General features: G+C 63.3%; 55 protein-coding genes, 1 tRNA gene and 1 riboswitch (1 of these 57 running past the window's edge). Of the genes, 21 read left to right on the plus strand and 35 right to left on the minus strand.

Going from position 1 to position 55,625, the window contains the following annotated elements:
* Nucleotides 1-91: 91 nt before the first annotated feature.
* Nucleotides 92-167: transfer RNA gene (locus AC07VU_RS12675), tRNA-Val, on the minus strand.
* A 160-nt stretch (nt 168-327) separates the two neighbouring features.
* Between AC07VU_RS12675 and rdgC the strand changes: the two genes are divergently transcribed.
* The 3 genes from rdgC to sugE all read left to right on the plus strand — a co-directional run bounded on the left by rdgC (nt 328) and on the right by sugE (nt 2,776).
* Nucleotides 328-1,248, plus strand: coding sequence for a recombination-associated protein RdgC (rdgC, locus tag AC07VU_RS12680; RefSeq protein ID WP_009045083.1), 921 nt, complete (start codon nt 328-330; stop codon nt 1,246-1,248).
* A 126-nt stretch (nt 1,249-1,374) separates the two neighbouring features.
* A complete protein-coding gene (locus AC07VU_RS12685) occupies nt 1,375-2,340 on the plus strand; it encodes a bile acid:sodium symporter family protein (protein ID WP_274304329.1) in 966 nt (321 codons plus the stop codon).
* A gap of 118 nt (nt 2,341-2,458) precedes the next feature.
* On the plus strand, nt 2,459-2,776 hold the full coding sequence (sugE, locus tag AC07VU_RS12690; protein WP_007927818.1) for a quaternary ammonium compound efflux SMR transporter SugE: 318 nt from the start codon (nt 2,459-2,461) through the stop codon (nt 2,774-2,776).
* Between the two features lie 114 nt (nt 2,777-2,890).
* On the opposite strand, the gene AC07VU_RS12695 is transcribed toward sugE, so the two are convergent.
* The 3 genes from AC07VU_RS12695 to AC07VU_RS12705 all read right to left on the minus strand — a co-directional run bounded on the left by AC07VU_RS12695 (nt 2,891) and on the right by AC07VU_RS12705 (nt 7,355).
* Nucleotides 2,891-4,765, minus strand: a complete 1,875-nt coding sequence (locus AC07VU_RS12695) for an MFS transporter (protein WP_495029981.1) — start codon at nt 4,763-4,765, stop codon at nt 2,891-2,893.
* 84 nt (nt 4,766-4,849) lie between these two features.
* Nucleotides 4,850-5,998, minus strand: coding sequence for a TDT family transporter (locus AC07VU_RS12700; RefSeq protein WP_495029982.1), 1,149 nt, complete (start codon nt 5,996-5,998; stop codon nt 4,850-4,852).
* 151 nt (nt 5,999-6,149) lie between these two features.
* The gene (locus AC07VU_RS12705) at nt 6,150-7,355 is read right to left on the minus strand and encodes an MFS transporter (protein ID WP_495029983.1); all 1,206 of its coding nucleotides are present in this window, start codon (nt 7,353-7,355) and stop codon (nt 6,150-6,152) included.
* Between the two features lie 91 nt (nt 7,356-7,446).
* On the opposite strand from AC07VU_RS12705, the gene AC07VU_RS12710 reads away from it, so the two are divergent.
* Both AC07VU_RS12710 and AC07VU_RS12715 read left to right on the plus strand, forming a co-directional pair.
* Nucleotides 7,447-7,992 carry a TetR/AcrR family transcriptional regulator gene (locus AC07VU_RS12710; RefSeq protein ID WP_277589407.1) on the plus strand — a complete coding sequence of 182 codons (546 nt, stop codon included), beginning with the start codon at nt 7,447-7,449 and terminating at the stop codon, nt 7,990-7,992.
* A 196-nt stretch (nt 7,993-8,188) separates the two neighbouring features.
* Nucleotides 8,189-11,659, plus strand: a complete 3,471-nt coding sequence (locus AC07VU_RS12715) for a hybrid sensor histidine kinase/response regulator (protein WP_495029984.1) — start codon at nt 8,189-8,191, stop codon at nt 11,657-11,659.
* A gap of 15 nt (nt 11,660-11,674) precedes the next feature.
* Here AC07VU_RS12715 and AC07VU_RS12720 read toward each other — a convergent pair whose 3' ends face one another.
* Together AC07VU_RS12720 and AC07VU_RS12725 are read right to left on the minus strand one after the other, a co-directional pair.
* The gene (locus AC07VU_RS12720) at nt 11,675-13,042 is read right to left on the minus strand and encodes a DNA recombination protein RmuC (protein WP_162136176.1); all 1,368 of its coding nucleotides are present in this window, start codon (nt 13,040-13,042) and stop codon (nt 11,675-11,677) included.
* Nucleotides 13,043-13,217: 175 nt separating this feature from the next.
* Complete coding sequence (locus AC07VU_RS12725) at nt 13,218-13,541, minus strand: SEL1-like repeat protein (RefSeq protein ID WP_037035088.1); 324 nt, start codon at nt 13,539-13,541, stop codon at nt 13,218-13,220.
* A gap of 937 nt (nt 13,542-14,478) precedes the next feature.
* Between AC07VU_RS12725 and AC07VU_RS12730 the strand changes: the two genes are divergently transcribed.
* The 3 genes from AC07VU_RS12730 (at nt 14,479) to AC07VU_RS12740 (ending at nt 16,888) form a co-directional block, all read left to right on the plus strand.
* Nucleotides 14,479-14,703, plus strand: coding sequence for a hypothetical protein (locus AC07VU_RS12730; RefSeq protein ID WP_007927809.1), 225 nt, complete (start codon nt 14,479-14,481; stop codon nt 14,701-14,703).
* A gap of 273 nt (nt 14,704-14,976) precedes the next feature.
* Complete coding sequence (locus AC07VU_RS12735) at nt 14,977-15,459, plus strand: hypothetical protein (RefSeq protein ID WP_007927808.1); 483 nt, start codon at nt 14,977-14,979, stop codon at nt 15,457-15,459.
* A 145-nt stretch (nt 15,460-15,604) separates the two neighbouring features.
* Entirely contained in the window at nt 15,605-16,888 is a 1,284-nt protein-coding gene (locus tag AC07VU_RS12740; protein ID WP_102679063.1) for an OmpP1/FadL family transporter, read from the plus strand.
* Nucleotides 16,889-16,961: 73 nt separating this feature from the next.
* On the opposite strand, the gene AC07VU_RS12745 is transcribed toward AC07VU_RS12740, so the two are convergent.
* The 14 genes from AC07VU_RS12745 to cobO all read right to left on the minus strand — a co-directional run bounded on the left by AC07VU_RS12745 (nt 16,962) and on the right by cobO (nt 28,303).
* Nucleotides 16,962-17,513 carry a glutathione peroxidase gene (locus AC07VU_RS12745; RefSeq protein WP_495029985.1) on the minus strand — a complete coding sequence of 184 codons (552 nt, stop codon included), beginning with the start codon at nt 17,511-17,513 and terminating at the stop codon, nt 16,962-16,964.
* A 30-nt stretch (nt 17,514-17,543) separates the two neighbouring features.
* The gene (locus tag AC07VU_RS12750; RefSeq protein ID WP_495030082.1) at nt 17,544-17,705 is read right to left on the minus strand and encodes a hypothetical protein; all 162 of its coding nucleotides are present in this window, start codon (nt 17,703-17,705) and stop codon (nt 17,544-17,546) included.
* Nucleotides 17,702-18,904: an MFS transporter gene (locus AC07VU_RS12755; RefSeq protein ID WP_150052560.1), complete on the minus strand. Its 1,203-nt coding sequence runs from the start codon at nt 18,902-18,904 to the stop codon at nt 17,702-17,704. Before AC07VU_RS12755 ends, AC07VU_RS12750 begins: the two co-directional genes overlap by 4 nt.
* A 51-nt stretch (nt 18,905-18,955) precedes the next feature.
* Complete coding sequence (locus AC07VU_RS12760) at nt 18,956-19,360, minus strand: MarR family winged helix-turn-helix transcriptional regulator (RefSeq protein ID WP_007927803.1); 405 nt, start codon at nt 19,358-19,360, stop codon at nt 18,956-18,958.
* A gap of 83 nt (nt 19,361-19,443) precedes the next feature.
* The gene (locus AC07VU_RS12765; RefSeq protein WP_274304335.1) at nt 19,444-20,175 is read right to left on the minus strand and encodes an adenosylcobinamide-GDP ribazoletransferase; all 732 of its coding nucleotides are present in this window, start codon (nt 20,173-20,175) and stop codon (nt 19,444-19,446) included.
* Nucleotides 20,176-20,177: 2 nt separating this feature from the next.
* A complete protein-coding gene (gene cobC, locus AC07VU_RS12770; RefSeq protein ID WP_053262249.1) occupies nt 20,178-20,753 on the minus strand; it encodes an alpha-ribazole phosphatase family protein in 576 nt (191 codons plus the stop codon).
* Entirely contained in the window at nt 20,750-21,805 is a 1,056-nt protein-coding gene (cobT, locus tag AC07VU_RS12775) for a nicotinate-nucleotide--dimethylbenzimidazole phosphoribosyltransferase (protein ID WP_495029986.1), read from the minus strand. The genes cobC and cobT overlap by 4 nt, the downstream gene beginning before the upstream one ends.
* Nucleotides 21,802-22,323: a bifunctional adenosylcobinamide kinase/adenosylcobinamide-phosphate guanylyltransferase gene (gene cobU / locus AC07VU_RS12780; protein ID WP_277589409.1), complete on the minus strand. Its 522-nt coding sequence runs from the start codon at nt 22,321-22,323 to the stop codon at nt 21,802-21,804. The genes cobT and cobU overlap by 4 nt, the downstream gene beginning before the upstream one ends.
* Before the next feature lie 61 nt (nt 22,324-22,384).
* Nucleotides 22,385-23,836: a cobyric acid synthase gene (locus tag AC07VU_RS12785; protein ID WP_457274611.1), complete on the minus strand. Its 1,452-nt coding sequence runs from the start codon at nt 23,834-23,836 to the stop codon at nt 22,385-22,387.
* Entirely contained in the window at nt 23,833-24,825 is a 993-nt protein-coding gene (gene cobD, locus AC07VU_RS12790; RefSeq protein ID WP_274304338.1) for a threonine-phosphate decarboxylase CobD, read from the minus strand. The genes AC07VU_RS12785 and cobD overlap by 4 nt, the downstream gene beginning before the upstream one ends.
* Complete coding sequence (gene cbiB / locus AC07VU_RS12795) at nt 24,818-25,726, minus strand: adenosylcobinamide-phosphate synthase CbiB (RefSeq protein WP_495029987.1); 909 nt, start codon at nt 25,724-25,726, stop codon at nt 24,818-24,820. The genes cobD and cbiB overlap by 8 nt, the downstream gene beginning before the upstream one ends.
* Nucleotides 25,723-26,373, minus strand: coding sequence for a 5,6-dimethylbenzimidazole synthase (gene bluB, locus AC07VU_RS12800; RefSeq protein ID WP_009045103.1), 651 nt, complete (start codon nt 26,371-26,373; stop codon nt 25,723-25,725). The genes cbiB and bluB overlap by 4 nt, the downstream gene beginning before the upstream one ends.
* The gene (locus tag AC07VU_RS12805; protein WP_492570853.1) at nt 26,370-27,695 is read right to left on the minus strand and encodes a cobyrinic acid a,c-diamide synthase CobB; all 1,326 of its coding nucleotides are present in this window, start codon (nt 27,693-27,695) and stop codon (nt 26,370-26,372) included. Before AC07VU_RS12805 ends, bluB begins: the two co-directional genes overlap by 4 nt.
* Nucleotides 27,692-28,303 (minus strand): cob(I)yrinic acid a,c-diamide adenosyltransferase, encoded by a 612-nt coding sequence (gene cobO / locus AC07VU_RS12810; RefSeq protein WP_053262256.1) that lies wholly within the window; start codon nt 28,301-28,303, stop codon nt 27,692-27,694. Before cobO ends, AC07VU_RS12805 begins: the two co-directional genes overlap by 4 nt.
* Nucleotides 28,304-28,383: 80 nt before the next feature.
* A riboswitch (cobalamin riboswitch) is annotated at nt 28,384-28,619 on the minus strand.
* 163 nt (nt 28,620-28,782) lie between these two features.
* Here cobO and AC07VU_RS12815 point away from each other — a divergent pair.
* Nucleotides 28,783-29,364 (plus strand): hypothetical protein, encoded by a 582-nt coding sequence (locus AC07VU_RS12815; protein WP_087092433.1) that lies wholly within the window; start codon nt 28,783-28,785, stop codon nt 29,362-29,364.
* A gap of 72 nt (nt 29,365-29,436) precedes the next feature.
* Nucleotides 29,437-30,756, plus strand: coding sequence for a PQQ-dependent sugar dehydrogenase (locus AC07VU_RS12820; protein ID WP_495029988.1), 1,320 nt, complete (start codon nt 29,437-29,439; stop codon nt 30,754-30,756).
* A 2-nt stretch (nt 30,757-30,758) separates the two neighbouring features.
* Here the strand turns inward: AC07VU_RS12820 and AC07VU_RS12825 are convergent, their stop codons facing one another.
* The 6 genes from AC07VU_RS12825 to AC07VU_RS12850 all read right to left on the minus strand — a co-directional run bounded on the left by AC07VU_RS12825 (nt 30,759) and on the right by AC07VU_RS12850 (nt 36,056).
* Entirely contained in the window at nt 30,759-31,421 is a 663-nt protein-coding gene (locus AC07VU_RS12825; RefSeq protein WP_277589416.1) for a class I SAM-dependent methyltransferase, read from the minus strand.
* A 24-nt stretch (nt 31,422-31,445) separates the two neighbouring features.
* Complete coding sequence (locus AC07VU_RS12830) at nt 31,446-31,979, minus strand: C40 family peptidase (protein ID WP_007927778.1); 534 nt, start codon at nt 31,977-31,979, stop codon at nt 31,446-31,448.
* A gap of 165 nt (nt 31,980-32,144) precedes the next feature.
* Nucleotides 32,145-32,768 carry a C40 family peptidase gene (locus AC07VU_RS12835; RefSeq protein ID WP_025805656.1) on the minus strand — a complete coding sequence of 208 codons (624 nt, stop codon included), beginning with the start codon at nt 32,766-32,768 and terminating at the stop codon, nt 32,145-32,147.
* Nucleotides 32,769-32,981: 213 nt separating this feature from the next.
* Nucleotides 32,982-33,686 (minus strand): DnaA regulatory inactivator Hda, encoded by a 705-nt coding sequence (gene hda / locus AC07VU_RS12840; protein ID WP_007898944.1) that lies wholly within the window; start codon nt 33,684-33,686, stop codon nt 32,982-32,984.
* A 228-nt stretch (nt 33,687-33,914) separates the two neighbouring features.
* Nucleotides 33,915-34,988: an AI-2E family transporter gene (locus tag AC07VU_RS12845; protein WP_007927776.1), complete on the minus strand. Its 1,074-nt coding sequence runs from the start codon at nt 34,986-34,988 to the stop codon at nt 33,915-33,917.
* 36 nt (nt 34,989-35,024) lie between these two features.
* Nucleotides 35,025-36,056, minus strand: a complete 1,032-nt coding sequence (locus tag AC07VU_RS12850; RefSeq protein WP_495029989.1) for a DUF2066 domain-containing protein — start codon at nt 36,054-36,056, stop codon at nt 35,025-35,027.
* A 386-nt stretch (nt 36,057-36,442) separates the two neighbouring features.
* On the opposite strand from AC07VU_RS12850, the gene purM reads away from it, so the two are divergent.
* The 4 genes from purM (at nt 36,443) to AC07VU_RS12870 (ending at nt 39,403) form a co-directional block, all read left to right on the plus strand.
* Nucleotides 36,443-37,501, plus strand: coding sequence for a phosphoribosylformylglycinamidine cyclo-ligase (gene purM / locus AC07VU_RS12855; protein WP_007927774.1), 1,059 nt, complete (start codon nt 36,443-36,445; stop codon nt 37,499-37,501).
* A gap of 11 nt (nt 37,502-37,512) precedes the next feature.
* The gene (purN, locus tag AC07VU_RS12860; RefSeq protein ID WP_277589417.1) at nt 37,513-38,163 is read left to right on the plus strand and encodes a phosphoribosylglycinamide formyltransferase; all 651 of its coding nucleotides are present in this window, start codon (nt 37,513-37,515) and stop codon (nt 38,161-38,163) included.
* Between the two features lie 8 nt (nt 38,164-38,171).
* Entirely contained in the window at nt 38,172-38,885 is a 714-nt protein-coding gene (locus AC07VU_RS12865; RefSeq protein ID WP_007927772.1) for a DUF3108 domain-containing protein, read from the plus strand.
* A 329-nt stretch (nt 38,886-39,214) separates the two neighbouring features.
* Entirely contained in the window at nt 39,215-39,403 is a 189-nt protein-coding gene (locus AC07VU_RS12870; RefSeq protein ID WP_016702508.1) for a hypothetical protein, read from the plus strand.
* A 94-nt stretch (nt 39,404-39,497) separates the two neighbouring features.
* Here AC07VU_RS12870 and AC07VU_RS12875 read toward each other — a convergent pair whose 3' ends face one another.
* The 7 genes from AC07VU_RS12875 to AC07VU_RS12905 all read right to left on the minus strand — a co-directional run bounded on the left by AC07VU_RS12875 (nt 39,498) and on the right by AC07VU_RS12905 (nt 47,845).
* Nucleotides 39,498-40,037, minus strand: a complete 540-nt coding sequence (locus AC07VU_RS12875) for a DUF2058 domain-containing protein (RefSeq protein ID WP_007927770.1) — start codon at nt 40,035-40,037, stop codon at nt 39,498-39,500.
* Nucleotides 40,038-40,064: 27 nt separating this feature from the next.
* The gene (gene mazG, locus AC07VU_RS12880) at nt 40,065-40,898 is read right to left on the minus strand and encodes a nucleoside triphosphate pyrophosphohydrolase (RefSeq protein WP_009045117.1); all 834 of its coding nucleotides are present in this window, start codon (nt 40,896-40,898) and stop codon (nt 40,065-40,067) included.
* A 126-nt stretch (nt 40,899-41,024) separates the two neighbouring features.
* Entirely contained in the window at nt 41,025-43,268 is a 2,244-nt protein-coding gene (gene relA / locus AC07VU_RS12885) for a GTP diphosphokinase (protein ID WP_007927768.1), read from the minus strand.
* A gap of 120 nt (nt 43,269-43,388) precedes the next feature.
* Entirely contained in the window at nt 43,389-44,741 is a 1,353-nt protein-coding gene (rlmD, locus tag AC07VU_RS12890; RefSeq protein WP_274304346.1) for a 23S rRNA (uracil(1939)-C(5))-methyltransferase RlmD, read from the minus strand.
* Nucleotides 44,741-45,643: a cysteine synthase CysM gene (cysM, locus tag AC07VU_RS12895; protein ID WP_053262263.1), complete on the minus strand. Its 903-nt coding sequence runs from the start codon at nt 45,641-45,643 to the stop codon at nt 44,741-44,743. Before cysM ends, rlmD begins: the two co-directional genes overlap by 1 nt.
* Before the next feature lie 80 nt (nt 45,644-45,723).
* Nucleotides 45,724-47,136 (minus strand): sensor histidine kinase, encoded by a 1,413-nt coding sequence (locus AC07VU_RS12900; protein ID WP_495029990.1) that lies wholly within the window; start codon nt 47,134-47,136, stop codon nt 45,724-45,726.
* Nucleotides 47,123-47,845 carry a response regulator transcription factor gene (locus AC07VU_RS12905; protein ID WP_277589419.1) on the minus strand — a complete coding sequence of 241 codons (723 nt, stop codon included), beginning with the start codon at nt 47,843-47,845 and terminating at the stop codon, nt 47,123-47,125. The genes AC07VU_RS12900 and AC07VU_RS12905 overlap by 14 nt, the downstream gene beginning before the upstream one ends.
* Nucleotides 47,846-48,065: 220 nt before the next feature.
* Here AC07VU_RS12905 and AC07VU_RS12910 point away from each other — a divergent pair, with 220 nt between their 5' ends.
* The 4 genes from AC07VU_RS12910 to AC07VU_RS12925 all read left to right on the plus strand — a co-directional run bounded on the left by AC07VU_RS12910 (nt 48,066) and on the right by AC07VU_RS12925 (nt 52,804).
* The gene (locus AC07VU_RS12910) at nt 48,066-50,819 is read left to right on the plus strand and encodes a response regulator (protein ID WP_495029991.1); all 2,754 of its coding nucleotides are present in this window, start codon (nt 48,066-48,068) and stop codon (nt 50,817-50,819) included.
* A gap of 66 nt (nt 50,820-50,885) precedes the next feature.
* Nucleotides 50,886-51,875: a 2-hydroxyacid dehydrogenase gene (locus AC07VU_RS12915; protein WP_274304348.1), complete on the plus strand. Its 990-nt coding sequence runs from the start codon at nt 50,886-50,888 to the stop codon at nt 51,873-51,875.
* 90 nt (nt 51,876-51,965) lie between these two features.
* The gene (locus AC07VU_RS12920; protein ID WP_009050281.1) at nt 51,966-52,403 is read left to right on the plus strand and encodes a hypothetical protein; all 438 of its coding nucleotides are present in this window, start codon (nt 51,966-51,968) and stop codon (nt 52,401-52,403) included.
* Complete coding sequence (locus AC07VU_RS12925; protein WP_007927741.1) at nt 52,400-52,804, plus strand: META domain-containing protein; 405 nt, start codon at nt 52,400-52,402, stop codon at nt 52,802-52,804. The genes AC07VU_RS12920 and AC07VU_RS12925 overlap by 4 nt, the downstream gene beginning before the upstream one ends.
* A gap of 114 nt (nt 52,805-52,918) precedes the next feature.
* On the opposite strand, the gene AC07VU_RS12930 is transcribed toward AC07VU_RS12925, so the two are convergent.
* Complete coding sequence (locus AC07VU_RS12930) at nt 52,919-53,383, minus strand: TlpA disulfide reductase family protein (RefSeq protein WP_495029992.1); 465 nt, start codon at nt 53,381-53,383, stop codon at nt 52,919-52,921.
* 128 nt (nt 53,384-53,511) lie between these two features.
* Between AC07VU_RS12930 and arsC the strand changes: the two genes are divergently transcribed.
* The 3 genes from arsC to AC07VU_RS12945 are packed head-to-tail and all read left to right on the plus strand — an operon-like array spanning nt 53,512 to nt 54,885.
* Entirely contained in the window at nt 53,512-53,865 is a 354-nt protein-coding gene (gene arsC, locus AC07VU_RS12935; protein WP_007931799.1) for an arsenate reductase (glutaredoxin), read from the plus strand.
* Nucleotides 53,862-54,467: an NAD(P)H:quinone oxidoreductase gene (gene wrbA / locus AC07VU_RS12940; RefSeq protein ID WP_007931797.1), complete on the plus strand. Its 606-nt coding sequence runs from the start codon at nt 53,862-53,864 to the stop codon at nt 54,465-54,467. The genes arsC and wrbA overlap by 4 nt, the downstream gene beginning before the upstream one ends.
* The gene (locus AC07VU_RS12945; protein WP_053262269.1) at nt 54,460-54,885 is read left to right on the plus strand and encodes a DUF2069 domain-containing protein; all 426 of its coding nucleotides are present in this window, start codon (nt 54,460-54,462) and stop codon (nt 54,883-54,885) included. Before wrbA ends, AC07VU_RS12945 begins: the two co-directional genes overlap by 8 nt.
* A 111-nt stretch (nt 54,886-54,996) precedes the next feature.
* On the opposite strand, the gene AC07VU_RS12950 is transcribed toward AC07VU_RS12945, so the two are convergent.
* Nucleotides 54,997-55,625: the 3' portion of a DNA-3-methyladenine glycosylase I gene (locus tag AC07VU_RS12950; RefSeq protein WP_009045127.1), read on the minus strand. It continues 43 nt past the right edge of the window; only the last 629 of its 672 coding nucleotides appear in the window; its start codon lies off the right edge, out of view; it ends in the stop codon at nt 54,997-54,999.

The following is a 55,625-nucleotide window of genomic DNA, read 5'->3' on the forward strand; positions in this document are numbered from 1 at the left end:
CAGCGGACGGGACTCGAACCCGCGACCCCCGGCGTGACAGGCCGGTATTCTAACCGACTGAACTACCGCTGCGCGTAACACTGAAAGCGAATGGTGGGTGATGACGGGATCGAACCGCCGACCCTCTGCTTGTAAGGCAGATGCTCTCCCGGCTGAGCTAATCACCCTTCACGTTCGGTGTGGCGCGCATTCTACGGAGCGCCCCCTACTCTGGCAAGCACTTTTTAAAATAATTTTTTCAGGCCTTCCAAAGGCTTAGCGGAGGGTTGGCCTATGGAGCTGCGCGGAGAATAATGCCCCCCTTTGTATAAAGGAGAGACTCACCCCATGTGGTTCAAGAACCTGCTTATCTATCGCCTGACCCAAGATCTGCCCTTTGATGCTGAGGCGCTGGAAACCGCACTGGCCACCAAACTGGCGCGTCCATGTGCAAGCCAGGAGTTGACCACTTACGGTTTCGTCGCGCCATTCGGCAAAGGCGAAGATGCGCCGCTGGTCCACGTCAGCCAGGACTTCCTGCTGGTCGCCGCGCGCAAGGAAGAACGTATTCTGCCTGGCAGCGTGGTGCGCGACGCGGTCAAGGAAAAGGTAGAAGAGATCGAAGCCGAGCAAATGCGCAAGGTCTATAAAAAGGAACGCGATCAGATCAAGGATGAAATCATCCAGGCATTCCTGCCGCGCGCCTTTATCCGCCGCTCCTCGACTTTCGCCGCCATAGCGCCGAAACAGGGCCTGATCCTGGTCAACTCGGCCAGCCCGAAACGCGCCGAAGACCTGCTTTCCACCCTGCGCGAAGTGCTCGGCACCCTGCCGGTGCGTCCGCTGACCGTGAAGACCGCGCCGACCGCGATCATGACCGACTGGGTGAAAACCCAACAAGCCGCCGACGACTTCTTCGTGCTCGACGAGTGCGAGCTGCGCGACACCCATGAAGACGGCGGTATCGTCCGTTGCAAGCGCCAGGACCTGACCAGCGAAGAAATCCAGCTGCACCTGAGTACCGGCAAGGTGGTCACCCAATTGTCCCTGGCCTGGCAGGACAAACTGTCCTTCATGCTCGACGACAAGATGACGGTCAAGCGCCTGAAGTTCGAGGACCTGCTGCAGGATCAGGCGGAGCAGGACGGCGGCGACGAAGCCCTCGGCCAGCTGGATGCCAGCTTTACCCTGATGATGCTGACCTTCGGCGATTTCCTCCCGGCGCTGTTCGAAGCCCTGGGTGGCGAAGAGATTCCACAAGGCATCTGACCTTGTAGCAGCCTGCTTGCTGGCGACGGGCCGCATCCCGGCCTTATCGCCAACCCGCTCGCTCCTGCAGGAGCCTCACAGACGCCACCGCTTTCGGTGGCGTTTTCATATAAGAAGGAACAGGCCATGCGTGCACTGGCAGCATTAAGTCGTTTTGTCGGCAATACCTTTGCCTACTGGGTTCTGATTTTCGCGGTGGTGGCGTTCTTGCAGCCAGACTGGTTCATCGGCCTCAAGGGCGCCATCGTGCCGCTGCTGGGCCTGGTGATGTTCGGCATGGGCCTGACCCTGAAGCTCGAAGACTTCGCCGAAGTCGCCCGCCATCCATGGCGCGTGGCCCTGGGCGTAGTCGCGCACTTCGTGATCATGCCGGGCGTGGCCTGGTTGCTGTGCCAGGTCTTCCACCTGCCGCCGGAAATCGCCGTCGGCGTGATCCTGGTCGGCTGCTGCCCGAGCGGTACGTCGTCCAACGTCATGACCTGGCTGGCCCGCGGCGATCTGGCGCTGTCGGTGGCTATCGCCGCCGTCACCACCCTGCTGGCGCCGCTGCTGACCCCGGCCTTGATCTGGCTGCTGGCCTCGGCCTGGCTGCCGGTCTCGTTCATGGAGTTGTTCTGGTCGATCCTGCAAGTGGTGCTGCTGCCGATCGTGCTCGGGGTGATTGCCCAGCGTGTGCTTGGCGACCGGGTACGGCATGCGGTGGAAGTGTTGCCGCTGGTATCGGTGATCAGCATCGTGATCATCGTCACCGCGGTGGTGGCCGCCAGCCAGGCGAAAATCGCCGAGTCCGGCCTGCTGATCATGGCCGTGGTGATGCTGCATAACAGCTTCGGTTACCTGCTGGGTTACTTCACCGGCCGCCTGTTCAAGCTGCCGTTGGCGCAACGCAAATCCCTGGCCCTGGAAGTCGGCATGCAGAACTCCGGCCTCGGCGCCGCCCTGGCCAGCGCGCACTTCTCGCCGCTGGCGGCGGTGCCGAGCGCATTGTTCAGCGTCTGGCACAACATTTCCGGGGCGCTGCTTTCCACTTGGTTCCGCCGCATGAGCGAAAAGGACGACCGCGCACTGGCTGCCCAGCAGGCGAGCGACTGAGGAGAAACCTTGATCCCCGGATTAATGATGGGCACTATACTGCGCAACGCGGGGACGACCCCGCGGCTCGATCGAGTCATTAATCTGGGGACGACCCCGTCAATCGATGGAGGTCATCATGTCCTGGATCATTCTGTTTTTCGCCGGCCTGTTCGAAGTGGGCTGGGCCGTCGGCCTCAAGTACACCGACGGTTTCAGTCGCCCTCTCCCCACCGCCCTGACCATCGCCGCCATGGCGGTCAGCCTCGGCCTGCTGGGGCTGGCCATGAAGGAACTGCCGCTGGGCACTGCCTATGCCATCTGGACCGGAGTCGGCGCGGTCGGCACGGTGATCGCCGGGATCATTCTGTTCGGTGAGTCCATGGCGCTGTTCCGCCTGGCCAGCGTGGCACTGATCATTACCGGGCTGATCGGCTTGAAGGTCAGCGCGGCCTGATGAGCCCCCTGTAGCCGCTGCCGCAGGCTGCGATAAGGCCAAAGGCCTTCAGCGATCTTAAAATCCTGCGCCCACGTTGTGGGCGAGCGCAGCCTGCGGCAGCGGCTACAGATATCAGCGCACGCTACCGCGCAGCTCACCGACCAGGGTTTGCAAACGGGCCGGTTCGGCACTGTCGGCGGTCACGGCCGAACCCGCCACCAGGGTCACTCGCGACCACAGGCGGCGGAACAGTCCCTTGCTTGGATCGCGGCTGAAAAAGCTGCCCCACAGCCCCCGCAACGCCAGCGGAATCACCGGCACCGGCGTCTCTTCGAGAATCCGCGTCAGCCCGCCCTTGAACTCATTGATCTCGCCATCGGCGGTCAGCTTGCCTTCCGGGAAGATGCACACCAGCTCGCCATCCTTGAGGTAGCGGGCAATCTGGGTGAACGCCCTTTCGTAGATCTGGATGTCCTCGTTGCGCCCGGCAATCGGAATGGTCCCAGCGGTACGGAAGATGAAGTTGAGCACCGGCAGGTTGTAGATCTTGTAATACATCACGAAACGAATCGGCCGCCGCACCGCGCCGCCGATCAGCAAGGCATCGACGAAGGACACGTGATTGCATACCAGCAACGCCGTGCCTTCGTCCGGGATCGCCTCCAGGTTGCGGTGCTCGACCCGATACATGGAATGGCTGAGCAGCCAGATCATGAAACGCATGCTGAACTCGGGGACGATCTTGAAGATGTAGGCGTTGACCGCGATGTTCAGCAGCGACACCACCAGGAACAGCTGCGGGATCGACAGTTTGGCCAGGCTCAGCAAGACGATCGAGACAATCGCCGACACCACCATGAACAGCGCGTTGAGAATGTTGTTCGCGGCAATCACCCGCGCCCGCTCGTTCTCCGGGGTCCGCGACTGAATCAGTGCATACAGCGGCACGATGTAGAAACCACCGAAGATGCCCAGGCCGAGAATATCGATCAGCACCCACCAGGCGTGGCCATGACCGAGTACCTCGAGCCAGCTGTAACCCACCTCGCTTGGCGCAATCCCGCCGGAATGCCACCACAGCAGCAGGCCGAACACCGTCAGGCCGAACGAGCCAAAAGGCACCAGGCCGATCTCGACCTTACGCCCCGAGAGTTTCTCGCACAGCATGGAACCGGCGGCGATGCCCACCGAGAACACCGTGAGGATCAGCGTGACCACTGTCTCGTCGCCGTGCATCCACTCCTTGGCGTAGGCCGGAATCTGCGTCAGGTAGATCGCCCCGACAAACCAGAACCACGAGTTGCCGACGATCGAGCGCGACACGGCCGGCGTCTGCCCCAGGCCCAAGCGCAGGGTGGCCCAGGACTGGCTGAAGATGTTCCAGTTCAGACGCATGTCCGGGGTGGCCGCCGCGGCCCGGGGGATGCCCCGGCTGGCGAGGTAACCGAGCACAGCGACGGCAATGATCGCCGTCGAGACAATCGGTGCGTAATGGGCGGAGGACATCATGATCCCGGCGCCTATGGTGCCAGCGAGAATCGCCAGGAAAGTGCCCATTTCCACCAGGCCGTTGCCCCCCACCAGCTCTTCCTCTCGTAGCGCCTGGGGCAGGATCGAATATTTCACCGGGCCGAACAGCGCCGAGTGGGTGCCCATGGCGAACAGCGCCAGCAGCATCAGCGACAGGTGATCGAAGACAAAACCCACCGCCCCCACGGCCATGATCACGATCTCGCCGAGCTTGATCAGGCGGATCAACGCGTCCTTGGCGAACTTCTCGCCGAATTGCCCGGCCAGCGCCGAGAACAGGAAGAACGGCAGGATAAACAGCAAGGCACAGAGGTTGACCCAGATCGAGCGGTCACCCTCGATGGCCAGCTTGTAGAGAATGGCGAGGATCAGCGACTGCTTGAAGATGTTGTCGTTGAACGCGCCGAGGGACTGGGTAACGAAGAACGGCAGGAAACGCCGCGTACGAAGCAAGGTGAACTGTGAGGGGTGACTCATCTTCCATGTCCCTGAGTGGCTTGGATGCTGTTATTGGATTATCGATCTTCGATCCAGGCCACAACCTTACCTAAAGTTCGCGGATTATTTCGCTAATCCTGCGATGCAAGGCGAAACGAACAGCTCGCCACGATAAGCGCCCTGCAGCGTGCGCTTGCCCACCAACAGCCACATCAGTGCCAGCGCCAGGACCAACAGGCTGCCGAACACCGCGAAAAACGTCAGGTTCAGGGTAGCGGCCAGTTTCAGGGTGGTCAGGGCATAGACCCCCAGCGGGAAGGTGAACCCCCACCAGCCGAGGTTGAACGGAATGCCGTCGCGCAGGTAACGCAGGGTGATCAGCAGCGCCGTCAGCATCCACCACAGGCCGAAACCCCACAGGGTGATACCGGCCACCAGGCCCAGGCCCTCGGCGATTTCGCCCATTGCGGCCATGCCGTTGGCGGCGAAGATCGCTGGAGCGTCCGCGCCCAGCAGCAACATGCCCAGGGCCCCTGTGCCGATCGGCCCCAGGGCCAGCCAGCTCGAGGCAGCCATGCTTTCGTGAGGCAGCTTATGCAAGGCCATGCGCAGCAGGAGAATGGTCAGGATGCTGAAAGCCACCGGCAGCGAGAAGGCCCAGAGCACATAGCTGGTCACCAGCATCACCAGTTGCGAATGCGCGTCCACCAGATGCGGCGCCAGCAGCCCGCCACTGGCGGCGGCGACTTCGGCCGCGACCACCGGCAATAGCCAGACCGCGGTCATCTGGTCGATACGGTGCTCCTGGCGGGTGAACATCATGTAGGGAATCAACACCCCGCAAGCCAGCGACAGCGCCACATCCAGCCACCACAGCAGCTCGGCCAGTTGCACCACGCCGTCACCCCAGCGCGGTACGCCGAACAGCAGGAAACCGTTGATGATGGTGGCCAGGCCCATGGGGATGGTGCCGAAGAACATCGAGACCGTGGAGTGCCCGAAAATCCGCCGGGCTTCGTCGAAGAACATTACCCAGCGTGCCGCATAAGCGACGCTGAACACTACGAACAGCCCGATGGTGAACAGCCACAGCCCCTCGGCCAACAGGTGCAGGCCCGGGATCCGCAGCGGCAACTGGGCCAGCGCCAGAGCCAGCACGCCGGTGCCCATGGTGGCGGCGAACCAGTTGGGGGTGAAATGGCGGATGGCTTCGCGAGGATGTTGCAGCTGGCTCAAGGGCCGTCCGGTTCTGAGGGTGTTGGGGCATGTCATGGTGTGATCTCCTGTCCTCCGATGAGGTGGAGCCCATGGTAGAACCAGATCGAATATCTATATAACGGGTAATTTCTCTATCTGTTATCTGTTTTGCAAATATAAGAGCTAGACACTGCCTGCGTTTCAACCACCGGCATCCGCGTCGCGCTCAACTTTCCTGGGCGACACAGGCCTTGGCGGTTCGCTGACGCAGCAACCCCAGCAAAGCGCCAAGGGACAACAGGATCAACACCGCGCCATAACCATCGGTGGTCGCGATCAGGCCGAAACTGTGCGTCAGGTTTCCCGCCAACAGGGACGGCAGGCAGAACGCCAGATAACTCAGGACATAAAACGCCGACATCAACCCTGCCCGCTCATGGGGCAAGGCCAGCGGCATCACACTGCGCAGAGCGCCGAGGAACCCGGAGCCAAAACCTCCGCCCGTGACCAGGGTGCCGAGGAAGAACAGCGGCAGGCTGGCGGTGTGCACGGCGATGAGGATCAGGCTGATGCCGACGGCCAACAGGCTCGCGCCCAACCGCAAAACCTTGTCGGCCGGACGATGGCGCAGGGAAACAATCATCAGGGCACCGCTCAGCGTCAGCACCGCCACCAGGCCGCCGCCGATCAGGTTCGAGGTCGAGCCCGTCGCAGCGCGCACCAGCGATGGCGCCAATGACAGAAAGAACCCACCCACGGCCCACACCGCCACATCCACCGGTAACGCCAACCACAGCGCCCGTCGCGCCTGGGGCGGTACATGCAGCGAGGGCCGCAGGGAAGTCCAGACACCAGCCTGGGCAGTGACCGTCTCCGGCAAACGCCAGACGTACAGCGCCTGGGCGACAAACAGCACCAGCAGCAACCAGTAGGCCAGTTGCAGCGGCAACGGCGCATATTCCACCAGCAAGCCGCTGCCCATCGCCCCGCACGCCATGCCCAGCAAGGGCGCCACGCTGTTGACCAACGGCCCCTGCTGGCGGTCGGTATCCAACAGCGCCGCCCCCAGCACACTAGTGGCCATGCCGGTGGCGAAGCCCTGCATCACCCGGGCAGCAATCAGCCAGGCCACGCTGTCGGCCTGGATGAACAGCAGCATCGCCAGTATGTCCAGCAGCAGCGCCACGAAGATCACCGGCTTGCGTCCCAGATAATCCGAAAGCGAGCCGACGGTCAGCAGCGCCGCCAGCAGGCTCAAGGCGTAGACGCCGAAGATCAGGGTCAAGGTCGCCGACGAGAATTGCAGCACCTCCTGATACAGGTGATACATCGGCGTCGGCACACTGGAAGCGGCGAGAAAACTGAGTAAGGTGATCGCCAGAAACAACAGTCTGGAACGGTTTGACCGTGAAGAGTCGACACTACTGGACATGGGCACGCTCCATTAAAGCTAATTTTTTGCTTTTGCGGAGTGTGCTATCGCCTCGCTCTTAAAGCAAATTCTTTGTGTTAAGGTTCGATCCATGGCTATTAAAGAAGGTTTACGCCCGGGCGGGCGCAGTGCCCGGGTGCAGGAATCCATCCACTCGGCAGCCAGGGAACTCCTCGAAGAACAGGAGCGCTCGACCCTGACCGTGCCGCAAATCGCTACCCGCGCCGGCGTTACGCCCTCGACCATCTACCGGCGCTGGGGCGACCTGTCGGCACTGCTGGCGGATGTCGCCCTGGAACGCATGCGCCCGGACAGCGAACCGGCCGCCACCGGCAGCCTGCGCGGCGACCTGCGGGCCTGGGCCGAACAGTACCTCGACGAAATGAGCTCCGAACCCGGGCGCAACATGATGCGCGACGTGCAATGCAGCAGCACGCCCGGCTATTGCGTGAGCATTCTCAGCGGGCAATTGCAGATCATCCTCGACCGTCACCGGCACAGCGAAGCGGCCCTGCCCAGCATCGACCGGCTGTTGAACATGCTGGTAGCGCCAACGGTGTTCCGCATCCTGTTCGCCGCGCAACCGCTTGAAGTGCAGGAACTGCATGAACTGATCGACATCGCGCTGCGGCCTTGAGGCCGCTCTCGCGCCGACCGGTTCCGAGCCACCTTCCATAGCGCGCCTTCCGCGATAAAACCTGACAGGCAGCCCTCTTCCCCCTGCGACACCTGGCCGCGCCAATACCTTGGTCGACACTGACGAACCCCGAACATCGTGCGAGACTGTCTGACCGGGCTGAAGCGCCCGGCGCGCCTTTATGTTCGGAGTTTCCATGTCGCTGTCCAGCGGGCTGATCGCCATCGTCGCCCTGGCCTATATGGCCATCATGTTCGCCATCGCCTTTTACGGTGACCGTCGCAGCGCGCCCTTGCCGCCGCGAGTGCGTGCCTGGGTGTACAGCCTGTCGCTGGCGGTGTATTGCACCAGCTGGACCTTCTTCGGCGCCGTCGGCCAGGCTGCCGAGCAACTCTGGTCGTTCTTGCCGATCTACCTGGGGCCGATCCTGCTGCTGGTACTCGCGCCCTGGGTCCTGCAAAAGATGGTGATGATCAGCAAGCAGGAAAACATCACCTCCATCGCCGACTTCATCGCCGCGCGCTACGGCAAGTCCCAGACCCTGGCGGTGGTGGTGGCGCTGATCTGCCTGGTCGGCGTGCTTCCTTATATTGCCCTGCAGCTCAAGGGCATCGTGCTTGGCGTGGACCTGCTGATCGGCGCGGGTGCCGACACCATGGGCACCCGCGCCCAGGACACGGCGCTGATCGTGTCGCTGATCCTGGCGCTGTTCACCATCGTCTTCGGTACCCGCAACCTCGACGCCACCGAGCACCACCGCGGCATGGTGCTGGCGATTGCCTTCGAATCCCTGGTCAAGCTGCTGGCCTTTCTCGCGGTCGGCGCCTTTGTCACCTATGGCCTGTACGACGGTTTCGACGACCTGTTCAGCCAGGCCATGCTCGCCCCGCGCCTGGAGCAGTACTGGGAAGAAACCATCAACTGGCCGTCGATGGTGGTGCAGACCGGCGTCGCCATGATGGCGATCATCTGCCTGCCGCGGCAGTTCCACGTCACCGTGGTGGAGAACATCGAGCCCCAGGACCTGCGCCTGGCCAAGTGGGTGTTTCCCGCCTACCTGGCCCTGGCCGCGCTGTTCGTGGTGCCGATCGCCCTGGCCGGGCAGATGCTGCTGCCCAGCTCGGTGCTGCCGGATTCGTTCGTCATCAGCCTGCCCCTGGCCCAGGCCCATCCAGCCCTGGCCGTGCTGGCCTTCATCGGTGGCGCGTCGGCCGCCACCGGCATGGTGATCGTCGCCAGCGTGGCCCTGTCGACCATGGTCTCCAACGACATGCTGCTGCCCTGGCTGCTGCGCCGGCAGAGTGCCGAACGGCCTTTCGAAGTGTTCCGCCACTGGATGCTCTCGGTGCGCCGGGTCAGCATCGTGGTCATCCTGCTGCTGGCCTATGTCAGCTACCGCCTGCTGGGCTCCACCGCGAGCCTGGCGACCATCGGCCAGATCGCCTTCGCCGCGGTGACCCAACTGGCCCCAGCCATGCTCGGCGCGCTGTACTGGAAGCAGGCCAACCGCCGCGGCGTGTTCGCCGGATTGGCGGCCGGTACTTTCCTGTGGTTCTACACCCTGGTCCTGCCGATCGCCGCCCACAGCCTGGGCTGGTCGCTGAACAGCTTCCCGGGCCTGGCCTGGCTGCACGGCAATCCGCTGAACCTGCCGATCACACCCTTGACCCAAGGTGTGGTGCTGTCGCTGGCCGGCAACTTCACCCTGTTCGCCTGGGTCTCGGTGCTGTCGCGTACCCGGGTTTCGGAACACTGGCAGGCCGGGCGCTTCATCGGCCAGGAAATCAGCGGCCGCCCCAGCGCCCGATCGATGCTCTCGGTACAGATCGACGACCTGCTCAAGCTCGCCGCGCGATTTGTCGGGGAAGAACGGGCCCGCCAGAGCTTCATCCGCTTTGCCTACCGCCAGGGCAAAGGCTTCAACCCCAACCAGAACGCCGACGGCGAATGGATCGCCCACACCGAACGCCTGCTGGCCGGCGTGCTCGGCGCATCGTCCACCCGCGCGGTGGTCAAGGCCGCCATCGAAGGGCGGGAGATGCAGCTCGAAGACGTGGTGCGCATCGCCGACGAAGCCTCTGAAGTGCTGCAATTCAACCGGGCCTTGCTGCAAGGGGCGATCGAGAACATCAGCCAGGGCATCAGCGTGGTCGACCAGTCCCTCAGGCTGGTGGCCTGGAACCGTCGCTACCTGGAGCTGTTCAACTACCCGGACGGGCTGATCAGCGTCGGCCGGCCGATCGCCGACATCATCCGCCACAACGCCGAACGAGGCCTGTGCGGGCCGGGCGAGGCCGAAGTGCATGTCGCCCGCCGCCTGCACTGGATGCGCCAGGGCCGCGCCCACACCTCCGAACGGCTGTTCCCCAATGGCCGGGTGATCGAGTTGATCGGCAACCCGATGCCCGGCGGCGGCTTTGTCATGAGTTTCACCGACATCACCCCGTTCCGCGAAGCCGAACAGGCCCTCACCGAAGCCAACGAAGGCCTGGAGCAGCGGGTCGCCGAGCGAACCCACGAACTGTCGCAACTGAACGCCGCGCTGACCGAGGCCAAGGGCACCGCCGAGGCCGCCAACCAATCCAAGACCCGTTTCCTGGCAGCGGTCAGTCACGATCTGATGCAACCGCTGAATGCCGCCCGGCTGTTCTCCGCCGCCCTCTCCCACCAGGACGACGGTTTGTCCGCCGAAGCCCAGCAATTGGTCCAGCACCTGGACAGCTCCCTGCGCTCTGCCGAAGACCTGATCAGCGACCTGCTGGATATCTCCCGCCTGGAAAACGGCAAGATCAATCCGGAGCGCAAGCCGTTCGTGCTCAACGAACTGTTCGATACCCTGGGGGCCGAATTCAAGGTGCTGGCCCAGGAGCAAGGCCTGAAATTCCGCCTGCGCGGCAGCCGTCTCAGGGTCGACAGCGACATCAAGCTACTGCGCCGGGTTCTGCAGAATTTCCTGACCAATGCCTTCCGTTACGCCAAGGGGCCTGTGCTGCTGGGCGTGCGCCGCCGCGGCAACCAGCTGTGCCTGGAAGTCTGGGACCGTGGACCGGGGATTCCGCTGGATAAGCAGCAAGTGATCTTCGAAGAATTCAAACGCCTCGACAGCCACCAGACCCGCGCCGAAAAAGGCCTGGGCCTCGGGTTGGCGATCGCCGACGGGCTGTGTCGCGTGCTCGGTCACGGCCTGCAAGTGCGCTCCTGGCCGGGCAAGGGCAGCGTCTTCAGTGTCAGCGTGCCTTTGGCCAAGGCGGCCGTCAGCACACCGAGGCAAGTGGCCGAACTTAACGGCCATCTGCTGTCCGGCGCCCAGGTACTGTGTGTCGACAACGAAGACAGCATCCTGATCGGCATGAACAGCCTGCTCAGCCGCTGGGGCTGCCAGGTCTGGACCGCGCGTAACCGCGAAGAATGCGCGGCGCTGCTCAATGATGGCGTGCGCCCGCAACTGGCATTGGTGGACTATCACCTGGACGATGGCGAAACCGGCACCGAGGTCATGGCCTGGCTGCGTACCCAGTTGGGTGACCCGGTGCCAGGCGTGGTGATCAGCGCCGACGGGCGCCCCGAGATGGTCGCCGAGGTGCACGCCGCTGGGCTGGACTACCTGGCCAAGCCGGTGAAGCCCGCGGCGTTGCGGGCGCTGCTGAGCCGGCACCTGCCGCTCTGATAGCCCGCTCTCGAATCAATCCGGCAGTTCAAGCAACGCGCCGTCGGCATCGGTCATCGCCCGCTCCAGCAGGTCCGCCGGCAGGCTCTTGCTGGCACGCGCCCCGAGCAACCGCAGTTGCTCGCTGCGGCTGACCAGGTTGCCACGCCCCTCGGTCAGCTTGTTGCGCGCGGCGCTGTAGGCCTTGTCCAGTTGCTGCAGACGATTGCCGACTTCATCCAGATCCTGAATGAACAACACGAACTTGTCGTACAGCCAACCGGCGCGCTCGGCGATTTCCCGGGCGTTCTGGCTCTGCCGCTCCTGCTTCCACAGGCTGTCGATCACTCGCAGGGTAGCCAGCAAGGTGGTCGGGCTGACGATCACGATATTGCGGTCGAAGGCTTCCTGGAACAGGTTGGGCTCGGCTTGCAAGGCAGCGGAAAAAGCTGCCTCGATGGGCACGAAGAGCAACACGAAATCCAGACTGTGCAAGCCTTCCAGACGCTTGTAATCCTTACCGGCCAGGCCTTTGACGTGATTGCGCAAGGACAGTACGTGCTGCTTCAGCGCCGCCTGGCCGATCACTTCATCGTCCGCCGCGACAAACTGCTGGTAGGCGGTCAGGCTGACCTTGGAGTCCACCACCACCTGCTTGTCGCCGGGCAGCATGATCAGCACGTCGGGCTGGAAACGCTCGCCGTCGGGCCCTTTGAGGCTGACCTGGGTCTGGTACTCACGGCCCTTCTCCAGGCCGGCATGCTCCAGTACCCGCTCGAGAATCAGCTCGCCCCAGTTGCCCTGGGTTTTCTGGCCCTTGAGCGCACGGGTCAGGTTGGTCGCCTCGTCGCTCAAGCGCAGGTTCAGCTGTTGCAGGCGCTCGAGCTCCTTGCCGAGGGAAAAACGCTCGCGCGCTTCGGCCTGATAACTCTCTTCGACCCGCTTCTCGAAGGACTGGATGCGCTCCTTGAGCGGGTCGAGCAATTGTCCGAGACGCTGCTGGCTGTTCTCGGCAAAACGCTGCTCACGCTCGTCGAAGATCTTGCCCGCCAGCTCGGCGAACTGCGCCCGCAGCTCGTCCCGCGAGCCTTGCAGGTCGCTCAGGCGCTGCTGGTGGCTTTCCTGCTGCTCGCGCAACTCGGCATTCAATGACGCGGCCTGGGCGTCCAGGCGCCGCAGTTCAGCTTCCTTGTTGGTCCGTTCAAGGTTCCAGGCGTGGGCGGCATCACGGGCGTTGTCGCGCTCGATCTGCAACAACTCGACTTCTCGGCGCACCGCCGCCAGGTCGGCCTGCTTCACGGCATTGGCCTGGCCCAGGTCGCTGATCTCGTCGCGACAGGCATCCAGTTGGGCGTTCAAGCCATCCTGCGCCAGCAACGCCGTGGCCAGGCGTTCCTCCAGCAGGAACAGTTCGGTTTGGCGGGAGCTCAGACGGCGTTGCAGTTGCCAGGCGAGCGCCACCAAGGGCAATGCCGCGCCTGCCAGACCGAGCAGTACGCTGGTCAAGTCCATAGCCATAGCCACTCCAGACAGTGAAATAAAGCTTGAAGGTTAACCAAGGGACCGAGGCTTGGACAGCTCAGTCTTCGATCTGGCCAAGCTCCAGCTGGGCGCGGCGATCGCCAGCCCGTGCCGCCTGGCGCAGCAGGTCATGACCGATCCGCCGATCGCGGGCGTTGCCGCATTCGCGGCACATCAGTTGGCCGAGACGGCTCTGCGCCGCCACTACCCCTTCCCGGGCAGGCTGCTTGAGCAAATGCCCGGCAAAGTGCTTGACGTTCCGGTTATCACCCAGGCGCGGGCTGTCGAGCAGCCACATGGCCACACGTAACGAAAAACGCTTGGGCTCGGTAACACTGGAAGAGGCAGAGGTAACAGAAGGTGACACTGAGCGAAACTTCATAAAGCACTGTAGGGCAGATCGGAGGGCGCGCCACTCTACTCCTTTTTTCACACGCGTAAAGTCGAAAAAACTCGGCACGCCCGTACTAGAGCAAGCGCTTGGGACAATCCACAGAAGCTGTGGATAACTCAGTGGACAACCACCCTACAAGTCTCCGAAAGCCGCATGGGACGGGGCCCGCAGTCAAACTGACGATTTTTTCACCAGTAAAAAAAACCGATGTTTTTCATTGACTTAAATTTTCATCACAGGCATTGGAGGGCTCGACAGGTGAGGTGACAGGCCGGTGACAGTCCGCGCAACTATTGTGCACAAGTACCCTTGATCCGGTTATATCGGTGCACCTTTTTCGCCCATTCACGGGAGAACAGCAGCGAAGACCCAAGCTCCAGTAACAACTTTCTGCTCAACTACGGTGGAAAGGCCGGCCTCGTTCACGACCTCGCCCCTGTGACGCTCATAACCATTTTGCCTAACACACTTGCACCAGCTACATCAATCCGTTATCATCCACAGCGTTAGTACCAAGCTGAAAGTCAATTCTGGTCGAACAAGTCCCCCGGTTCAGCTTCCCTGAAGAGAAGTTTCTACCGACTACATGGGATCGACCACCTCGCTGGTTTCCAGGTAAAGCTTTCGCCGACACTGCCTTTGAACACATTGCAAAGGATGTCGCGAAGCCCTTTTTACTCTGACCGAACCAACCTGCAAATTGATCAGGATCTTCACCTGGGGCCCAGAACCTTAACCCCTGCCGTGATTGCCTGCCCTCCTAAGTACCTACCTGCCAGCCCTAGCGCGCACTTGATAAAGCGCTTCCAACTGGCTGCTTTGTTCCAGTCGGGTTCTTCGTTCGACCAATGGTGGTCGGCGTTACTGGAACGTTTTAACGTTGCACGGTTCTTAACCGTGTCATTTGTAGGAACACCCAATAACTATGTCTACTCAAATCCAGACTCAGGATGCCATTCGCACCCTTACCAATGCTTTTGCTCCAATGAACTGCCTGATCATGGCCGCTCGCAAAGGCTGCTTCAGCTTCACCCTGGTCAACGAACACGGTATCGCTCGTCACAGCGAACGCCTGTACCCCGATCAGTATTCCAGCGCCGAGCCGCTGCAAGCGGTGATCGAGCGCACCCGTCAGGCCCTGACCGCCTGAGACGCCAGAGCGCTGAAAACCCGAAGCCCCGCCTGAATAGCGGGGCTTTTTATTACCTGTTATTTCGATTTTCCCGCCTTCGGCTAAAGCACCATCCGGTATAACGGTTATAACAGGAAGCCGGAAATATTTTAAAAACAGGCCTTTACAGCAACGATATGACACTACACTTCAACTCAAGCGGCATGATCCGCTTCCGGCGAGCCTGACCGATCCATCGCTGCCAAGCTCCCCCATCAGGCCTCGCCGGCCACTTCACGCTTCGAGGGCTTTATGGGTATTGCCGCCAGCGAACTGTGCCGCTACGTGATCCGCCCGACCCTGATCTATCTGGGCAACCACAGTCGCACCGCAGAATCATTGCTGCTAGGCATCGCCGCCAGTCAATCCGCCCTCGGCTCCGCCCTGCACGACCGCAGAGGCCACGGCCTCTACCGCATCGCCGAACCCCGCCACCAGGCACTCTGGGACCACTATCTGGCCCTGGACCCGGAACGCGCCAGCCTGGTTCGCGGCCTGGCCAGCCAGCATGCATTCCTCAGCGGGCCGCATCTGGAATTGACCGTCAACCTGCGTTATGCCACCGCCATCGCCTGGCTGCTGGTAGAAGAGCAGAACACCCCGCTCCCCGAAGCCGATGACCTGGTCGGCATGGCTCGTATCTGGAAGCAGATCTTCCAGCCACAAGGACGTCTGCGGGACTTCGCCGATGCCTGGCAGACCTGTGTTGCGCCACTGAATCAGGTCGCCTGCTGACCGGACTTTTTGCAAGATCGCGCAAACAACCGCAATTTTGGTCGGATTGTCCTACAAAACCGCTCTATCTCAAGCCATACAGCCTATAGCGTTGAGGAGGAAATGTTGGTAATTTTCGCTCCGGTGATCACCAGGAGTTCTAATAATGAAAAAAGTAATACTCAAAACCAGTCTTAGCCTTGCCGTTGCGATGGCATCCACCCAACTTTTCGCAAGCGGCTTTGCCCTGAACGAACAAAGCATCAGCGGCATGGGTACTGGTTTCGCCGGTCGATCCTCTGCTGCCGACGATGCAAGCACAGTTTTTGGTAACCCTGCCGGTATGTCGCGCCTGAAACGCCAGCAAGTCACTGGCGGCCTCGCGGCCATCGACGCGTCCACCGATATCAACGACGCCAGCGGTAGCCAGAGAGGGACCAACAAAGGCGATATGGTGCCGTTCACCGCCGTCCCAATGGCCTACTACGTCAAGCCTATCGATGACCAGTGGGCCTTCGGCCTGGGTGTCTACGCCCCATTCGGCCTGATCACCGACTATGAAAGCGGCTTCCAGGGCCGTAACTTCGGCAGCAAAAGCGAAGTTAAAGTCGTCACCTTCCAGCCAACCGTCAGCTATGCCTTCAACGACAAGGTGTCGATCGGTTTCGGCCCGACCATCAACCGCATCTCCGGCACCCTGGAATCCGCGCTGACCACGCCACTGTCGCCTAACGATGGCAATGTCCAGATCAAGGGTGACGATATCGGCTACGGCTACAACATCGGTGTGCTGGTCCAGGCGACCGACACCACTCGCGTGGGCCTGACTTATCACTCGAAGGTCAAGTACAAGCTGGAAGGCCACACCGAAGTCAGCCCAGGCGCCGGTACTCCGGGCGCCCTGCTTCGCGGTGCTCGCTACGACGCCTCGCTGGACATCACCACCCCTGAGTCGGCCGACCTGTCGGTGACCCAGGACCTCAACGATGCCTGGAAACTCTACGCCGGTGCGACCTGGACCCGCTGGAGCCGCCTGAAAGACATCACCGTACAAAACGAAGGCGTAACCGCCAGCGCCGGTGGTCTTCTGGCCCCGGGTGCCCTCAGCTCCATCAAGGAAGAACAGAACTGGCACGACACCTGGGCCTATGCCATCGGTACTTCCTACCAGTTGAACAAGCAGTGGGTATTGCGCACCGGCCTGAGCTTCGACCAGTCGCCAGCCAACAACACCAACCGTTCGCCACGCATCCCTACCGGCGACCGGACCATCTTCAGCCTCGGCGCCGGCTGGAGCCCAACCGAAGACCTGACCATCGACGTGGCTTACTCCTACCTCAAGGAAGAGAAGGTCAAGGTCAACAACCACAATACGCTCGGCCAGTCTTACAGCGCCGAGTACGAGAACAGCGCAAACGGCTTCGGCGTGGGCGCAACCTACCGCTTCTAAAGCCTGACGGCCTGAACGAAAAAGCCCCCGCATCCAAGGATGCCGGGGCTTTTTTATTGACCGTGGATAACTCTCAAGGCTTGGACGCCAGCGCCTGTTCCACGGCCTCAATCAGTTCAGGACTGCCCGGCTTGGTCAGGCTGGAGAAATTGGCGATCACCTTGCCCTGGCGATCGACCACATACTTGTAGAAATTCCACTTCGGCGCACTGCTCTGCTCGGCCAAGACCTTGAACAGGTGCACCGCGTCCGGGCCTCGGACCTGCTGTGGCTCGGTCATGGTGAAGGTGACGCCGTAGTTCGCATAACAGACCTTGGCCGTCTCCGCGCCATCCTTGGACTCCTGTTTGAAGTCATTCGACGGCACGCCTACCAGCTCCAGCCCCTGACCCTTGTAACGCTGGTACAACGCCTCGAGCCCCTTGAACTGCGGGGCGAAGCCGCAAAAGCTCGCGGTATTGACCACCACCAGCGGCTTACCGGCAAAGCGTTGGCACAGGTCGATGGACTCCTTGGCGCGCAGCTTGGGCAGCGAACCCTGCAACAGCGACGGGCATTCGCCCGCCCAGGCCGAACCGGCAAACACCATGAGTACAGCTGGAACAGCAAGCCAGCGCGCCAACATATTCAACTCCTTGAAAGTACCGTCAAAGGGTCAAACTACTCGCCCGGCGGACGCCCTAGCAAGCGCTTCCTGGCAGACGCCCATGCCCAACTGCATCAGCGCCAGCCCACCCTGGTGCCAGCCCCACCAGGCCAACACCAGCAAGGCGATAACAACCATCAGGCCGACCCAGCGCAAGCCTGCCCGGCTCATGCCGCGCTCGCCTGCAGACGGGCAACCGGACGCTCGCGCACCGGCCAGTTCAGGGCCGCGGCCAGCAAACTGAGGAGAATCGCCACCTGCCAGATCAAGTCATAACTCCCGGTTCGATCGTAGACTACCCCGCCGAGCCAGCCGCCGAGGAACGAGCCCAACTGGTGAAACAGAAACACGATGCCGCCCAGCATGGACAGGTTGCGCACCCCGAACAAGGTCGCCACCGTGCCATTGGTCAGCGGCACCGTCGACAACCACAGGAAGCCCATGGCCATGCCGAACAGATACGCACTGACTTGCGTCACCGGCAGCCAGAGGAACAGGCCGATGACCACCGCACGCAACAGGTACAGGCCGGTCAACAAGCGCGGCTTGGACATGCGCCCGCCCAGCCAGCCGGCGGTGTAGGTGCCGAAGATATTGAACAGGCCGATCAACGCCAGCACGGTGGTGCCTACCGTGGCCGGCAAGTGCTGGTCCACCAGGTAGGCTGGCAAATGCACGCCGATGAACACCACCTGGAAACCGCAGACGAAAAAGCCGAACGCCAGCAGCCAGAACCCGGAGTGAGAGCAGGCCTCACGCAAGGCCTCGGAGAGGCTCTGCTCATGGCCCAGGCTGGGCAGCGGCTTGTCCTTGAGCATGCTCACCAGCGGCACGATCAATGCCACCAGCAACCCCAGCACCAACAGTGCCGACGACCAGCCGAGCCAGCCGATCAAGCCCAGTGTGCCCGGCAGCATGGCGAATTGACCGAACGAACCGGCTGCACTGGCGACCCCCATGCCCATGCTGCGTTTCTCCGCCGGCAGCGCGCGCCCCACCACGCCGAGAATCACTGAAAACGAGGTCCCCGAAAGCCCGATACCGATCAGCAAGCCGGCGCTCAACGACAGCGACAGCGGCGAATCGGCCAACCCCATGAACAACAGGCCCACGGCGTACAGCACACCGCCGACCAGCACTACCTTCGCCGCACCGAAGCGGTCGGCCAGGGCTCCAGTAAAGGGCTGGGCCAGGCCCCAAATGAGGTTCTGTAGGGCAATGGCAAAGGCAAACACCTCGCGCCCCCAGCCGAACTCCGCGCTCATGGGCGGCAGAAACAGCCCGAAGCCATGTCTTATCCCCAGGGACAAGGCCAGGATCAACGCACTCCCGAGAAGAACCCAACCGCTGGTACGCCACATCGAAGTCATTTTATTCTCCATTTACGGGTATATACCCGCTTATCATCGAACGAAAGGCCTTCACGCCAGTTCGTTCAGCAAGGCCAGCAAGGTTTCGCGTTTTTCTGCACCCAGACGGTCGATCAAGCGCTGTTGCGCCGCTTCCCAGGCCGGCAAGGCCGCCAGCAGTCGCTGCTGGCCCTCATCGGTCAGCTGGACGATGCGATTGCGTTGATCCTCACCCTCGGACAGTCGGACCAGGCCCTCGCCTTCCAGCACCCGCAGGTTACGGCCCAGGGTACTGCGGTCCAGACCCATGGCCTCGGCCAGGCTGGAAATGCTCGGCTGGTCCAGGCGCTGCAAATTACTCAGCAAGGAATACTGGGCAACGTTGATCCCGAAGCCGTCGAGAGCGCCGTCGTAGAACCTGCTGACGCCACGGGCGGCGCGCCGCAGGTTGGTGCACAGACATTGAGAAGGAAGCATGGTGCGTGTATATACCCGCGATTAAAGGAATGCAAGAAATTTGCATAGTTCAGGGCGCGAATAAAACCCGCGCTCCGCCTTTTCTAGAACAGCGCCAACCCTACCAGGACCGTCACCTCCAGCAGCTCCAGCAGGGCGCCCGCCGTATCCCCGGTGGTGCCGCCCAGGCGACGCAGCATCAGCTGACGCAAGCCAGCAAACACCAGGCCCGCCAGCAGCAACGCCAACACCGCGCTATAGCCGCCGAGCACTACGCACACCAACACAGCAAGCGCCAGTACCCACTTGCCGGCCAGACGCGGCAGATGATTCGCCAGCGCCTGCCCAAGGCCACCAGGGCGCACATAAGGCGTGCAAAGGAACAGCCCCAGCAAGGCGCCGCGACCGATCAGTGGCGCCAGCAGCAAGGCAACGCCGGCCTGCTGCTCGATCAGCGCCACCAGCGCGGCGAACTTGAGCAGCAACACCAGCCCCAGGGTGACCACGGCAATCGGCCCGCTGCGCGGGTCCTTCATGATCGTCAGCGTGCGCTCGCGATCGCCGAAGCCGCCCAGCCAGGCGTCCGCGCTGTCGGCCAACCCGTCCAGATGCAAGGCACCGCTGAGCAGCACCCAGACCGTCAGCAACAACGCCCCATGCAGCAACAGCGGCGCGCCCATCAACAACTGGTTCAGCCCCCAGAGCAGCAGCCCGAACAGCAGGCCGATCAACGGGTAGAACAGCAACGACCGGCCCATTTCCTCGGGCGACGGCATGCCCGGCAAACGCACCGGAAAACTGCTAAGAAATTGCAGGGCGATCCAGAATGGCAGCACGCTCAGACTCCTTCGCTCAATACCAGGCCAGCCTCGACAGTCAGGGCGAACAAGGCACCGTGAGCAACCTCGACATTCAGCAACTGCTCACGCGGCAAACCTCGGGCCCGGGCCAGCAACAAGCGCATCACTCCGCCATGACTGACCAGCAGCACCCGCTCGCCGGCATAACGCTGATGCAGACGTTCGACCGCCCCCAGCACCCGCGCGGAAAACGCCAGCACCGGCTCGCCCCGCGGCGGGGTAAAGGCATAGGGATCGGCCCAGAACCGCCCCAGCGCCTCAGCGTCGGTGGTCATCAGCGCCGCCGCGCTCTGCCCTTCCCAGGCACCGAAATGCAGCTCCTGCAGATCCGGGTCCAGGGTCACCGGCAGCGCCAGGCGCGCCCCCAGTTCCTCGGCAAAACGCGCGCAGCGTTGCAAGGGCGAACTTACCAGCCGATCCCAGGGCCCCCGGCCTGCGACAGCAGCACGCATCTGCTGCCAACCGGCGTCGGTCAGGGCATCGTCGAGGCTGCCGCGCAGGCCACCACCGAGCTCGGTTTCGCCGTGGCGCAGCAGGTCCAGGCGCAAGGTCATGCCGGACGATCCGCCACGGCCGCTTCGGCAAAAGTCGCCATCTGCCCGTGCAGGTCGCAGGCCAGGCGCAGCAACGGCACCGCCAGCGCCGCGCCACTGCCCTCACCCAGGCGCAGGCCGAGGTCCAGCAAAGGCTCGGCCTCGAGGGTTTGCAGGATATGCCGATGCCCCGGCTCGGCCCCACGGTGGCCGAACAGCAGCCACGGGCGGCACTCGGGGTTCAGCCGCACCGCCACCAGCGCCGCCACGCTGCAAATGAAACCATCGACCAGCACCGCGACGCCTTCCTGGGCACAGGCCAGGTAGGCCCCAACGAGCGCGGCGATCTCGAAACCGCCAAGGTTGAACAAAGTCTGCAAGGCATCGCCACGCTGGGCGGCATGCCGGCTCAAGGCGCGCTCGATCACCTGCGCCTTGTGGCTGACACCCGCCGCATCCAGGCCGGTGCCCGGCCCCGCAAGGTGCGCCACCGGAATATCCAGCAAGACGCAGGCCACGGCGCTGGCCGCGGTAGTGTTGCCAATGCCCATCTCGCCGCCGATAAACAGTTCGCTGCCCTGCTCGACGGCCCGCAGCACACTGTCACGTCCGGCCTGCAGGGCCTGCTCGCCCTGGGCCTGGGTCATGGCCGGCCCCTCGACGAAGTTCCGGGTGCCCGCCCCCAGGTTCAAATGCCGCACGCCGGGCAGGTTCAAGCCGGGCGTCACCGTGCCGAGATCGACCACTTCCAGGCGTGCCCGCAGCTGCCGCGCCAACACGCTGATGGCCGCGCCGCCGCTGACGAAGTTGTGCAGCATCTGCCCCGTGACTGCCTGCGGATAAGCCGAAACCCCCTCGGCCACCACCCCGTGGTCGCCGGCGAAAATCGCAATCCACAGCTGCTCCAGGCCAGGCTTGACCCGCCCCTGCAAGCCGGCCAGCTGTACCGCGACCCGCTCCAACTGCCCCAGCGAACCCGCGGGCTTGGTCAATTGCTGCTGACGCGACCGCGCCGCCTCCAGGGCTTGAGTGTCGAGCGCCTTGCACGGCCGCAGCCACCAGAAGTCATTCATAACGCAGTTCCTTTCAGAGTCAGGGGCAGGCCGGCCACCGTCAGCACTACCCGCTGACAACGCTCGGCCAGGGCTTGATGCAGCCAACCGGCTTCATCGACATAACGGCGAGTCAACTCGCCCAGCGGCACGACACCCATTCCAGTCTCGTTGCTGACAAAAATGATTTCGCCCGGCAGCGACGCCAGGCACTCCAGCAGCGCTTCGCGCTCACTGGCGAGCCGCTGGGCATCCTCCAGCAGCAACAGGTTGGTCAGCCACAAGGTCAGGCAATCCACCAGCAGGCAGCGCTCGGCGCTCGCGCTTTCGCGCAGCACCCGCGCCAATTCCAACGGCTCCTCGATCAATGCCCATTGGGCCGGGCGCCGTTCGCGGTGATGCGCGATGCGCTGACTCATTTCGCCGTCCAGCGCCTGGCTGGTGGCGATATAGGTCACGGCCAGGCCGCTCGCGCCGGCGAGCTTTTCCGCCAGGCGACTCTTACCGGAACGGGCACCGCCGAGGATCAGTTGCAACATGCTTGGAAACCCTTGAATTGAGGTACAGCCACAGCGGCGCGGCAATGCCGGCGCCGACGCTCTAAAGCCCGCAAAGCTGGCGCAGGTGCTCGGTGTCCAGGTGCTGCTCCACCAGATCGGCCAGGCGCTCGATATCACGCTCGCGCAGAGCGTGGTAGTCGACCGCTTGCACCTCGCGCAAACCCGCCCAGCGCAGCAACGCACTGCAGGCCGCCGGCGCCTCGAACAGACCGTGCAGGTAGGTGCCGAGAATCTGCCCGTCGTCGCTGCGCGCGCCGTCGCGGCGACCGTCGTCCAGGGTCACGGCGGCCAGTTCCAGCGCAGGCCCCGTCGTGACGCCGGCATGGATCTCATAACCGCTGACCTCGGCCTCCTCCAGCGCCAGACGTCCACGCACATTGCGCAACTGCTTCTCTTGTTCCAGCACCGTTTCGAACGCCAGCAGCCCCAATCCCGCGCTGGAGCCTGGCGCGCCTTCCAACCCCAAAGGGTCGTGCAGCTGCTCGCCGAGCATCTGCAAACCGCCGCAGATACCCAGCAACTTGCCGCCGTAGCGCAGGTGCCGGGCGATGGCTGTGTCCCAGCCCTGGGCGCGCAGGTACGCCAGGTCGCTGCGCACGCTTTTCGAGCCGGGCAGGATGATCAGGTCGGCCGGCGGAATCGCCTGGCCGGGACCGATGAATTGCAGGTCCACCTGGGGGTGCAGGCGCAGCGGGTCGAAGTCGGTGTGATTGCTGATGCGCGGCAATACCGGCACCAGTACTTTCAGCACCTGCTCGGCCTTGTCGGCCTGACGCTGGTCGATACCGTCTTCGGCTTCCAGATGCAGGTCCAGCACATAGGGCAACACGCCGATCACCGGCTTGCCGGTACGCGCTTCGAGCCAGTCGAGGCCCGGTTGCAACAGGGCGATATCACCGCGAAAACGGTTGATGATGAAACCTTTGACCCGCGCCTGCTCGCTTGGCGACAACAGATCCAGGGTGCCCACCAGATGGGCGAAAACCCCGCCACGGTTGATGTCGGCGATCAGCAGCACCGGGCAGTCCACCGCTTCGGCAAAGCCCATATTGGCAATGTCGCCGGCCCGCAGATTGATCTCCGCCGGCGAGCCCGCGCCTTCCACCATCACCACCGGATAGGCCACGCTCAGGCGTTGGTGAGAGGCCAGCACCGCCTGCATGGCGATGGCCTTGTAGTCGTGATAGGCCACCGCGTTCATGGTGGTCACCGCACGACCGTGAATGATCACCTGGGCCCCGGTGTCACTGTTGGGCTTGAGCAGCACCGGGTTCATGTCGGTGTGCGGCTCCAGGTGCGCGGCCTGGGCTTGTACTGCCTGGGCCCGACCGATCTCGCCACCGTCGGCGGTCACCGCGCTGTTGAGGGCCATGTTCTGCGGTTTGAAGGGCACGACGCTGACGCCCTGGCGCGTCAGCCAGCGGCAGAGCGCCGTCACCAGGGTGCTTTTACCGGCGTCGGAAGTGGTGCCCTGCACCATCAGGGTGGTCATGGATGTTCCTTGGCGTAGGCGACGAAGGCCTGTTCGAGACGCGACCAGTCGGCTTCATCGGCCGGCAAGCCAAAACGCAGGCTGCTGTTGTGGGTGAACAGCCGCAGCAGGATGCCCCGGCGCGCCATGAACTCATGCAACAGCTCGGCGCGATCGGTGATCAGCCACTGGAACAGCGCACAGCCCCCCTGGGGTTTCAGACCGTGGCGCTCGAGCAGCTGCGCCAGGCGCAGGCTCGCCGCTTCACTGCGCAGCCGTTGCCGCCCATGGCCTTCACGGTCGCGCAGGCACACCTGGCCCAGCACCCGGGTCGGCCCACTGACGGCCCAGGGGCCGACCTGCTCGGCCAGCAGCTTGAGCAGCTTGAGCTCGGCCAGCACGAAGCCCAGGCGCACCCCGGCCAGGCCGAAAAACTTGCCGAAGGAACGCAGGACGATCAACCCCACCTGATCGGCCTGGGCCGCCAGGCTCAGCTGGGGAGTGTTGTCCATGAAGGCTTCGTCGACCACCAGCCAGCCACCGCGCTGCGCCAGACGCGCATGCCAGTCCAGCAGGCGCTCCGGAGTCAGGCTCAAGCCCGTGGGATTGTTCGGATTGACCACCACCAGCACGTCCAGGCTGTCGAGGAAAAAGTCCACTTCCTGTTCCAGCACTTCCCGCACGATGTAGCCGCTGCGGCGCCAGGCTTCGGCGTGCTCGGCATAACAGGGCGACAGCACGCCGACCTTGCCGGCGCGGCGCAAACGCGGGAGCAGCTGGATCGCCGCCTGGGAACCGGGCACCGGCAACACATGGGCCGCGCCGTAGTAGTCGCGGGCCGCCTGCTCCAGGCCATCGTCGGTTTCCGGCAGGCGCGCCCAGGCCCGCATCCCGATCTCGGGAATCGGCCACGGCCAGGGTGCCAGGCCGCTGGACAGGTCCAGCCAGTCGGCCTCGGCGATGCCATATTGCTCGGCCGCCTTGCGCAGGCGGCCACCGTGCTCAAGCATAGAACTCAGCTCCCACGCAGAGAATCAGCAGCCATAACCAGACCCCGCGCTGCACCAGTTGCCAGCCGCGATCGATGGACGAAGCATCGGCCGCCACGCCCTCGCCCAATTGCGGGCGCTGGTGCAGTTCGCCGTGATAGATCGCCGCACCGCCCAGCTCGACGCCCAGGGCCCCGGCCCCGGCCGCCATCACCGGCCCGGCATTCGGGCTGTCCCAGGTCGGCCCCTGGCGGCGCCAGCATTTCAGCGCCAGGCGGGTCTTGCCCAGCAATGCGTAAGTCAGGGCTACCAGGCGCGCCGGAATGTAGTTGAGCAGGTCGTCGATCTTCGCCGCCGCCCAGCCGAAACGCTCGAAGCGCTCATTACGATAGCCCCACATCGCATCCAGGGTATTGCTCAGGCGATAGAGCACCACGCCCGGCGCACCGGCCACGGTAAACCAGAACAAGGCGGCGAACACCGCGTCGCTGCCGTTTTCCAGCACCGACTCGGTGGCGGCGCGGGCGACTTCGGTGGCATCCAGCTCGCTGGTCTGCCGGCTCACCAGATAGCCGACCCGCTGCCGCGCCTGGTCCAGGTCGTCGCTGCGCAAGGCCTGGGCCACCGGCTCGACATGCTCGCCGAGGCTGCGCAGGCCAAGGGCGCAATACAGCGCCAGGATCTCGAACAACCAGCCGATGTAGGGCAGCCAGGAAAACAGGGTTGCCAGCAGGGTCAGCGGCAGCACCGCGATGACCCAGGCGGTGACGCCATGACTGCGCCAGCCGCGGCCACCGGAGTTGAAGCGTTGCTCGATGCGATCGGCAAAACGACCGAACACCACCAGTGGATGCCAGCGCTTGGGTTCGCCCAGCAACGCATCCAGCGCCACCCCGGCGACACTCAGCAACGCCACACTCATTGACTCACTCCCCAGTAATTTTCATACAGCAATTCACTCAGCGGACGCTCCCGCGCCCAGCCTTCGAGCACCAGCATCGGCGCCGGGTAAAACTCGCCGACCGGGCCCAGGCACAGCACCGCCAGCGGCTTGGCCCCGGCCGGCAGGCCCAGCAACTGGGCCAAGGCAGCGGGCTCGAACAGCGACACCCAGCCCATGCCCAGCCCTTCGGCCCGGGCCGCCAGCCACAGGTTCTGAATCGCGCAGGAGAGCGAGGCCAGGTCCATTTCCGGCAGGGTGCGGCGGCCGAAAATATGCCGCTCACGGTCGTCCATCAGCGCCGCCACCAGGACCTCGGCGCAGTCGTTGATGCCTTCGACCTTGAGCTTCATGAACTCATCGGAACGTTCGCCCAGGGCCTCGGCGGTGCGTACCCGCTCCTCTTCCACCAGTTGCTGGATTTGCCCGCGCAACGACCGGTCACTGATACGGATGAACCGCCAGGGCTGCATCAGGCCGACGCTGGGCGCCTGGTGCGCCGCCTCCAGCAGGCGACGCAAGACCTGCGGCTCGACCGTGCCACCGACGAAGTGACGCATGTCACGACGCTCGGCGATCGCGCGATAGACCGCGTCGCGCTCGGCCGCGGAAAAGGCGTTGTCGCTCATGGGCGCCGCGCGAGCACGCTCGCTCCTGCCGGCGCCAGCAGGGACGCCACCGCTTCGGGGTTGGACGGAAAATAGAAATGCACATAAGAGGCGGTCATCCGCCCTTCGCGGTAAACCGCTTCCGCGCCGCGCCCGCCATTCGGGCTCAGGCCGCGAGCGATCGGCGCAAGCTCGGTGCTGGTCAACGAATGATGATAGGTATGCCCGCGCAACGAACCTTCCGGCAACTCCACCGCCTGCAAGGCCAGGGCCGCCAGGCGCTTTTGCATCACCGCATCGCCGGGCAACAGGCCCAGCAGTTCGGCGCGCTCGCCGTCGACGTCGGTCAGGGAATCCAGCAGATACAACATGCCGCCACACTCGGCGAGCAAGGGTTTGCCTGCGGCGTGATGCGCGCGGATCGCGCTGAGCATCGAGCCGTTCGCCGCCAGCGCCCGGTGATGCAGTTCCGGGTAACCGCCCGGCAGGTACAGGCTGTCTGCCTCAGGCAGTACCGCGTCATGGATCGGCGAGAAAAAGACCAGCTCGGCGCCCATGGCCCGCAGCAGATCCAGGCTCGCGCCATAGGTAAAGGCAAAGGCTTCGTCGCGGGCCACGGCAATGCGCACGCCGGCCAACAACGGCTCAACGGCAACCACCTGGGGAGCGGCGAATGCCACGGCGGGCGGCAAGGCCACTTCGCAGCTGTCCGCCAAGGCGGCCGCGGCGGCGTCGAGACGCAGATCCAGATCGTTGAGTTCGCTGGCCTGCACCAACCCCAGATGGCGGCTGGGCAGTTCGATGCCGGTCTCCCGGGACAGCGCGCCGTACCAGCGCAAGCCCTCGGTCAGGCTGCCTTCGAGCAACTGCGCATGCCGCAGGGTGCCGACGCGGTTGGCCAGCACGCCGGCGAACGGCAAGTCCGGCTGATAACGCGCCAGCCCCAGCGCCAGGGCGCCGAAGGTCTGGGCCATGGCCGTGCCATCGATCACCGCGAGCACCGGCACCCCGAAATGCCGCGCCAGGTCGGCGCTGGACGGCGTGCCGTCGAACAGCCCCATCACGCCTTCGATCAGGATCAGGTCCGCCTCGCCGGCGGCCTCCCACAACAGGCGGCGGCTTTCCTGCTCGCCGACCATCCACATGTCCAGTTGATACACCGGCGCACCGCTGGCGCGCTCGAGGATCATCGGGTCGAGAAAGTCCGGGCCGCACTTGAACACGCGCACCTTGCGTCCCTGATTGCGATGCAGGCGGGCGAGCGCGGCGGTCACGGTGGTCTTGCCCTGACCGGAAGCCGGCGCGGCAATCAATACCGCCGGGCAATGACGGGCATCACTCACAGTTCGACGCCTTTTTGCGCTTTGATCCCGGCCTGGAAGGCATGCTTGACCATGCCCATTTCGGTGACGGTGTCGGCCAGCTCGATCATCTCTGGCTTGGCGCCACGTCCGGTGACCACCACATGCTGCATCGGCGGTCGCGCCTGCAGGTCGCTGAGCACCTGATCCAGGTCCAGATAGCCGTGCTTGAGGGCGATGTTCAGTTCATCAAGCAGCACCAGGCCGATCGTCGGATCGCTCAGCAGTTCGCGGGAAACCGCCCAGGCCGCTTCGGCCGCGGCGATGTCGCGCTGGCGGTCCTGGGTTTCCCAGGTGAAGCCTTCGCCCATGACATGGAAACGCACCTGCTCCGGGAAGCGCCGGAAGAACAATTCCTCGCCAGTGCTGTTGCGGCCCTTGATGAACTGCACCACGCCGCATTGCATGCCGTGGCCCATGGCCCGCGCGAGCATGCCGAAGGCCGAGCTGCTTTTGCCTTTGCCGTTGCCGGTCAGCACCAGCAGCAAACCGCACTCGTTCGGCGAGTTGGCGATGCGTTCATCGATCACGGCTTTTTTGCGCAACATGCGCGCCAGATGGCGTTCGTCACGATCGGGGGATTCAGTCATGGGGCAGCTCTCCGTTGGGGCTGGATAACGGGGGGCAGGAATAGGAATAGACGGCGCAAGCCTGGCATCGCCCACCGTGATGCCGTTGGATGGATCAGGCCGGTCTCCGGGCTTGTGAGTGGCTGGAATGCCCAACTGCGCGCCTTCCCATGTCGACAGTCGACACAGTGGCATCAGGCGCAGTCTTGACTCACTTACCGTTGCGGGGGCAGCGCCGGAATCGTCGTGTGTGCGCCTTCGGCACGCGTACTCACCGGCTTCCCTGTTTCACTCTGTCGACCCAAGGCCACAGAGCACCTGAAACAAGTCGCGAAGGTTAGAGGGTTGGGGGTGGAGCGTCAATTAAAGCCCCGCAGATCGGCGAATGCTGCATATCGGAAAAATGACGCCAATCTTGTGCCACACTCAGTGCAGTGATATCAAATAGCCATAATCGCGTTAAAAAACTCCAATATCTCAACAATAATAGGAAAAGTCCTATGCAAGGCATGATCATCAGCAATCCGAAACTGGAATTCCTGCGCCCTGCCCTGGAACGCTGGTTCGATTGCATCGACCGCTACAACGCCGTGCGCGGCGATAACGAAAGCCCGTACTGGTTCGACGAAAAAGCCAACCTGGGAATGCTCTCGGCGGCAGCCTGGATGGCGGAGATGGTCACCCTGGAACACGCACCGAGCAAAAAACAGCTCGAGGACGGCGACCGCAACGGCCGCACCGACCTGTACATCGCCACGCAGGAGGAACGCGTCTACATCCAGACCACCCAGCGCTGGCCCCGGGTCAACAGCCTGCACCTGACCCAACCGTTGCTGGATGTCGCCAGCGACGCGAAAAAAGCCAGCTACCCCAGCGACCTGAAACTTGGCTGCCTGTTCGTCACGCCACAGAAAACCCAGCACAGTGCCACTCCGGAAGAATTGCAGGACATGGTCGACGACCTGCAAAAGGAACATTGCTGCGCCGTGGCCTGGTACTTCCCCTACGCGTACCGCAAATTGCGCAATGAAGCCGGCAACTATCACCCCGGCGTTGCCGTGCTGTTCAAAGAAGCGCGCTGAACGGGTTGAACCATCGCCGACCTGTGCTTCTCTATGACTACACCGACGTCGTGCATACATAGGGAAATCAGCATGCTCAAACTTCGATACGCAATCCTGATCGCCGTCGCCGCAGGCCTTGGTGCCTGTGGCGAAACCTCCACCCTCCAGGTCTCCGACGGCACCGGCCCCTCGCCGAAACTCCCCGAACCGAACAAGACCCTGTTCCCGACCGTGAACATCGCGCCCGCGATCGGCTGGCCGCAAGGCGCCAAACCGGTGGCCGCCGCCGGCACCCAGGTCGCCGCATTCGCCGAAGGCCTGGACCATCCGCGCTGGTTGTACGTGCTGCCCAACGGCGACGTACTGGTGGCGGAGACCAATGCCCCGCCCTCCCCCGATGACAGCAAGGGTATTCGTGGCTGGATCGCCAGCAAGATCATGAGCCGCGCCGGGGCCGGTGTGCCCAGCCCGAACCGCATCACCCTGCTGCGGGACAAGGATCACGATGGCGTGGCGGAAACCCGCACGGCATTCCTGGAAAACCTCAACTCGCCGTTCGGCATGACCCTGGTGGGCAATGATCTGTACGTCGCCGACACCGATCGCCTGCTGCGCTTCCCCTACAAGGACGGCGACACCAGGATCAGCGCCCAGCCGACCAAGGTGGTGGACCTGCCTGGCGGCAAGCTGAACCACCACTGGACCAAAAACGTGATTGCCAGCAAGGACGGCAGCAAGCTGTACGTCACGGTCGGCTCCAACAGCAACGTCGGCGAAAACGGCATGGACCAGGAAGAAGGCCGTGCCGCCATCTGGGAAGTCGACCGCGCCAGCGGCAAGCAACGGATTTTCGCCTCAGGCCTGCGCAACCCCAACGGCATGGCCTGGGAGCCGCAAAGCGGCCAGCTGTGGACCGCGGTCAACGAGCGCGACGAGATCGGCAGCGACCTGGTGCCGGACTACATCACCTCGGTCAAGGACGGCGCCTTCTATGGCTGGCCATTCAGTTATTACGGCCAGCATGTGGACGTGCGAGTCACTTCGCAAAACCCGGACCTGGTGGCCAAGGCCATCGCCCCGGATTATGCCGTCGGCCCGCATACTGCCTCCCTGGGCCTGGCATTCGCCGAAGGCAGCAAGCTGCCGGCGCCGTTCACCCAAGGCGTGTTCATCGGCCAGCATGGCTCGTGGAACCGCAAGCCCCACAGCGGCTACAAAGTGATCTTCGTACCCTTCGCCAACGGCAAGCCGGTAGGCCAACCGGTGGACGTGCTGACCGGCTTCCTCAACGCCGACGAGAAAGCCATGGGGCGCCCGGTCGGCGTAGTGATCGACAAGCAAGGGGATCTGCTGGTGGCCGATGATGTCGGCAACAAAGTCTGGCGCGTGTCAGCAGCCAAGGCGCAATAGGTTCAGCGCTTGCGGCACAGGGTCAAGCCGTCCCCCAGGGGCAGCAGCGACAGGTCGACACGCGGGTCATCCTTCAAGGCGCGATTGAGTGCCTGGATGGCCCGGGTGTCTTCGCTCTGGGGATTTTCCTCCAGCACCCGACCGCTCCACAGCGTGTTATCGAACACCGCTAGCCCGCCCACGCGTAGCAGGCGCAGGGCACTTTCCAGGTAAGCCGGGTAATTGGCCTTGTCGGCGTCGATGAAGACCAGGTCGAAACCACCCTCGCCCTCCTCCTGCTCGATCCTGGCCAAGGTCTCCAGGGCCGGTGCCAGGCGTAACTCGATCCGTCCGGCGACACCTGCTTCCTGCCAGTAACGGCGCGCGGTGGCGTTGTAGTCGTCCGGGATGTCACAGCAGATCAGTTGACCATCCTCCGGCAAGGCCGCGGCCATGGACAAGGCGCTATAGCCGGTGAAGGTCCCCACCTCCAGCACACGCCGGGCACCGATCAGCTTGATCAGCAACGCCAGGAACTGCCCCTGCTCGGGCGCTACCTGCCAGCGCGCCATGGGCAACGCCTGGGTTTCGTCACGCAGACGGCGCAACAGCGGCGTTTCGCGCAGGGAAACGTCGAGCAGGTAGTGATAGAGGGCGTCGTCGAGGTTGAGGGTACGAGCGGTCATGGCAACCTCGACGCAGAGACAGGACTAAGGATTGTGCGCCAGATGCTCTGGCTGCAGCACGCGCTTGGCGCTCAGGTAGGCTTTTTGCCAATAGGCCTTGGACAGACTGTCCAGCTTCACCGTGCCGCCGGTGGCCGGCGCATGGACGAAGCGGCCTTCGCCGACATAGATGCCCGCATGGCTGACCTGGGAACCGCCATTGGTGGCAAAAAATATCAGGTCGCCGGTCTGCAAGGCGTTCTTGCCGACATTCGGTGCCCGCATGCCGATCATTTCGCGGGTCGAGCGCGGCAGCGAGATACCGGCTGCGTCGCGATAGACGTAGCCGATCAGGCCACTGCAATCGAAACCGGAGTCCGGTGTGTTGCCGCCCCAGCGATAAGGCGTGCCCACCAGGCCCAACGCACGAAACAGCACGTCTTCGGCAGCCGGCGAGAAGGTCTGGGGAGTGTTGAATACGGGAGCACGTACCACGGGCGCGGGTGGCGGGGTACGACTGGCGCACGCGCTGAGCAGCGCGGCGAGAACGATCAATGCAAGGCGGGCCGACGTCGACATATGCAGAACAATCCTGATCTGGATGCGGCTTTCTCTGCCGTGAGGCCGAAAACAAAACCGCGTAAGCAGGGCTTACGCGGTTAGTTTTCAACAATAGATCAGGATTCTAGCGCCTACGCGCCAAACTTCAAGTAAGACTTTAACTTCACCTTACAAAAAGTCCGCTTACTTGCGTGCGGTGACCACGGTCGGGGCCATGGCGAGGGCGCGCTTGGCTTCGATGAAGGTCTTGCTCCAGTAGCTGTCGCCCAGGCTGTCCACCCGCACGCCACCGCTGCGGCGGCTGCTGGAGTGGATGAACTGGTCATCGCCCAGGTAGATGCCAGCGTGGCTTACGCGACCGCGGCGGCCATTGGTGGCGAAGAACAACAGATCGCCCGGCTGCAGCTTGTTACGCGCAACCAGCGGAGCATCAACGTTGATCATTTCACGGGTGGAGCGCGGCAGATTCATGCCGGCTTCTTCACGGAACAGATAGCCGATGAAACCGCTGCAATCGAAACCGGCTTCAGAGGTACCGCCGAAACGGTAACGGGTACCGATCAGGGACATGCCACGTTCGAGAATACTGTCAGCCAGCACTGGCAGCTGGTAAGGCTTGCTGTCAGCGAACTCGGCGAGTTCTTTTTCGGTTGCCAGCTCTTCCTGGAAAATAGCGGAAGACTGGGCTTTTGAAGAGTTTTGAACCTGTTGTTGCTGCTCTTGTTGGCTCACCGGAGAGTGGGTGGCGCAACCAAACAACAGGGTAACGAGTGCAAGAGGCACGAGGGGTGCGAAGCGCTTCAGCATGGGCACGACCGTGGCTTAAAGTTATAAAGAAGCCGCGACTATGCCTTCTATCGCTCTAATTTGCAAATTCAATCGATTGAAATGTGACTTATCGGTTTCTACTCAACATCTAAGGCCTTAAGCCCATTTTAAACGCACGCGCCTCTGGAACCGCTTCCGGATGCGGGTTTCTGGCGCCTGAAATATGCCAAAAAGCCACTACCGCCCGCGGTTTTACCAGCCCAGGGTTTCTTTGAGAAAGGGAATGGTCAGCTTGCGCTGAGCCTGCAAGGATGCCTGATCGAGGCGCTCCAGCAACTCGAACAAGGCGCTCATGCTGCGGGTACCGCGCGTCAGGATAAAGTGCCCGACTTCGTCGGTCAGGTGCAGCCCGCGACGCGAGGCGCGCAATTGCAATGCACGCAGCTTGTCTTCATCGGAGAGCGGGCGCATCTGGAAGATCAGCGCCAGGGTCAGGCGGGACTTGAGGTCCGCCAGCTTCACCGGCAGCTCCCGGGGAGAGGTCGAAGCCGCGATCAACAGGCGCCGGCCGCTGTCACGCAAGCGGTTGAACAGATGAAACAGCGCTTCTTCCCAGTCAGCCTTGCCCGCCACCGCTTGCAAGTCGTCCAGGCAGACCAGTTCGTACTGTTCCAGGTTGTCGAGGATTTCGATGCCGCGGTCCAGCAATTCCGCCAGGGGCAAATAGACCGCTGGCTCCCCCAACTGTTCGAACCGCAGGCAGGCCGCCTGCAGCAAGTGCGTACGCCCTACCCCATCCTTGCCCCAGAGGTAGATCAGGCTTTCGGTCCAGCCGGCGTCGGCTTCGCAAAGCCGCTCGACATAGCCGAGTGCAGCGGCATTGGCGCCTGGGTAGTAGTTGATGAAGGTGGCGTCATCACGCAGACGCACACCTAGGGGCAGCTGAATCGGTTTCATGCTGACTGAACAGTTCCAAACGAACCGTTAGTGGCCTCTGTGTAAAGTTTGCAAAGTTTATACCCGTGACGCCGGGCGCACAATGTAGCAGACCACAAGCAAAATCAAAGGTTTGCGTTAGCCTGATGAAATCACGGGGGTTTCTTTGACGGTGGATGTGACAGCTGTAAACACTCTCGATGGCACCCGCCTGAAACGCAGGCGCCCCGAAAGCGTTAACCGTGGACGTTACAGCTCGGACTCCTCTACACCGCTATAGATGTCCGAATCCTTGTACAAGTCGTGCACATGGCGCACCAGCACCATGATCACCGCCGCCACCGGCAAGGCCAGCAGGATGCCGGTGAAACCGAACAGCTCGCCACCGGCGAGAATCGCGAAGATCACCGCCACCGGGTGCAGGCCGATCCGGTCGCCCACCAGCAAGGGGGTCAGCACCATGCCCTCCAGGGCCTGGCCGACCATGAACACGGCCACGATGCCGATCATCGGGTACAGGTCGCCACCGAACTGGAACAACCCGGCAATCAGCGCCGCGCCGATGCCGATGACAAACCCCATGTACGGCACGATGGCCGCCAGGCCGGCAATCAGACCGATCAACAGCCCCAGTTCCAGCCCGACCAGCATCAGGCCCGCCGCATAGATCATCCCCAGGGCCACCATCACCAGCAGCTGACCACGGACGAACGCCCCCAGCACTTCATGGCATTCCCCCGCCAGCGCCACCACACGCTCCTCGCGATCACGGGGCAACAGGCTGCGGATCTTCGCCATCATCAGGTCCCAGTCGCGTAGCAGGTAAAAGCTGACCACCGGAATCAGCACCAGGTTGGCCAGCCAGCCAATCAGCGCCAGGCTGGAGGCCGTTGCCTGGCTCAGGACCACGCCGACGATATCGGTGGTCTGCCCCATGTGCTCGCTGATCGCCGCCTTGACCTTGTCGAACTTCCAGAAACCATCGGACAAGCCCAGCTTGGACTGCGCCCAGGGCATTGCCGTGTGCTGCAGCCAATCGAGCATCTGCGGCGCCAGTTCATACAGGCGCAGCAGTTGCTTGGCGAGCATAGGCACCAGCACCAGCAACAACGCCATGACGATCAGGGTGAACAGGGCAAATACCGCCACCACGCCCCAGGTGCGCGACAACCCGAGTTTTTCCAGGCGGTCCACCAGCGGATCGAACAGATAGGCCAACAGCAAGGCCACCAGGAACGGCGTCAGGATCGGATGCAACAGGTACACAAATCCACAGAGCAGGACCAACCCACCCAACCAGACCCATCGACGCGTATCAGCCATGAACCACTCCATTGCTTCTATATAAAGAAAGAAAACCTACCAGCGAAAACGCAGTTGCGCGGCCGGTGCAGGCGCAGGTGTCGCGCCTTCGACAGTCGGCTGGACAGGCACAGCGCCCGCCGGGACTTCCTGCAACCGAGCCAGATTCAACTGCGCACGCAACTGCTCGGCGCTGCCGCTGACCCGGTACACCGAACGATCACCATCGACGCTCTGCAAACGCCCACCGAAGGGCTCGAGCAAACGGCCCAACGCCGCATAGCGCTCCAGGTTCATGCCCTGCACTTCCAGCAACTGCTCGCTGGATGCGCCCGGCTTGACCGCGAAACGCGGGGCCAGGCGCTGGCTGACCGCCAACAGCACGGCATCGGCCAAGGCCGGCACATCAGCTCCCTGGACGCTGCCCTGTTCCTTCTGGTCACCCAGCCATAGGCGCCATTTGGCCTGCCACTGACCGCCCTCTTCACTGGCATGCACCGCCAGCAGGGCGTCCGCGCCGTAACGCTCCGACGCAGCGCGCAATGGCGCCGGATCGGAACCTTCGAGATTCGGCGCCGTAGCGACAATCTGCTCATTCAGGTCACCCAGCGGCAAACGCAGCGGCAGGCCGCGATGCAGGGCCGCACGGCGCAACGGCATGGCGCTGGCCTGGCCATCGCCCACCAGGCTGGAACCTTCACTGGAGTCGGTCAGCCACCAGCCGAGAATCGACGGGCGATTACTGCCCCACAACGACAGACCAGCCTGGCGCAACGCCCGGTCGGTGCTGGCCGGGTCGAAGTCGACCTGCAGGCTTTCGGGAGGACCGGCGTCGTAGCCGTACTGGCTGATGATCTGCTGCGGGTCCTTGCGGATCGCCGCCAGTCCCGGGTTCTGCAGGGCCTTGCTATCGCCGGTCAGGCGCAATACCAGGGTTTCCAGGGCCCGCTGGGTGGCCTGGTCGCGCTCGCCAGGGGACTGGCTGCTAACCGGTTCGCGGACCTGATACAGGTTATTGAGGGTTTCGGCATGACTCGCCAGGCTGACCAATGACAAACAGCCCACAAAAAGAAATTTACCCAAACGCATGGAGGATTCCCGACGACAAAAGGCGGCTGGAACAGACCGCATGAACAGGATTGACCCAGGCTGTGACCACAAAGCCTGGGCAAACATTCACCCGGTCGATGGAAGTTTTCGTGCTGTCATAACGACAGCGGGTACAAGGCTATACCTTATACAGCCCCGAGCGGCGCGATCGACACGCGCAATTGCGGTTTTTTTTAAGCGGATATGCCCTGCCCGTCGGCCCGAGGATGGCCGCTACACCTCAAGCCTGATAAAATCGCGCGCCTTCGCAGACCGGCAACAGCCGGGGTCGCTGAAATGATTGCGCGGCATTGCCGCCGCGACTGTTTCAATGGCCTCCCTGGACTCGGTCGATACCCCCTGAATCCCCCCTAAAGGCCTGGATCATGAGCAAGCAACCCTCCCTGAGCTACAAAGACGCCGGTGTAGACATCGACGCCGGTGAAGCATTGGTCGAACGCATCAAGAGCGTCGCCAAGCGCACTGCGCGCCCGGAAGTCATGGGCGGCCTGGGCGGTTTCGGCGCCCTCTGCGAAATCCCGGCCGGCTACAAGCAGCCAGTACTGGTCTCCGGTACCGACGGCGTGGGCACCAAGCTGCGCCTGGCACTGAACCTGAACAAACACGACAGCATCGGCCAGGACCTGGTCGCCATGTGCGTCAACGACCTGGTGGTCTGCGGTGCCGAGCCGCTGTTCTTCCTCGACTACTACGCCACCGGCAAACTGAACGTCGACGTTGCCGCCACCGTGGTTACCGGTATCGGTGCGGGCTGCGAACTGGCTGGCTGCTCCCTGGTCGGCGGTGAAACCGCTGAAATGCCCGGCATGTACGAAGGCGAAGACTACGACCTGGCCGGCTTCTGCGTCGGCGTGGTGGAAAAAGCCGAAATCATCGACGGCTCCAAGGTTGCCACCGGCGACGCCCTGCTCGCCCTGCCATCGTCCGGCCCGCACTCCAACGGCTACTCGCTGATCCGCAAGATCATCGAAGTCTCCGGTGCCGATATCGAAACCGTCCAGCTCGACGGCAAGCCGCTGACCGAACTGCTGATGGCCCCGACCCGCATCTACGTCAAGCCACTGCTCAAGCTGATCAAGGACACTGGCGCGGTCAAGGCCATGGCCCACATCACCGGCGGCGGCCTGCTGGACAACATTCCGCGTGTCCTGCCAAAAGGCGCCCAGGCCGTGGTCGACGTGGCCAGCTGGCAGCGCCCGGCGGTATTCGACTGGCTGCAAGAGAAAGGCAACGTCGACGAACACGAAATGCACCGCGTGCTGAACTGCGGCGTGGGCATGGTGATCTGCGTGGCTCAGGAGCACGTTGAAAGCGCCCTGAACGTCCTGCGCGAAGCCGGCGAACAACCTTGGGTCATTGGTCAGATCGCTAGCGCCGCCGAAGGCGCTGCCCAGGTCGAGCTGAAAAACCTCAAGGCACATTGATGCAAGAGCCGATGCCAGCCACCTGTGATGTAGTGGTGCTGTTGTCCGGTACCGGCAGCAACTTGCAGGCCCTGATCGACAGTACCCAGGGCGACGACAGCCCGGTACGCATCCGCGCGGTGATTTCCAACCGCGCCGACGCCTACGGCCTGCAACGCGCCCGGGACGCCGGTATCGATACCCGCTCTCTCGATCACAAGGCATTCGAAGGTCGCGAGGCCTTCGATGCCGCGCTGATCGAACTGATCGACGCCTTCCAGCCCAAGCTCGTGGTGCTTGCCGGATTCATGCGCATTCTCAGCGCGGACTTCGTGCGGCACTATCAGGGTCGCCTGCTCAATATCCATCCTTCGCTGCTACCCAAATACAAAGGGTTACACACTCATCAGCGAGCGCTGGAGGCCGGAGACACCGAGCACGGCTGCAGCGTGCACTTTGTGACAGAGGAACTCGATGGCGGACCACTGGTCGTACAGGCAGTGATCCCGGTAGAGTTGCACGACTCGCCGCAAAGCCTGGCGCAGCGGGTTCACGTCCAGGAACACCGGATTTACCCAATGGCCGTACGCTGGTTTGCCGAAGGTCGACTCACACTCGGCGAACAGGGTGCTTTACTGGATGGTCAGTTACTGGCCGCCAGTGGCCACTTGATTCGTAATTAGGAGATTTTATGCGTCGCGCCCTGCTCTTCGCTTGTGCTCTGCTCGCCCTGCCCTTCGCGCAGGCTGCGGACCTTCAACCCTTCTCCGCCAGCTATACCGCCGACTGGAAACAGCTGCCGATGAGCGGTACCGCCGAACGCAGCCTGGAAAAGAAAGGCGACGGCACCTGGAAGCTGAGCTTCAAGGCTTCGATGATGATCGCCAGCCTGACTGAAGAAAGCACCCTGACGCTCGACAAGGACACCCTGCTGCCGCAGTCCTATCACTTCGAGCGCGGCGGCCTCGGCAAAGCCAAGAAGGCCGACCTGGACTTCGACTGGAATGCCAAGATGGTCACCGGCACCGATCGCGGCGATGCGGTCAAGATCCCGCTCAATCGCGGCATGGTCGACAAATCCACCTACCAGCTCGCTCTGCAGCACGATGTAGCCGCCGGCAAGAAAAGCATGAGCTACCAGGTCGTCGATGATGGCGAAGTCGATACCTACGACTTCCGTGTCCTGGGCTCGGAAAAAGTCGACACCAAGGCCGGCCAGATCGATGCGATCAAGGTCGAGCGTGTGCGCGACCCGACACAAAGCAAACGCATCACCGTCATGTGGTTCGCCAAGGACTGGGATTACCTGCTGGTTCGCCTGCAACAGGTCGAAACCGACGGCAAGGAGTACAACATCATGCTCCTGAACGGCACCGTCAACGGCAAGACCGTCAAAGGCAGCTAAGCCGCACGACAATGAAAAAGCCCCGCCGATGCGGGGCTTTTTTTCGCCTGGCGTTTCCATTTAGCCGCTCAAGCACAGCCCTCCTGGCGACCCGGCAAGCTCTCTCGCCGGGCCAAAACACCCAGTACGACAGCCGCCCAACATGAAACTTTTGTCATAAAACTCCGGCCCCTGCGACCGAATGCCACAGTTTCCGCGGCCTGCGGGACTGTTTCGAAATCTGCAAAAGATTGTTGCATTTGAAAGCAATTTACTTAGCCAGCTAACAAAATATATAACAGAGTCCTGCACACGCCTTGCTGCAGATCAATAGAGATTGGAGCTAGCAGATGACTGTAAAAGTAACTGAACGCGACGATTCACACATGTCCCATGAAGGCGTAGCCGCAGGTGTACGGATCTGGGACGTGCATCAACAAGACTTGCTGGTGGGAATGTTTCATTCCGAGAGCGATGCCCATAATTACAAGGCCGAACTGGAGAAGCTGGAGCAGAACCGCGCACCGCAAAGCTCCTGACCTCACAACGACTGCCGCGCCTGCCGCCACGCATCGGCAGGCGCTTCAGAAACAACAAACCCCGCTCATGGCGGGGTTTGTTGTTTCTGCGGGTTTACCACATCAGATCGTCAGGGATCTGGTAGGCCGCGTACGGATCGTCCTCGTCCGGCGCCTCGGTCGGCGTGTTGAGCTGAACGATGCGCCGTGGATCGCGCTCCTGGATCTTCAGCGCGGCTTCACGCGGGATGACCTCATAACCGCCGGCATGGTGCACGATGGCCAGCGAGCCGCTGCTCAGTTTGTTGCGCATCAGGGTGTTCACCGACAGGCGCTTGACCTTCTTGTCGTCGACGAAATTGTAGTAATCCTCGGTGGTCAGCTTCGGCAGGCGCGACACTTCGATCAGTTGCTTGATCTGCGCGGCACGGGCCTTCTGCTCGGCCTTCTCCTGCTGCTGGCGGTTGAGTTCCTGGTCGCGCTTGACCTTCTCGGCCTGCGCCTCCTGGGCCAGGCGCGCCTGGGTATCGTCCGCCTCGACCTGGCCTTTATGGACCAGGCGTTGCTGCTTCTGCTTCTCTTTGCTGACCTGTTTGGCCTGCTTTTGGTTGACCAGCCCTGCTTTGAGCAACTGGTCGCGAAGGGAAAGGCTCATTGGTGCTCACTCACTTAGGCAACAGCCTCAGCCACAGCTGGGCAAATTCTTTTCCTGACGTTTGGCTTCGCCCCACAAGGCGTCCAACTCTTCGAGGGTGCAATCTTCCATGGGTCGGCGGGTATCGCGCAATGCCTGCTCGATAAATCGGAACCGTCGCTCGAACTTGGCATTGGCGCCACGCAGGGTGGTTTCCGGATCGACCTTCAGATGCCGGGCCAGATTGACCACGGCGAACAGCAGGTCGCCCACCTCGTCGGCGATCGCCTGCGGGTCATTCTCGGACATGGCTTCGAGCACTTCATCGAGCTCTTCGCGGATCTTGTCCACCACCGGCAAGGCATCCGGCCAGTCAAAACCGACCTGGGCCGCGCGCTTTTGCAACTTGGCCGAACGGGACAGCGCCGGCAGCGCCGCGGGCACATCGTCGAGCAAGGACAACTGCAAAGGCTGCGCCGACTTCTCGGCACGCTCCTCGGCCTTGATCTCTTCCCAGCGTTGCTTGACCTGTTCTTCATCCAGCCGCGGGGTATCCAGCGGCGCGTACAGGTCCCCGGTAGGGAACACATGGGGATGGCGACGGATCAGCTTGCGGGTGATGCTGTCGACCACGCCATCGAACTCGAAACGCCCCTCCTCCCGCGCCAGCTGGCTGTAATACACCACCTGGAACAGCAGATCGCCCAGCTCACCCTGCAAGTGTTCGAAATCGCCTCGTTCGATGGCATCGGCCACTTCGTAGGCTTCTTCCAGTGTGTGGGGGACGATGGTGGCGTAGCTCTGCTTGATATCCCAAGGGCAGCCGTACTGCGGGTCCCGCAGCCGCGCCATCAGGTGCAACAGGTCTTCAAGGCTGTACATCGGTCACTCTCATTGCCAAACCATGTTTTCTGTAGGAGCGAGGCTTGCCCGCGATAGCGGTATGTCAGACAAATCGCCATCGCGGGCAAGCCGGATCGCCGTCCGCTCGCTCCTACGCTCCGACTTTCAAGGGGTACGGTTACGGCGGGTCTCGATGATGTTCGGCAACTGGGAAATACGCCCCAGCAGCCGCCCCAACGCGTCCAGCCCCGGAATCTCGATGGTCAGGGACATCAGCGCGGTGTTGTCCTCCTTGTTCGAGCGGGTGTTGACCGCCAGCACGTTGATCCGCTCGTTGAGCAGCACCTGGGACACGTCACGCAGCAGGCCGGAGCGGTCGTAGGCGCGAATGATGATGTCCACCGGGTAGGTCTGCACCGGCACCGGGCCCCAGCTGACTTGGATGATCCGCTCCGGCTCGCGGCCGGCCAGTTGCAGCACCGAGGCGCAGTCCTGACGGTGAATGCTCACCCCGCGGCCCTGGGTGATGTAACCGACGATCGCATCCCCCGGCAGCGGCTGGCAGCAGCCGGCCATCTGGGTCAGCAGGTTGCCGACGCCCTGGATCTGGATGTCGCCGCGCTTGCCCGGCTTGTAGCCGGTGGCCTTGCGCGGGATCAGTTCCAGCTGTTCGTTGCCGCGCTCCGGCTCCACCAGTTGCTGAGCCAGGTTGACCAGTTGCGCCAGGCGCAGGTCGCCCGCGCCCAGTGCCGCGAACATGTCCTCGGCGGTTTTCATGTTGGCCTTGTCGGCCAGCTTGTCGAAATCCACCTGCGGCAGGTCGAGGCGATTGAGTTCGCGCTCGAGCAGGGTCTTGCCCGCCGCCACGTTCTGATCCCGCGCCTGCAGCTTGAACCAGTGGACGATCTTCGCCCGCGCCCGCGAGGTGGTGACATACCCCAGGTTCGGGTTCAGCCAATCGCGGCTCGGCGTGCCGTGCTTGCTGGTGATGATCTCGACCTGCTCGCCGGTCTGCAGGCTGTAGTTGAGCGGTACGATGCGCCCGTTGATCTTCGCGCCCCGGCAGTTGTGACCGATCTCGGTGTGCACGCGGTAGGCGAAGTCCAGCGGGGTCGCTCCTTTCGGCAAGTCGATGGCGTGGCCGTCGGGGGTGAAGATGTAGACCCGGTCCGGCTCGATATCCACCCGCAGTTGCTCGGCCAGGCCGCCGATATCCCCCAGTTCCTCATGCCACTCGAGCACCTGACGCAGCCAGGAGATTTTCTCTTCGTAGTGGTTGGAACCGGATTTGACGTCGGTGCCCTTGTAGCGCCAGTGGGCGCAGACCCCCAGCTCGGCCTCTTCGTGCATCGCATGGGTGCGGATCTGCACTTCCAGGACCTTGCCCTCAGGGCCGATAACCGCCGTGTGCAGCGAGCGGTAACCGTTCTCCTTGGGGTTGGCGATGTAGTCGTCGAACTCTTTCGGAATGTGCCGCCACAGGGTGTGGACGATCCCCAGCGCGGTGTAGCAATCGCGCATTTCCGGGACCAGCACGCGCACCGCGCGCACGTCGTAGATCTGGCTGAACTCCAGGCCCTTGCGCTGCATTTTGCGCCAGATCGAATAGATATGTTTGGCCCGGCCGCTGATGTCGGCGTCGACGCCGGTGGCCCGCAGCTCATTCTGCAGTTGGTTCATCACGTCGGAGATGAAACGCTCGCGATCAAGGCGCCGCTCGTGCAGCAACTTGGCGATCTGCTTGTACTGCTCAGGCTCCAGGTAGCGGAAGGACAGGTCCTCCAGCTCCCATTTGATATGGCCGATACCGAGGCGATGCGCCAGCGGTGCATAGATGTCAAAGACTTCCCGGGCGACCCGGTTGCGCTTCTCGTCGTCGGCGTTTTTCACCGCCCTGATCGCGCAGGTCCGCTCAGCCAGCTTGATCAGCGCCACGCGCACGTCATCGACCATCGCCACCAGCATCTTGCGCAGGTTTTCCACCTGGGCCTGGGTGCCGAGCACGAGGGATTGGCGGGGGCTGAGGCTGGCGCTGATCGCCGCCATGCGCAGCACGCCGTCGATCAGTTTGGCCACCACCGGGCCGAAGCGCTGGCTGACGGCCGGCAGCGGGATCTGGCCTTCCCGGACGCCACGGTAAAGCACCGCGGCCACCAGCGAATCCTGATCCAGCTTGAGGTCGGCGAGGATCTCCGCGATCTCCAGGCCAGTGCTGAAACTCGACATGTCCTCGCCGCTGAGATTCTTCGCCGCGATGTGTTGTTGCTCTGCCTCACGAGCGAACTCGCAGGCTTCTTTCAAGGCTTCACGGTCCAGTGCCATGTCGACGCTGACCGCATGATCGAGCCACGCCTCGAGATTGATACTGCCGTCGGTGTTGATCGGCTGGTGCGCTCTCACCTGTACCATCTTGCTTTACCTTCCCTACGACGCACATTCAATGCGTCAAATCGCTGACCTTCACTGCCAGTATTTCCTCGCTGGGCCGGCGAGTGCTGCCTGACGGGCCAACGGATTAGACGAGCCATCCTAGCTCGCTTCAAATAACGCCATGGCCTCGACATGTGCCGTCTGAGGAAACATATCGAGGATCCCGGCACGTTTTAACCGGTAGCCCTGCCTGACCAGTTCGACTGTGTCACGCGCCAGAGTGGCAGGGTTGCATGACACATAAACCAGGCGCTTGGCGCCCAGGCTCGCCAGCTTGCGTACCACCTCCAATGCCCCGTCCCGAGGTGGGTCCAAGAGTACCGCAGAAAAGCCTTCGCGGGCCCACTCGGCGTCGCTCAGAGGCTGCGATAAATCGGCCTGAAAAAACCGGGTGTTATGCAAATTGTTGCTAGCAGCATTCTGCGCCGCACGCGCGACCATGGTCGCCACCCCTTCGACCGCCACCACTTCCCGAACGTTCTGCGCCAGCGGCAAGGCAAAGTTGCCCAAGCCACAAAAAAGGTCCAGCACGCGCTCGTCGGCCTGTGGCGCCAGCCATTCCAGGGCCTGGGCCACCATCGCCTCGTTAACCCCGGCGTTGACCTGGACAAAGTCTCCCGGCCGATAGGCCAGCTGCAGATTCCAGGGCTCCAGGCGATAGCCCAGGGCCTGGTCCGGGTCCACCGGTTGCGGCTCGCCTTCGCCATGCAGCCACAACTGGGCCTCATGGAATGCGCAGAACGCCTGGAGAATCTCCAGGTCGGCCGCGGACAACGGCGCCATATGGCGCAGCAGCACGGCAATCGCCGAACCGCTGAACAATTCCACATGCCCCAGTGCCTGCGGTTTGCTCAGGCGCTGCAGCATGGCCGGCAAGCGGCTCATGATCGGTTGCAAGGGCTGTACCAGCACCGGGCATTCGTCGATGGCGACGATGTCCTGGCTACCGGCGGCGCGAAAACCCACTTCGAGCTTTTTCGCCTTGGCGTCCCAGCGCACTGCGACCCGCGCCCGGCGCCGGTAGCCGAACTCCGGACCGCTCAAGGGAGCCGCCCACGCCTCTGGCTCGACACCGGCGACCCGCGACAGCTGCTCGGCGAGCATGCGCTGTTTCAGGGCAAGCTGTTCGTCATGGGGCAGATGCTGCACGCTGCAGCCACCGCAACGGCCGGCATGGGCGCATGGCGCCGGCCGCCGCAAATCGCTGGCGCTGAACACCCGCTCGGTACGGGCCTCCACCACTTTGCCGTGGGTGCCCAACACGCGCGCCTCGACCTCTTCGCCCGCCAATGCGCCAGCGACGAACCAGGTACGTCCTTCCAGGAAGGCAATGCCGCGACCATCGTTGGCCAGGCGCTCGATGGTCAGGCGCTGTTTTTTCCCGACGGGTATCTGCGCAGCCCGGCTGCCGCCCGAAGGCTGGAAGCGCAGGCCTCTGACTGGCTTAGCCATCAGTTGGGCGCATCGAAGATGCCGGTCGACAGGTAACGGTCGCCACGGTCACAGATGATCGCGACAATCACCGCGTTTTCGACTTCGCGGGACAGGCGCAACATCGCCGCCACCGCACCGCCCGAAGACACGCCGCAGAAGATGCCTTCTTCGCGGGCCAGGCGCCGGGTCACCTCTTCGGCTTCGCTTTGCGCCATGTCGACGATGCGATCGACGCGACTGGCCTGGTAGATCTTCGGCAGGTATTCCTGCGGCCAGCGGCGAATGCCGGGAATGGCCGAGCCTTCCATCGGTTGCAGGCCGATGATCTGCACGTTCGGGTTCTGTTCCTTCAGATAACGCGAGGTGCCCATGATGGTGCCGGTGGTACCCATGGAGCTGACGAAATGGGTGATGGTGCCCTCGGTCTGCCGCCAGATTTCCGGGCCGGTGCCGGTGTAGTGCGCCTCCGGGTTGTCACCGTTGGCGAACTGGTCGAGCACCTTGCCACGACCTTCGGCCTGCATCTTTTCGGCCAGGTCGCGCGCGCCTTCCATGCCCTCTTCCTGGCTGACCAGGATCAGTTCGGCGCCATAGGCGGTCATAGCCGCCTTGCGCTCAGCACTGGAGTTGTCGGGCATGATCAGGATCATCTTGTAGCCCTTGATCGCCGCGGCCATGGCCAGGGCAATCCCGGTGTTGCCCGAGGTCGCTTCGATCAGCGTATCGCCGGGGTGAATCTGCCCACGCAGCTCGGCGCGAGTGATCATCGACAGCGCCGGGCGGTCCTTGACCGAACCCGCCGGGTTATTGCCCTCGAGCTTGAGCAGCAGGGTGTTGCTGGTGACGCCAGGCAGGCGCTGCAAACGGACCAGCGGGGTGTTGCCGACGCAATCGGCGATGGTGGGGTACTGCAAGGTCATGGCGTATTCGCAATCCGGACTGCGGGGGCGACTATCATACCGGCAAACGTTCGCAGGCCATATCACGCAAAGTGAGGGTCTTATGGCTTAACGATATAAGGCAGCGAATCAGCTTCGGGCGAAGGCGCTTCCATCACAACCGTAGCCCGCAGGCGCATGTTCAAACGCAGCCCACGCCCGGTATTTTCCGCCCACAGCTGGCCGCCCTGACGCTGCACGGCGTTGCGCGCAATACTCAACCCCAGGCCAAAACCGCCATGGCCCGGGCGCGAGCCGTCGAGGCGGGTAAAAGGATCGAAGATCCGCTGCAGATCGGCGTCGGCCACGCCAGGCCCTTCATCCTCCAGCCACAGCAACCAATGCTCGCCCTGGCGCTGGCCGCCCAGCAGCACACGACCGCCCGCGGGCGAATGGCGAATGGCATTGCGCAGAATGTTTTCCAAGGCCTGGGCCAAGGTATTGAGATTGCCCCGGACCCAGCACGAGGCGTCCAGCGCGCAATGCAGTTGCGTGGCGGACCAGGCGCTTTCGAAGCAGGCGTTTTCCGTGAGCATTTCCCACAGGGCCTGGATCTGGATGTCTTCCTCGGCCAGCGGTGCCCGCTCGGTGTCGAGCCAGGCCAGTTGCAAGGTGTCGTCCACCAGCCGCTGCATGCCATCGACTTCCCGCGCCAGCCGCTCGCGCAGTGCCGGCAGGCTCTGCTCGCCGTCACAGGCGACCCGCAGGCGACTCAGGGGCGTGCGCAATTCATGGGAAAGATCGCGCAGCAATTGTTGCTGCAAGGCCACGGTGCCCTGCAGGCGCTCGGACATCTGGTCGAACGCCCGGCCCAGTTCACCCAACTCGTCCTGGCGACTGGTGGTCTGGCTCGACAGCCGCGCATTCAGTTGATCGGCGCGCCAGGCGTTGGCCTGTTCGCGCAGCTGGTTCAGCGGTACCACCAGCAGTCGATACAGCCCGACACACAGCAGCAGGGTGAACAGGCCAGGAATCACGCCATTGGTCAGCACCCGCCAGAACACCCGGTAGCGCCCGGGCATGAAGCGCTGGGGCAACTCGATCACCAGGCTGCCGGCGGACGGGTCGTTGGGAAACGCAATCTTCAGCCAGGGCAAGCCACGGGTATGCCGGCTGACCGGCCAATCCAGGCCGCGCAGGAATGTCAGGTGCTGGCTCTCGGCTTCGCTCAGCGGATAGCTGCTCAGCGATTGCAGGTCGCGGCCGATGACCCCGACCCAATGGCGCTCGCGCTCAGCCATGCCCTGCAGCCAGGCATCGACCCCGGCACTCTGCCCCTGGTTCCAGGCCTGTTCGGCTTCGGCGGCGTAGCCGGTCAGCGTGCCGCGGGCCTCGTCGGAAAGGAACAGGTTCTTCTGTTCCATGTAGCGGCCCCAGGACCAGCTCAGCCAGATCATCAGCAGGCAGAACGCGACCAACAGGCAGGCCAGCTTCCAGAACAGCGAATGCCTGCCGGGCAGCTCAGGCCATTTCATCGGCGGCACTCAGCACATAGCCCTTGCCCCAGACCGTGCGCACCTCCCGCGCGACATAACCGACGGCCTTGAGTTTGCGGCGGATCTGGCTGATGTGCATGTCCAGGCTGCGATCATGGGGCGCATAGCCGCGCTGCAGCACATGCTGATAAAGGAAGGGTTTGCTCAGGACCTCGTCGCCGTTGCGGTTGAGCGTCTCCAGCAGGCGGTATTCGCTGCGGGTCAGCCCGGCCCACTGTTGCCCGTAATGCACGTCGCACAGCTCGTCGTCGAAACGCAGGCCCTGGGCTTCCTGCCTGAGCGGCGCCGGGGCCGGCCGGCGATCCAGGGCCACGCGCCGCAGGATGGCTTCGATCCGTACCCGCAGCTCGGCCATGCTGAAGGGCTTGGGCAGATAATCGTCGGCCCCCAGGCGAAAACCGCTGATGCGATCGGCCTCGGCTCCCAGCGCCGACATCAGCAGCACCGGCGTGGAATGGCTCTGGCGAAAATGGGTGAGCACCGTCAGCCCGTCCATCCCCGGCAGGAGGATATCCATCAGCACCACATCGAAAGGTTGCTGGCGAGCCATCGTCAGGCCTTCCTGGCCGTTCTGGCACCAGGTGACATCAAACCCACAACGGCCCAATTGCTCGTGCACATAGGCACCGAGCACCAGGTCGTCTTCGATACTCAGGATCCGGGGATGGCTGACAGATACGGGATTCATTAGCTTCTGCAAGTAATTCTCAGTTGGGCGATTATTCAAGATTGTCCGCGGCCGGGCAACCGACACCGGTCGACAAAGCGCTCGCTAAACCGCGGCACCTGAGCGGTTCGACGGTTAATTTTGCGAAGATTGCGGCAAAGCAAATGGCTACACTGCGCAGGTGGTGCGCACCGGATGTGCGCAGGGTTCATTCAAAACGGCGTGGTAGCAGGAGAGTTGCGTGCTTAAGAAACTGGGGATCAAAGGCCGCGTGCTGTTACTGACCTTGCTGCCAACCAGCCTGATGGCGTTGGTGCTGGGCGGTTATTTCACCTGGATGCAGCAGTCGGACCTGCAAACCCAGCTTCTGCAACGCGGCGAAATGATCGCCGAGCAACTGGCGCCCCTGGTGGCACCGGCCCTGGCCCACAAGAACACCGCCCTGCTGGAACGCATCGCCACCCAGTCCCTGGAACAGCAGGACGTGCGCGCAGTGACCTTCCTCGCGCCCGACCGCACGCCCCTGGCCCATGCCGGCCCGAGCATGCTCAACCAGGCGCCGACCGGTAACGGCAGCCAGATGCTGCAACGCACCGGCAGCGACGCCACCCGCTATCTGCTGCCGGTGTTCGGCCGCCACCGCAACCTGGCCGGCGACCTGATTCCCGACGAGTCCGACCGCCTGCTCGGCTGGGTCGAGCTGGAGCTGTCCCATAACAGCATGCTGTTGCGCGGCTACCGCAGCCTGTTCGCCAGCCTGCTGCTGATTATCGCCGGGCTGATCTGCACCGGCCTGCTGGCGCTGCGCATGGGGCGCACCATCAACAACCCGCTGAGCCAGATCAAACATGCCGTTACCCAACTCAAGGACGGCAACCTGGAAACCCGCCTGCCCTTGCTCGGCAGCCAGGAGCTGGACGAACTGGCCTCGGGCATCAACCGCATGGCCGGCACCCTGCAGAATGCCCAGGAAGAATTGCAACACAGCATCGACCAGGCCACCGAGGACGTCCGGCAAAACCTGGAAACCATCGAGATCCAGAACATCGAACTGGACCTGGCGCGCAAGGAGGCCCTGGAGGCCAGCCGGATCAAATCGGAATTCCTGGCCAACATGAGTCACGAAATCCGCACGCCGCTCAACGGCATCCTCGGTTTCACCCACCTGTTGCAGAAAAGCGAACTGACCCCGCGCCAGCTGGATTACCTGGGCACCATCGAAAAGTCCGCCGACAGCCTGCTGGGAATCATCAACGAAATTCTCGACTTCTCGAAAATCGAAGCCGGCAAGCTGGTGCTCGACAGTATTCCGTTCAACCTGCGCGACCTGTTGCAGGACACCCTGACCATCCTCGCCCCGGCCGCCCACGCCAAGCAGCTGGAACTGGTCAGCCTGGTGTATCGCGATACCCCGCTGTCGCTGGTGGGCGACCCGCTGCGCCTCAAGCAGATCCTCACCAACCTGGTGAGCAACGCCATCAAGTTCACCCGCGAAGGCACCATCGTCGCCCGCGCCATGCTCGAAGAAGAACACGAAGACAGCGTGCAACTGCGCATCAGCATTCAGGACACCGGCATCGGCCTGTCGAACCAGGACGTGCGCGCCCTGTTCCAGGCCTTCAGCCAGGCCGACAACTCGTTGTCGCGCCAGCCTGGCGGTACCGGCCTGGGGCTGGTGATTTCCAAGCGCCTGATCGAACAGATGGGTGGCGAGATCGGCGTCGACAGCACGCCCGGCGAAGGTTCGGAGTGCTGGATCAGCCTGCGCCTGCCGAAAACCCGCGACGACGCCGAAGACCTGCCCGCCCCGCCGCTGCTCGGCAGGCGGATTGCGGTCCTGGAGAACCATGAGCTGGCGCGCCAGGCCCTGCAGCATCAACTCGAGGACTGCGGCCTGGAAGTGACGCCGTTCAATACCCTGGAAGCCCTGACCAACGGCGTGACCGGAGTGCATCAGACCGAACAGGCGATCGATCTGGCGGTGCTCGGCATCACCACCAACGACATGCCGCCGGAACGCCTCAACCAGCACATCTGGGACCTCGAACACCTGGGCTGCAAAGTACTGGTGCTGTGCCCGACCACCGAACAGACGCTCTTCCACCTCTCGGTGCCCAACCCTCACAGCCAGTTGCAGGCCAAACCAGCCTGCACCCGCAAACTGCGGCGCGCCCTGGCCGACCTGGTCAACCCCAAGGTGGTGCGCAACGAGCCGAGCGAACCGATCGCCAGTCGCCCGCCACGGGTGCTGTGTGTCGATGACAACCCGGCCAACCTGCTGCTGGTGCAGACCCTGCTCGAAGACATGGGCGCCAAGGTGCTCGCAGTCGACAGCGGCTATGCGGCGGTCAAGGCGGTGCAGAATGAATCCTTCGATCTGGTGATGATGGACGTGCAGATGCCCGGCATGGACGGCCGCCAGAGCACCGAGGCGATTCGCCAGTGGGAGAGCGAACGCAACTGCACGCCGCTGCCGGTGATCGCCCTCACCGCCCACGCCATGGCCAACGAAAAACGCGCGCTGCTGCAAAGCGGCATGGACGACTACCTGACCAAGCCCATCAGTGAGCGGCAACTGGCTCAGGTGGTGCTGAAGTGGACCGGTCTGGCCCTGCGCAACCAGGGGCCGGAACGCACCGGCGAACCGTCCGGCAACGGCCTCGAGCTGCAAGTGCTGGATCACGACGAAGGTTTGCGCCTGGCCGCCGGCAAGGCGGACCTGGCCGCCGACATGCTGGCGATGCTCCTGGCCTCGCTGGAGGCCGACCGTGAAGCGATTCGCGCCGCCCGTGCCGCCAACGACCACAATGCGCTGATCGAACGGGTCCACCGTCTGCACGGGGCGACCCGCTACTGTGGAGTGCCGCAGTTGCGCGCCGCCTGCCAGCGCAGCGAAACCCTGCTCAAGCAGGAAGACGTCAAGGCCTTCGCCGCCCTCGACGAACTCGAACGGGCCATCAACCGCCTGGCCACGGAGGCCCGCATCAACGCCTGACCCAGGGCAACGACAGGTTTGCCCTGAAGGTTCATGCTCGGGGCAACCTCCCACAAGGACGACGCCATGCGCACGATTCTCTTCAGCAGCCAGAACTATGACCGCGACAGCTTCCTCGGCACCGAGCTGCCGCCGGGCATCGAGCTACAGTTCCAGGCCGCGCGCCTGAGCCTGGACACCGCGGCGCTGGCGGAGCACCACGAGGTGGTCTGCGCCTTTATCAATGACGACCTGAGCGCCCCGGTGCTGGAGCAACTGGCCGCCGGCGGCACGCGCCTGATCGCGCTGCGCTCGGCCGGCTACAACCATGTCGACCTGGCCGCGGCCAAACGCCTGGGCCTGAGCGTGGTCCGGGTCCCGGCCTATTCTCCCCATGCCGTGGCTGAGCATGCCGTGGCCCTGATCCTGGCGCTGAACCGCCGCCTGCACCGCGCCTACAACCGCACCCGCGAAGGCGACTTCAGCCTGCACGGCCTGACCGGCTTCGACCTGGTGGGAAAAACCGTCGGCATCGTCGGCACCGGGCAGATCGGCGCCACCTTTGCCCGGATCATGGCCGGCTTCGGCTGCCAGTTGCTGGCCCACGATCCCTTTCCCAACCCGCAAGTCGAGGCCCTGGGCGCACGTTACCTGAGCCTGCCGGAGCTGCTGGCCCAGGCGCAGATCATCAGCCTGCACTGCCCGCTCACCGCCGACAGCAAACACCTGATCAACCGCCAGAGCCTGGCCCGGATGCAACCGGGCGCAATGCTGATCAACACCGGCCGCGGCGGCCTGGTGGATACCCCGGCACTGATCGAGGCCCTGAAGAACGGCCAACTGGGCTACCTGGGGCTGGATGTCTACGAAGAGGAGGCGCAGCTGTTCTTCGAGGACCGCTCCGACCTGCCGCTACAGGACGACGTGCTGGCGCGGCTGCTGACCTTCCCCAACGTGATTGTCACCGCCCACCAGGCGTTCCTCACCCGCGAGGCCCTGGCGGCGATCGCCGACACCACCTTGCGCAACATCGCCGCCTGGGCCGCCGGCGCGCCCTGCAACCGAGTGGAAGGCTGAGTCGACGGACCGGCGGTAAGCGAAGGTCATCTGCCTGCAACCTGAGATATCGGGGTGCGTGCTAGCATACGCGCCAGATTTGGAGGACCCATGGTCGAACACGATTTCCGCTACAGCCTGATGAACCCGCAACACACCCTGATCGAATGCCGCGCCCTGGTGCCCGGCCGCTATCAGGTCACCGGCAACGGTGGTTCCATCCGCAACGACGACGTGCTGATCGTCACCCTCAAGGGCAGCAAGGACCTGTCGATGCGCCTGACGGTGGAAACCGTGCGGCACCTGATCAACCCGGTCGGCCAGTGGGTCGCCGTGGCCCGTGGTCCGGTATTCGGCGAGCTGGCGATCCATCAGTGGCAGGTCAACTGCGACAGCTGCGCGGCCGAGCTGAGCTTCGAGTTCGCGGTGGACGCCAAGCTGGGCAGCAAGGCGCAAAAGCCCGCGGCCAGCGCGCGGATCGCCGAGCTGGGCTGGATCAGCGAAGGGGAAAAACACCTGTGCCCGAAATGCCAGCGAGCCGCCCAATGAAACGCCTGGCGTTGACCGCCGCGTTCGGCGCCGGCCTGCTGGGTTGCGCGGCGGAGCCGGTGAAACTGCAGCAGGATCGCAGCTACATCCTGGAGTGGATCGGCGAGCGTCCGCTGATCGACTACAGCCACCTGACCATCACCCTCGGTGAAGACGGTCGCGCCTACGGCAACGGCGGCTGCAACCACTGGTTCGCGCCCTATACCCTGGACGGCGACAAGCTCAGCTTCGGCAAGGTCGGCAGTACCCGCAAGCTGTGCGCGCCAGCCCTGATGGAGCAGGAACGACGCTTCCTGCAGGCGCTGGAAACCGTCCAGCGCTGGGACATTTCCCCAATCGAGCAAGTGCGCTTCTGGCCGGCCGAAGGCAAGCCGTTGCGCTGGTGGCTCGAGGAAGGTTGACCGCCCCTCTTGTAGCCGCTGCCGCAGGCTGCGATAAGGTCCGCAGGACCTTCAGCGATCCCGAGATCGCAACGGCCTTGCAGGCCGATCGCAGCCCGCGGCAGCGGCTACAGATCAATGCCCGCGCAGGGCTTCCAGCTTCGCCATCACACCCGCCGCGGTCTGTTCGCCCATCAGTTGCTCACGCACCTTGCCCTGGTCATCGATGATGTAGGTCACCGGCAAGCCTTCGCTGCGTGGCAAGTCGAAAATCTCCGCCGGGTTCTGCGCCAGCACGGTGAACTTGATCCCCAGTTTTTCACTGGCGCTCTTCAGTTCTTCGCCCTGCACATTATCGAAATTGACCCCCAGCACACTCACCGGCTGGCCCTTGAGCCCTTCGGCCAATGCATTGAGCTCGGGAATCTCGGTGCGGCACGGCCCACACCATTCGGCCCAGTAATTGAGCACCAGCCACTGCTTGTCCACACGCTCGGCGGCGACTTTCCGGCCATATTGATCGACCCCGTAATCGTTACCGCAGCCGCTCAGCAACAAAGTGCCGATGATCACCAATGCCGCTGCCAGTTGCCTTGCCATGCCTTGATCCTTGTATTGAAAAAAACCGTCAAACCCGCTTTCTCGTGCGACCCATCGCCTCGCAAGGTTCAGGACTGCCCGTCGCACAGGTAGAATAGCCGCCACCTTACGCAAGATGCGACCCGCCCATGACCGATCTGACGCTTTATCACAACCCGCGCTGCTCGAAATCCCGCGGTGCGCTGGAACTGCTGGAAGCCCGTGGCCTGACCCCGACCGTGGTCCGCTACCTGGAAACCCCGCTCGATGCCGCCCAGCTGCAAAGCCTGCTGGGCAAGCTCGGGATCGGCGCCCGCCAGCTGCTGCGCACCGGCGAAGACGAGTACAAGACCCTCAACCTGGCCGACGCCAGCCTCAGCGAAGCGCAGCTGATCGCCGCCATCGCCGCGCACCCGAAACTCATGGAACGGCCGATTCTCGAAGTCGGCGACAAGGCCATCATCGGCCGGCCGCCGGAGAACGTGCTGGAGATCCTGCCTTGAGTACGCCGTACATCCTGGTTCTCTACTACAGCCGCAACGGCTCGACCAACGAGATGGCCCGGCAGATCGCCCGGGGCATCGAACAAGGTGGCATGGAAGCGCGCCTGCGCACCGTGCCGGCGATATCCGCCGACTGCGAGGCCGTGGCTCCGAGCATCCCGGAAGACGGCGCGCTGTACGCCAGCCTCGACGACCTGAAGCACTGCTCCGGCCTGGCCTTGGGCAGTCCGACCCGGTTCGGCAACATGGCCGCGCCGCTGAAGTATTTCCTCGACGGCACCAGCAACCTGTGGCTGACCGGCGCCCTGGTGGGCAAGCCGGCCGGGGTGTTCACCTCCACCGCCAGCCTGCACGGCGGCCAGGAAACCACCCTGTTGTCGATGATGCTGCCGCTGCTGCACCACGGCATGCTGATCACCGGCCTGCCCTACAGCGAATCGGCCCTGCTGGAAACCCGTGGCGGTGGCACGCCTTACGGGGCCAGCCACCATGCCGGCGCCGACGGCAAGAGCCCGCTGAACGAGCACGAGGTCGCCCTCTGTCGCGCCCTGGGCCTGCGCCTGGCCAAGACTGCCCTGCAACTGGAGAGCAGCCGTGGCTAAAAAGCCGAAGATCCTGCCGGCCATCGAATGGCTGGAGCCGCGCGTACGCATCACCCGGGTGCTGAGCCTGATCTGCTTTTTCGGCCTGGTCGGCCTGCTCTGCGGCTACTACCTGTTCGTCGCCGACCTGCATGGCGCCCGGCCCTGGGTGATCCTGCTGATCGAACTGGTGCCGCTGCTGTTGATGGCGCCGGGCATGCTGGTGGGCAGCGCCCGCGGGCATTCCTGGATGTGCTTTGTGGTGAACCTGTATTTCATCAAGGGCGCGCTGGCTGCCTACGACCCGAACCGGCAACTGTTCGGCATCCTGGAGATGCTGGCCAGCCTGGCAGTGTTCTGCTCGGCCCTGCTCTACGTGCGCTGGCGCTTCCAGCTCAACCGCAAACTGGCGGGCGAAGGCCAGGTCAGCGCCGCCTGACGGCGCGCTATCGCGGGCAGGCCTCACCCCTACAGAGCACCCAGTACTTCTGTAGGAGCGAAGCTTGCTCGCGATGAACGATGACGCGGTACTCCAGGGAACACACCCCGATCAGTGATTGACCGTATACGCCAGCATCATCGAGATCTGGCACAGCGGCCGGCCACTTTCGGCGTGCCACTGGTTGAAGGCGCCCTGCACGGTGGCCAGGTCCTTGAGGCTGCTGGGCACCTTGTCGATAATCTGCTGCGCGTTCAGCGCCGCCACCACGTCATAGGTCGGTACGAAGGTGTCCTTGCCGACCATCCGCAGAAAGCGCGGGGCCGACAGGCCGCCCAACTGGTGACCGTGCTTGGCCAGGTACTTCCACAGGCCGACGATGTCGGTCACCGGCCAGTCGGCGATCAAGGCGCCGAAACTGCCCTTCTCCTTTTCCACGTCGAGCACCATCTGCGCGTTGCGCGGCACGCTCTTGAGCTTGCCCAGGTGGCGAATGATCCGCGTGTCCTGCATCAGCCGCTCGAGGTGCTCGGCGCCCATCAGCACCACTTTCTGTGGGTCGAAGCCAAAGAACACCTCTTCGAAGGCCGGCCACTTGGCGTCCACCAGGCTGTGCTTCAAGCCGGCGCGGAATACCCGCAGGGCCAGGGTCGAGAGGTAACGGTCATCGCTGATCTTGCGCAATTGCGCCGGGGTTTTCGGCACCGGCAGATGGGCTTCCAGCTCGGCCGCCGAACCGA

It is taken from the genome of Pseudomonas sp. GW821-FHT02B10 (genome assembly GCF_059421865.1).

Excerpts from the sequence above, each read along its gene's own strand:
- AC07VU_RS12835 (WP_025805656.1), bottom strand. The coding sequence starts at position 32,768 with ATGCTGAAGCGCTTCGCACCCCTCGTGCCTCTTGCACTCGTTACCCTG.
- AC07VU_RS12750 (WP_495030082.1), bottom strand. The coding sequence starts at position 17,705 with ATGAGCCGGGCAGGCTTGCGCTGGGTCGGCCTGATGGTTGTTATCGCC.
- AC07VU_RS12745 (WP_495029985.1), bottom strand. The coding sequence starts at position 17,513 with ATGTTGGCGCGCTGGCTTGCTGTTCCAGCTGTACTCATGGTGTTTGCC.
- AC07VU_RS12785 (WP_457274611.1), bottom strand. The coding sequence starts at position 23,836 with ATGACCACCCTGATGGTGCAGGGCACCACTTCCGACGCCGGTAAAAGC.
- relA (WP_007927768.1), bottom strand. The coding sequence starts at position 43,268 with ATGGTACAGGTGAGAGCGCACCAGCCGATCAACACCGACGGCAGTATC.
- AC07VU_RS12730 (WP_007927809.1), top strand. The coding sequence starts at position 14,479 with ATGTCTACTCAAATCCAGACTCAGGATGCCATTCGCACCCTTACCAAT.
- AC07VU_RS12865 (WP_007927772.1), top strand. The coding sequence starts at position 38,172 with ATGCGTCGCGCCCTGCTCTTCGCTTGTGCTCTGCTCGCCCTGCCCTTC.
- AC07VU_RS12820 (WP_495029988.1), top strand. The coding sequence starts at position 29,437 with ATGCTCAAACTTCGATACGCAATCCTGATCGCCGTCGCCGCAGGCCTT.
- cbiB (WP_495029987.1), bottom strand. The coding sequence starts at position 25,726 with ATGAGTGTGGCGTTGCTGAGTGTCGCCGGGGTGGCGCTGGATGCGTTG.
- purM (WP_007927774.1), top strand. The coding sequence starts at position 36,443 with ATGAGCAAGCAACCCTCCCTGAGCTACAAAGACGCCGGTGTAGACATC.
- sugE (WP_007927818.1), top strand. The coding sequence starts at position 2,459 with ATGTCCTGGATCATTCTGTTTTTCGCCGGCCTGTTCGAAGTGGGCTGG.
- AC07VU_RS12875 (WP_007927770.1), bottom strand. The coding sequence starts at position 40,037 with ATGAGCCTTTCCCTTCGCGACCAGTTGCTCAAAGCAGGGCTGGTCAAC.
- AC07VU_RS12705 (WP_495029983.1), bottom strand. The coding sequence starts at position 7,355 with ATGTCCAGTAGTGTCGACTCTTCACGGTCAAACCGTTCCAGACTGTTG.
- rlmD (WP_274304346.1), bottom strand. The coding sequence starts at position 44,741 with ATGGCTAAGCCAGTCAGAGGCCTGCGCTTCCAGCCTTCGGGCGGCAGC.
- AC07VU_RS12925 (WP_007927741.1), top strand. The coding sequence starts at position 52,400 with ATGAAACGCCTGGCGTTGACCGCCGCGTTCGGCGCCGGCCTGCTGGGT.
- cobC (WP_053262249.1), bottom strand. The coding sequence starts at position 20,753 with ATGACCTTGCGCCTGGACCTGCTGCGCCACGGCGAAACCGAGCTCGGT.
- purN (WP_277589417.1), top strand. The coding sequence starts at position 37,513 with ATGCCAGCCACCTGTGATGTAGTGGTGCTGTTGTCCGGTACCGGCAGC.
- AC07VU_RS12905 (WP_277589419.1), bottom strand. The coding sequence starts at position 47,845 with ATGAATCCCGTATCTGTCAGCCATCCCCGGATCCTGAGTATCGAAGAC.
- AC07VU_RS12845 (WP_007927776.1), bottom strand. The coding sequence starts at position 34,988 with ATGGCTGATACGCGTCGATGGGTCTGGTTGGGTGGGTTGGTCCTGCTC.
- AC07VU_RS12760 (WP_007927803.1), bottom strand. The coding sequence starts at position 19,360 with ATGCTTCCTTCTCAATGTCTGTGCACCAACCTGCGGCGCGCCGCCCGT.
- hda (WP_007898944.1), bottom strand. The coding sequence starts at position 33,686 with ATGAAACCGATTCAGCTGCCCCTAGGTGTGCGTCTGCGTGATGACGCC.
- AC07VU_RS12825 (WP_277589416.1), bottom strand. The coding sequence starts at position 31,421 with ATGACCGCTCGTACCCTCAACCTCGACGACGCCCTCTATCACTACCTG.
- AC07VU_RS12725 (WP_037035088.1), bottom strand. The coding sequence starts at position 13,541 with ATGAAGTTTCGCTCAGTGTCACCTTCTGTTACCTCTGCCTCTTCCAGT.
- cobU (WP_277589409.1), bottom strand. The coding sequence starts at position 22,323 with ATGTTGCAACTGATCCTCGGCGGTGCCCGTTCCGGTAAGAGTCGCCTG.
- AC07VU_RS12900 (WP_495029990.1), bottom strand. The coding sequence starts at position 47,136 with ATGAAATGGCCTGAGCTGCCCGGCAGGCATTCGCTGTTCTGGAAGCTG.
- rdgC (WP_009045083.1), top strand. The coding sequence starts at position 328 with ATGTGGTTCAAGAACCTGCTTATCTATCGCCTGACCCAAGATCTGCCC.
- AC07VU_RS12710 (WP_277589407.1), top strand. The coding sequence starts at position 7,447 with ATGGCTATTAAAGAAGGTTTACGCCCGGGCGGGCGCAGTGCCCGGGTG.
- AC07VU_RS12715 (WP_495029984.1), top strand. The coding sequence starts at position 8,189 with ATGTCGCTGTCCAGCGGGCTGATCGCCATCGTCGCCCTGGCCTATATG.
- AC07VU_RS12915 (WP_274304348.1), top strand. The coding sequence starts at position 50,886 with ATGCGCACGATTCTCTTCAGCAGCCAGAACTATGACCGCGACAGCTTC.
- arsC (WP_007931799.1), top strand. The coding sequence starts at position 53,512 with ATGACCGATCTGACGCTTTATCACAACCCGCGCTGCTCGAAATCCCGC.
- mazG (WP_009045117.1), bottom strand. The coding sequence starts at position 40,898 with ATGTACAGCCTTGAAGACCTGTTGCACCTGATGGCGCGGCTGCGGGAC.
- AC07VU_RS12735 (WP_007927808.1), top strand. The coding sequence starts at position 14,977 with ATGGGTATTGCCGCCAGCGAACTGTGCCGCTACGTGATCCGCCCGACC.
- cobT (WP_495029986.1), bottom strand. The coding sequence starts at position 21,805 with ATGAATGACTTCTGGTGGCTGCGGCCGTGCAAGGCGCTCGACACTCAA.
- AC07VU_RS12850 (WP_495029989.1), bottom strand. The coding sequence starts at position 36,056 with ATGCGTTTGGGTAAATTTCTTTTTGTGGGCTGTTTGTCATTGGTCAGC.
- AC07VU_RS12870 (WP_016702508.1), top strand. The coding sequence starts at position 39,215 with ATGACTGTAAAAGTAACTGAACGCGACGATTCACACATGTCCCATGAA.
- AC07VU_RS12830 (WP_007927778.1), bottom strand. The coding sequence starts at position 31,979 with ATGTCGACGTCGGCCCGCCTTGCATTGATCGTTCTCGCCGCGCTGCTC.
- AC07VU_RS12815 (WP_087092433.1), top strand. The coding sequence starts at position 28,783 with ATGCAAGGCATGATCATCAGCAATCCGAAACTGGAATTCCTGCGCCCT.
- cobO (WP_053262256.1), bottom strand. The coding sequence starts at position 28,303 with ATGACTGAATCCCCCGATCGTGACGAACGCCATCTGGCGCGCATGTTG.
- AC07VU_RS12700 (WP_495029982.1), bottom strand. The coding sequence starts at position 5,998 with ATGACATGCCCCAACACCCTCAGAACCGGACGGCCCTTGAGCCAGCTG.
- cysM (WP_053262263.1), bottom strand. The coding sequence starts at position 45,643 with ATGACCTTGCAGTACCCCACCATCGCCGATTGCGTCGGCAACACCCCG.
- bluB (WP_009045103.1), bottom strand. The coding sequence starts at position 26,373 with ATGAGCGACAACGCCTTTTCCGCGGCCGAGCGCGACGCGGTCTATCGC.
- cobD (WP_274304338.1), bottom strand. The coding sequence starts at position 24,825 with ATGCTTGAGCACGGTGGCCGCCTGCGCAAGGCGGCCGAGCAATATGGC.
- AC07VU_RS12755 (WP_150052560.1), bottom strand. The coding sequence starts at position 18,904 with ATGACTTCGATGTGGCGTACCAGCGGTTGGGTTCTTCTCGGGAGTGCG.
- AC07VU_RS12930 (WP_495029992.1), bottom strand. The coding sequence starts at position 53,383 with ATGGCAAGGCAACTGGCAGCGGCATTGGTGATCATCGGCACTTTGTTG.
- AC07VU_RS12695 (WP_495029981.1), bottom strand. The coding sequence starts at position 4,765 with ATGAGTCACCCCTCACAGTTCACCTTGCTTCGTACGCGGCGTTTCCTG.
- AC07VU_RS12740 (WP_102679063.1), top strand. The coding sequence starts at position 15,605 with ATGAAAAAAGTAATACTCAAAACCAGTCTTAGCCTTGCCGTTGCGATG.
- AC07VU_RS12685 (WP_274304329.1), top strand. The coding sequence starts at position 1,375 with ATGCGTGCACTGGCAGCATTAAGTCGTTTTGTCGGCAATACCTTTGCC.
- AC07VU_RS12920 (WP_009050281.1), top strand. The coding sequence starts at position 51,966 with ATGGTCGAACACGATTTCCGCTACAGCCTGATGAACCCGCAACACACC.